The 57,671-nt window shown below is 44.7% G+C and carries 48 protein-coding genes, 2 pseudogenes and 1 other annotated feature (2 of these 51 cut by a window edge); of the genes and pseudogenes, 34 read left to right on the top strand and 16 right to left on the bottom strand.

The genetic code is table 11. The features are described 5' to 3' along the window. The 9 genes from fabB to purF form a co-directional block, all read left to right on the top strand. Positions 1 to 366, top strand: partial view of a beta-ketoacyl-ACP synthase I gene (gene fabB / locus IEY18_RS10785; RefSeq protein WP_188920676.1) — the final stretch only. The gene continues 846 nt to the left of window position 1, outside the view; 366 of the gene's 1,212 nt are visible here — the last part of the coding sequence; the start codon falls outside the window, past its left edge; it ends in the stop codon at positions 364 to 366. Positions 367 to 538: 172 nt separating this feature from the next. Then, on the top strand, positions 539 to 1,669 hold the full coding sequence (pdxB, locus tag IEY18_RS10790; protein WP_188920678.1) for a 4-phosphoerythronate dehydrogenase PdxB: 1,131 nt from the start codon (positions 539 to 541) through the stop codon (positions 1,667 to 1,669). A 2-nt stretch (positions 1,670 to 1,671) separates the two neighbouring features. Continuing rightward, on the top strand, positions 1,672 to 2,688 hold the full coding sequence (locus IEY18_RS10795) for an aspartate-semialdehyde dehydrogenase (RefSeq protein ID WP_188920680.1): 1,017 nt from the start codon (positions 1,672 to 1,674) through the stop codon (positions 2,686 to 2,688). Positions 2,689 to 2,942: 254 nt separating this feature from the next. Beyond that, complete coding sequence (locus IEY18_RS10800) at positions 2,943 to 6,002, top strand: FimV/HubP family polar landmark protein (protein WP_188920682.1); 3,060 nt, start codon at positions 2,943 to 2,945, stop codon at positions 6,000 to 6,002. A 266-nt stretch (positions 6,003 to 6,268) separates the two neighbouring features. Beyond that, positions 6,269 to 7,054: a tRNA pseudouridine(38-40) synthase TruA gene (gene truA / locus IEY18_RS10805; RefSeq protein ID WP_188920684.1), complete on the top strand. Its 786-nt coding sequence runs from the start codon at positions 6,269 to 6,271 to the stop codon at positions 7,052 to 7,054. A 3-nt stretch (positions 7,055 to 7,057) separates the two neighbouring features. After that, positions 7,058 to 8,329, top strand: a complete 1,272-nt coding sequence (gene folC / locus IEY18_RS10810; protein ID WP_188920686.1) for a bifunctional tetrahydrofolate synthase/dihydrofolate synthase — start codon at positions 7,058 to 7,060, stop codon at positions 8,327 to 8,329. Further along, complete coding sequence (gene dedD / locus IEY18_RS10815; protein WP_188920688.1) at positions 8,322 to 9,020, top strand: cell division protein DedD; 699 nt, start codon at positions 8,322 to 8,324, stop codon at positions 9,018 to 9,020. Before folC ends, dedD begins: the two co-directional genes overlap by 8 nt. A 116-nt stretch (positions 9,021 to 9,136) precedes the next feature. Beyond that, complete coding sequence (locus IEY18_RS10820; protein WP_188920690.1) at positions 9,137 to 9,628, top strand: CvpA family protein; 492 nt, start codon at positions 9,137 to 9,139, stop codon at positions 9,626 to 9,628. 145 nt (positions 9,629 to 9,773) lie between these two features. Then, entirely contained in the window at positions 9,774 to 11,288 is a 1,515-nt protein-coding gene (gene purF, locus IEY18_RS10825; RefSeq protein ID WP_188920693.1) for an amidophosphoribosyltransferase, read from the top strand. Between the two features lie 151 nt (positions 11,289 to 11,439). Here the strand turns inward: purF and IEY18_RS10830 are convergent, their stop codons facing one another. Further along, a complete protein-coding gene (locus tag IEY18_RS10830; RefSeq protein ID WP_188920695.1) occupies positions 11,440 to 12,726 on the bottom strand; it encodes a citrate synthase in 1,287 nt (428 codons plus the stop codon). A 414-nt stretch (positions 12,727 to 13,140) separates the two neighbouring features. Here IEY18_RS10830 and sdhC point away from each other — a divergent pair, with 414 nt between their 5' ends. From sdhC to IEY18_RS10880, 10 genes are all read left to right on the top strand, one after another. Beyond that, a complete protein-coding gene (gene sdhC, locus IEY18_RS10835; RefSeq protein ID WP_188920932.1) occupies positions 13,141 to 13,536 on the top strand; it encodes a succinate dehydrogenase cytochrome b556 subunit in 396 nt (131 codons plus the stop codon). Next, positions 13,530 to 13,877, top strand: a complete 348-nt coding sequence (gene sdhD / locus IEY18_RS10840; protein ID WP_188920697.1) for a succinate dehydrogenase, hydrophobic membrane anchor protein — start codon at positions 13,530 to 13,532, stop codon at positions 13,875 to 13,877. The genes sdhC and sdhD overlap by 7 nt, the downstream gene beginning before the upstream one ends. Then, positions 13,878 to 15,644 carry a succinate dehydrogenase flavoprotein subunit gene (gene sdhA, locus IEY18_RS10845; RefSeq protein WP_188920699.1) on the top strand — a complete coding sequence of 589 codons (1,767 nt, stop codon included), beginning with the start codon at positions 13,878 to 13,880 and terminating at the stop codon, positions 15,642 to 15,644. It begins immediately after the preceding gene. Positions 15,645 to 15,656: 12 nt separating this feature from the next. Next, complete coding sequence (locus tag IEY18_RS10850; RefSeq protein WP_188920700.1) at positions 15,657 to 16,364, top strand: succinate dehydrogenase iron-sulfur subunit; 708 nt, start codon at positions 15,657 to 15,659, stop codon at positions 16,362 to 16,364. 277 nt (positions 16,365 to 16,641) lie between these two features. Beyond that, on the top strand, positions 16,642 to 19,470 hold the full coding sequence (sucA, locus tag IEY18_RS10855; protein WP_188920702.1) for a 2-oxoglutarate dehydrogenase E1 component: 2,829 nt from the start codon (positions 16,642 to 16,644) through the stop codon (positions 19,468 to 19,470). A gap of 29 nt (positions 19,471 to 19,499) precedes the next feature. Continuing rightward, a complete protein-coding gene (gene odhB / locus IEY18_RS10860) occupies positions 19,500 to 20,690 on the top strand; it encodes a 2-oxoglutarate dehydrogenase complex dihydrolipoyllysine-residue succinyltransferase (RefSeq protein WP_188920704.1) in 1,191 nt (396 codons plus the stop codon). A gap of 80 nt (positions 20,691 to 20,770) precedes the next feature. Continuing rightward, the gene (sucC, locus tag IEY18_RS10865) at positions 20,771 to 21,937 is read left to right on the top strand and encodes an ADP-forming succinate--CoA ligase subunit beta (RefSeq protein WP_188920706.1); all 1,167 of its coding nucleotides are present in this window, start codon (positions 20,771 to 20,773) and stop codon (positions 21,935 to 21,937) included. Next, complete coding sequence (gene sucD / locus IEY18_RS10870) at positions 21,937 to 22,809, top strand: succinate--CoA ligase subunit alpha (protein ID WP_188920709.1); 873 nt, start codon at positions 21,937 to 21,939, stop codon at positions 22,807 to 22,809. The genes sucC and sucD overlap by 1 nt, the downstream gene beginning before the upstream one ends. 197 nt (positions 22,810 to 23,006) lie before the next feature. Then, on the top strand, positions 23,007 to 23,948 hold the full coding sequence (locus IEY18_RS10875; protein WP_188920712.1) for an AEC family transporter: 942 nt from the start codon (positions 23,007 to 23,009) through the stop codon (positions 23,946 to 23,948). A gap of 103 nt (positions 23,949 to 24,051) precedes the next feature. Further along, a complete protein-coding gene (locus IEY18_RS10880; RefSeq protein WP_188920714.1) occupies positions 24,052 to 24,663 on the top strand; it encodes a SixA phosphatase family protein in 612 nt (203 codons plus the stop codon). 184 nt (positions 24,664 to 24,847) lie between these two features. On the opposite strand, the gene IEY18_RS10885 is transcribed toward IEY18_RS10880, so the two are convergent. Together IEY18_RS10885 and IEY18_RS10890 are read right to left on the bottom strand one after the other, a co-directional pair. Beyond that, entirely contained in the window at positions 24,848 to 27,127 is a 2,280-nt protein-coding gene (locus IEY18_RS10885) for a peptidase U32 family protein (protein ID WP_188920716.1), read from the bottom strand. Between the two features lie 384 nt (positions 27,128 to 27,511). Continuing rightward, positions 27,512 to 27,826: a hypothetical protein gene (locus tag IEY18_RS10890; RefSeq protein WP_188920718.1), complete on the bottom strand. Its 315-nt coding sequence runs from the start codon at positions 27,824 to 27,826 to the stop codon at positions 27,512 to 27,514. Positions 27,827 to 27,993: 167 nt separating this feature from the next. On the opposite strand from IEY18_RS10890, the pseudogene IEY18_RS10895 reads away from it, so the two are divergent. Beyond that, positions 27,994 to 28,476 (top strand): annotated as a pseudogene (locus IEY18_RS10895) (IS110 family transposase); the annotation flags it as partial. A gap of 5 nt (positions 28,477 to 28,481) precedes the next feature. Here the strand turns inward: IEY18_RS10895 and IEY18_RS10900 are convergent. Together IEY18_RS10900 and IEY18_RS10905 are read right to left on the bottom strand one after the other, a co-directional pair. Then, positions 28,482 to 28,784 (bottom strand): hypothetical protein, encoded by a 303-nt coding sequence (locus IEY18_RS10900; RefSeq protein WP_188920720.1) that lies wholly within the window; start codon positions 28,782 to 28,784, stop codon positions 28,482 to 28,484. Positions 28,785 to 28,872: 88 nt separating this feature from the next. Continuing rightward, entirely contained in the window at positions 28,873 to 29,169 is a 297-nt protein-coding gene (locus tag IEY18_RS10905) for a hypothetical protein (protein ID WP_188920722.1), read from the bottom strand. 130 nt (positions 29,170 to 29,299) lie between these two features. Here IEY18_RS10905 and IEY18_RS17430 point away from each other — a divergent pair. The 3 genes and pseudogenes from IEY18_RS17430 to IEY18_RS10915 all read left to right on the top strand — a co-directional run. Further along, a pseudogene (locus tag IEY18_RS17430) lies at positions 29,300 to 30,316 on the top strand (IS4 family transposase); the annotation flags it as partial. A 249-nt stretch (positions 30,317 to 30,565) separates the two neighbouring features. Further along, complete coding sequence (locus IEY18_RS10910; RefSeq protein ID WP_188920724.1) at positions 30,566 to 31,471, top strand: SDR family oxidoreductase; 906 nt, start codon at positions 30,566 to 30,568, stop codon at positions 31,469 to 31,471. A gap of 25 nt (positions 31,472 to 31,496) precedes the next feature. Then, the gene (locus IEY18_RS10915; RefSeq protein WP_188920726.1) at positions 31,497 to 32,234 is read left to right on the top strand and encodes an SDR family oxidoreductase; all 738 of its coding nucleotides are present in this window, start codon (positions 31,497 to 31,499) and stop codon (positions 32,232 to 32,234) included. A 244-nt stretch (positions 32,235 to 32,478) separates the two neighbouring features. Here IEY18_RS10915 and IEY18_RS10920 read toward each other — a convergent pair whose 3' ends face one another. Next, positions 32,479 to 33,081, bottom strand: coding sequence for a TetR/AcrR family transcriptional regulator (locus IEY18_RS10920; protein WP_188920727.1), 603 nt, complete (start codon positions 33,079 to 33,081; stop codon positions 32,479 to 32,481). A gap of 199 nt (positions 33,082 to 33,280) precedes the next feature. Between IEY18_RS10920 and IEY18_RS10925 the strand changes: the two genes are divergently transcribed. Then, on the top strand, positions 33,281 to 34,189 hold the full coding sequence (locus tag IEY18_RS10925) for a haloalkane dehalogenase (RefSeq protein WP_188920729.1): 909 nt from the start codon (positions 33,281 to 33,283) through the stop codon (positions 34,187 to 34,189). A 224-nt stretch (positions 34,190 to 34,413) separates the two neighbouring features. Then, the gene (locus IEY18_RS10930) at positions 34,414 to 34,797 is read left to right on the top strand and encodes a hypothetical protein (RefSeq protein ID WP_188920731.1); all 384 of its coding nucleotides are present in this window, start codon (positions 34,414 to 34,416) and stop codon (positions 34,795 to 34,797) included. A 175-nt stretch (positions 34,798 to 34,972) separates the two neighbouring features. On the opposite strand, the gene trpA is transcribed toward IEY18_RS10930, so the two are convergent. From trpA to IEY18_RS10960, 6 genes are read right to left on the bottom strand one after another with little or no spacing between them, the layout of a single operon-like run. Beyond that, positions 34,973 to 35,782 (bottom strand): tryptophan synthase subunit alpha, encoded by an 810-nt coding sequence (gene trpA / locus IEY18_RS10935; protein WP_188920733.1) that lies wholly within the window; start codon positions 35,780 to 35,782, stop codon positions 34,973 to 34,975. A 4-nt stretch (positions 35,783 to 35,786) separates the two neighbouring features. Further along, on the bottom strand, positions 35,787 to 36,983 hold the full coding sequence (trpB, locus tag IEY18_RS10940; protein ID WP_188920735.1) for a tryptophan synthase subunit beta: 1,197 nt from the start codon (positions 36,981 to 36,983) through the stop codon (positions 35,787 to 35,789). A gap of 11 nt (positions 36,984 to 36,994) precedes the next feature. Beyond that, on the bottom strand, positions 36,995 to 38,479 hold the full coding sequence (gene trpCF / locus IEY18_RS10945) for a bifunctional indole-3-glycerol-phosphate synthase TrpC/phosphoribosylanthranilate isomerase TrpF (RefSeq protein WP_188920934.1): 1,485 nt from the start codon (positions 38,477 to 38,479) through the stop codon (positions 36,995 to 36,997). A 24-nt stretch (positions 38,480 to 38,503) separates the two neighbouring features. Continuing rightward, a complete protein-coding gene (gene trpD / locus IEY18_RS10950; protein ID WP_188920737.1) occupies positions 38,504 to 39,535 on the bottom strand; it encodes an anthranilate phosphoribosyltransferase in 1,032 nt (343 codons plus the stop codon). 2 nt (positions 39,536 to 39,537) lie between these two features. After that, positions 39,538 to 40,131, bottom strand: coding sequence for an aminodeoxychorismate/anthranilate synthase component II (locus tag IEY18_RS10955; protein ID WP_188920739.1), 594 nt, complete (start codon positions 40,129 to 40,131; stop codon positions 39,538 to 39,540). Beyond that, positions 40,128 to 41,681, bottom strand: coding sequence for an anthranilate synthase component 1 (locus tag IEY18_RS10960; RefSeq protein ID WP_188920741.1), 1,554 nt, complete (start codon positions 41,679 to 41,681; stop codon positions 40,128 to 40,130). Before IEY18_RS10960 ends, IEY18_RS10955 begins: the two co-directional genes overlap by 4 nt. 126 nt (positions 41,682 to 41,807) lie before the next feature. Then, positions 41,808 to 41,913, bottom strand: a sequence feature (Trp leader region). Between the two features lie 163 nt (positions 41,914 to 42,076). Between IEY18_RS10960 and rnm the strand changes: the two genes are divergently transcribed. The 5 genes from rnm (at position 42,077) to rluB (ending at position 46,012) form a co-directional block, all read left to right on the top strand. After that, positions 42,077 to 42,937 (top strand): RNase RNM, encoded by an 861-nt coding sequence (rnm, locus tag IEY18_RS10965; protein ID WP_188920743.1) that lies wholly within the window; start codon positions 42,077 to 42,079, stop codon positions 42,935 to 42,937. Then, positions 42,934 to 43,554, top strand: a complete 621-nt coding sequence (locus tag IEY18_RS10970; RefSeq protein ID WP_188920745.1) for an L-threonylcarbamoyladenylate synthase — start codon at positions 42,934 to 42,936, stop codon at positions 43,552 to 43,554. The genes rnm and IEY18_RS10970 overlap by 4 nt, the downstream gene beginning before the upstream one ends. A 129-nt stretch (positions 43,555 to 43,683) precedes the next feature. Continuing rightward, the gene (locus IEY18_RS10975; protein ID WP_188920747.1) at positions 43,684 to 44,484 is read left to right on the top strand and encodes a segregation and condensation protein A; all 801 of its coding nucleotides are present in this window, start codon (positions 43,684 to 43,686) and stop codon (positions 44,482 to 44,484) included. Between the two features lie 39 nt (positions 44,485 to 44,523). Beyond that, positions 44,524 to 45,135, top strand: a complete 612-nt coding sequence (scpB, locus tag IEY18_RS10980; RefSeq protein WP_188920749.1) for an SMC-Scp complex subunit ScpB — start codon at positions 44,524 to 44,526, stop codon at positions 45,133 to 45,135. Continuing rightward, entirely contained in the window at positions 45,128 to 46,012 is an 885-nt protein-coding gene (gene rluB, locus IEY18_RS10985) for a 23S rRNA pseudouridine(2605) synthase RluB (RefSeq protein ID WP_188920751.1), read from the top strand. Before scpB ends, rluB begins: the two co-directional genes overlap by 8 nt. A gap of 185 nt (positions 46,013 to 46,197) precedes the next feature. Here the strand turns inward: rluB and IEY18_RS10990 are convergent, their stop codons facing one another. Then, positions 46,198 to 46,935: a YciK family oxidoreductase gene (locus tag IEY18_RS10990; RefSeq protein ID WP_188920753.1), complete on the bottom strand. Its 738-nt coding sequence runs from the start codon at positions 46,933 to 46,935 to the stop codon at positions 46,198 to 46,200. A gap of 261 nt (positions 46,936 to 47,196) precedes the next feature. Between IEY18_RS10990 and IEY18_RS10995 the strand changes: the two genes are divergently transcribed. Further along, positions 47,197 to 49,743: a VolA/Pla-1 family phospholipase gene (locus tag IEY18_RS10995; protein ID WP_188920756.1), complete on the top strand. Its 2,547-nt coding sequence runs from the start codon at positions 47,197 to 47,199 to the stop codon at positions 49,741 to 49,743. A 168-nt stretch (positions 49,744 to 49,911) separates the two neighbouring features. After that, complete coding sequence (gene sohB / locus IEY18_RS11000) at positions 49,912 to 50,949, top strand: protease SohB (protein ID WP_188920758.1); 1,038 nt, start codon at positions 49,912 to 49,914, stop codon at positions 50,947 to 50,949. Positions 50,950 to 51,133: 184 nt separating this feature from the next. Here sohB and IEY18_RS11005 read toward each other — a convergent pair whose 3' ends face one another. From IEY18_RS11005 to IEY18_RS11015, 3 genes are all read right to left on the bottom strand, one after another. Further along, complete coding sequence (locus IEY18_RS11005) at positions 51,134 to 51,763, bottom strand: helix-turn-helix domain-containing protein (RefSeq protein WP_188920760.1); 630 nt, start codon at positions 51,761 to 51,763, stop codon at positions 51,134 to 51,136. A gap of 120 nt (positions 51,764 to 51,883) precedes the next feature. Beyond that, positions 51,884 to 54,052: a cation:dicarboxylate symporter family transporter gene (locus tag IEY18_RS11010; protein WP_188920761.1), complete on the bottom strand. Its 2,169-nt coding sequence runs from the start codon at positions 54,050 to 54,052 to the stop codon at positions 51,884 to 51,886. Positions 54,053 to 54,082: 30 nt separating this feature from the next. After that, complete coding sequence (locus IEY18_RS11015; RefSeq protein ID WP_188920763.1) at positions 54,083 to 54,736, bottom strand: arylesterase; 654 nt, start codon at positions 54,734 to 54,736, stop codon at positions 54,083 to 54,085. On the opposite strand from IEY18_RS11015, the gene IEY18_RS11020 reads away from it, so the two are divergent. Both IEY18_RS11020 and IEY18_RS11025 read left to right on the top strand, forming a co-directional pair. Beyond that, positions 54,717 to 55,475 (top strand): ABC transporter ATP-binding protein, encoded by a 759-nt coding sequence (locus IEY18_RS11020; protein WP_188920765.1) that lies wholly within the window; start codon positions 54,717 to 54,719, stop codon positions 55,473 to 55,475. The two genes, IEY18_RS11015 and IEY18_RS11020, sit on opposite strands and share 20 nt — an antisense overlap. Then, on the top strand, positions 55,466 to 57,671 hold the 5' portion of the coding sequence (locus tag IEY18_RS11025; RefSeq protein ID WP_188920767.1) for an ABC transporter permease. Its footprint extends 248 nt past the window's final position; 2,206 of the gene's 2,454 nt are visible here — the first part of the coding sequence; it begins with the start codon at positions 55,466 to 55,468; its stop codon lies beyond the right edge, outside the window. Before IEY18_RS11020 ends, IEY18_RS11025 begins: the two co-directional genes overlap by 10 nt.

Below are 57,671 nucleotides of genomic sequence, written 5' to 3' on the forward strand. Positions count from 1 at the left end.
CTTGCTGATGTCGATACTCCGATTGATTATGTCAATACACACGGTACCTCTACGCCTGTTGGTGATGTGCGCGAGCTTGAAGCACTGAAAGAAGTATTCCCTGAAAATGTACCTCCGATTGCGTCAACTAAATCTTTAACTGGCCATGCTTTGGGTGCCGCGGGTGTTCATGAAGCGATTTACAGTATGTTAATGATGGAGCAAAGCTTTATTGCAGCGAGTGCCAATGTTGAAACTCTGGATGAAAAAGCTGTCGGTATGAATATTGTGACTGAGCGTCGTGATGCAGAGCTAAATACGGTGATGAGTAATAGCTTTGGCTTTGGTGGAACCAACGCCACACTGGTGATGAAAAAATATAAGTAGTCAATCATGCGTTAAGCACGGATGTTCAATTTAAAAAGGGAGCCTCAGCTCCCTTTTTTGTTGCCTTGAAAAGTGATGGGGTGCGCGAGTGTGTATCACTAAACGATTTATCCAGCTCGCTTTGAACAGTCTTCTGATATTATATTGCCATTGAAAATACTTGAGAATTCCGATGAAAATCATTGCTGATGAGAACATGCCCTATGTCCAAGAGCTTTTTGCGGCGCTGGGTGAAGTGGTGTTGGTCGATGGACGACATTTAAGTCCTGAACAAGTTGCTGATGCAGATGTGTTGTTGGTGCGTTCTGTCACTGCGGTTAATAAAGAGCTACTGTCTGAAAATCGTGCTTTGCAGTTCGTTGGTACTGCGACCATTGGCACCGATCATATCGATCTCGACTATCTAACCGAACGAAACATTTCTTTTTCTAGCGCCCCTGGTTGCAATGCCACTGCTGTCGGAGAGTATGCTTTTACTGCAATGTTAGAGTTGGCGCGGCGGACAAATTCGCAATTAAAAAATAAGACCGTCGGCATTATTGGTGCCGGCAATACTGGATCGGCACTCGCTAAATGTTTACGTGGTTTTGGTATAAAAGTGCTGCTCAATGATCCCCTGTTGCAGGCACAGGGAGACTCCCGTGATTTCGTCAGTTTAGACCAGGTTATTTCGGAAGCAGATATTATTAGTTTACATGTGCCACTCACCAAGTTGGGTGTTCATAAAACCTGGTACTTATTTGATGAGGCGAGACTCAATGGATTAAAGCCAGGAGCCTGGCTTTTAAATTGTTGTCGTGGGGAAGTCATCAACAACCGAGCTTTGATTGAGTTTAAGCAACAGAGAGAAGATGTTCGTTTGGTGTTAGATGTATGGGAAGGTGAGCCGAGCCCCATGGATGAGCTTGTTCCTCTTGTGGATATCGCAACCCCTCATATTGCGGGCTATAGCCTTGAAGGCAAAGCTCGTGGCACATTGATGCTGTATGAGCAACTTTGCCGTACGCTAAGTGTACCCGTTGATAAATCTCTAGCTGAGCTATTACCCAGCTATCATTTACAATCGGTATCCTTGGCTTCAGAGATAAATCAAATGCAGTTGACGAGCCTTGTTCGCAGTGTTTATGACATACGGGATGATGATGAATTATTCCGCATATCTTATTCTGTACCGGGTGGATTTGATCAGATGAGAAAAAATCACCGTCATCGACGCGAATTTAGTGCGCTCACACTGGTCAATCGCGGTCAATGTGATGTAAATTGGTTATTCAATATCGGTTTTTCGGGAGTTGGGCAGTAATTATGTCGCAGGAATTTAACGTTGTCGTATTAGGTGCGTCGGGTGCAGTGGGTCAAACAATGATTGAGATCCTTGAAGAGCGCAATTTTCCAGTCGCAAATTTGTATCCTTTGGCGAGTAGTCGCAGTGCAGGCAATACGGTCAGCTTTCATGGCAAACAGGTCGAAATCCTAGATGTCGAGTCCTTTGACTGGTCGCAAGCTCAAATCGGATTCTTCTCTGCTGGTGGCAGTGTTTCTGAGAAGTGGGCGCCAATCGCTGCAGAAGCTGGTTGTGTTGTAATTGATAACACCTCGCACTTTAGATATGACATTGATGTGCCGTTGGTCGTTCCAGAAGTCAATCCACATGCAATTGCCGATTTTAGAAATCGAAATATCATTGCGAACCCAAACTGTTCAACAATTCAGATGCTTGTTGCGCTCAAACCTATCTATGATGCATATGGTATTTCACGTATAAACGTTGCGACTTATCAATCAGTGTCAGGTACAGGTAAAGAAGCAATCGAAGAGTTAGCTAGCCAGTGCGCAAAACTACTACAAGGTCTGCCCGCTGAGTCTAAAGTTTATCCACAGCAAATTGCATTCAATGCTTTGCCGCAAATTGATGTGTTTATGGATAATGGCTATACCAAAGAAGAAATGAAAATGGTTTGGGAAACTCAGAAAATCTTCGGAGATGATGAGATTGTGGTAAATCCTACCGCTGTTCGTGTTCCTGTATTTTATGCGCACTCAGAGGCTATTCATATTGAAACCCATCAGCCTGTTGATGCCGAAGATGTGAAAGCCGTGCTACGTGATACGCAGGGTGTGGTGTTATTTGAATCCGAAGATGAATACCCAACAGCTGTTGCGAATGCCGCCGGAACTGATCCTGTTTATGTTGGACGTGTTCGTAAAGATATTTCCCATTCACATGGTATCAATTTATGGGTTGTGGCAGATAACATTCGGAAAGGTGCCGCGCTGAATAGCGTGCAAATTGCTGAGATCTTAATCCGCGACTATTATTAAATTGTCATAGATAGCGTTATCCATTAATAAAAAGCCTGCACTTCGTAGGCTTTTTTTGTTTTCCATATGTGAACGGTAGCAGGGAGGGGGTTTCTAGTTTATAGTAATCTCAATAATTACAAATGCCTAAAATCATTTGTCAGTCGATTATTTAAGCCTCAGTTTGGAGGTTTATTTATCATTGATGACGAATATGATGATATCAATGGCTTATCTTTGTGGATGAGTCAGTTGAGCTTGAAAGGAAAGGATTGATGAACTTTCGCACGCCATATGTAACCGCCATTTTTGCTTCTGCTTTAATCGCAATTTCAACTTCTTATCTTCCTGATGCAGCTTATGCAGCTGACTCCTTAAAAATTACTGGTCCAGAAGGCCAGATGAAGCAAGAGCTGCGTCAATACGGCCCAACAACCCGTGCTGATACGTTTTGGAGTATTGCGCAAAAAATGCGTCCAGACCCGAAGCTGAGTATCTACCAAGTTATGGCGGCAATTTATGACGCCAATCCCCATGCATTTTCAAGCTCGAATTATAACAGTCTCGAAAGAGGCATGATTTTACTCATTCCTTCTCGAGAAGACATGTTGGCGATCCCTAAAACAATCGCCAAACAAAGAGCTGAACGGGATGATAAAGGTTGGAAACCAGCGCCGAAGCCAAAGCCAAGAGCGCAGACTCAACCCGTTGTTAAAATTGTTAAACCTGATGTCGATGCCGCAGCGAAGCAAGAAATGCTTGCGAAAGCTGAAGCAAACTCTGCTCGATTGACTGAGCTGGCGGCTAAACTTGAAGCCGTAGAAGCCAAAAATCTCTCTTTAACCGATGAACTTGCAAGAGCACAGGATCAATTGTTGGTGAAAGAGACGGATGTGTCTGCGTTAGAAGGGCGCATTGATGAGCTCAATGAGAAAGTCGCAATGCTTGAAGAGGCGTTGCAGGTGAGTAAACAGAAGTATGCGGCGTTGGCATCTGAGCAAACTCAACAGCCCATGAACCAAGCGCCGACAGTCATGGAAGAGCCAGATGATCTTTGGCGAACCATTGTAAATAATCCATTGTATCTGATTTTGGGCGCAGCGATCCCTGCGTTATTGCTACTCGCATTGCTGTGGATGTTCTTACGCCGTCGACAGAATAAAGATATGCAAGCAATTGCAGAAGCTGAAGGAAAAGACGTTGCAACAAAAGAGGCTGCTGACAATTCTGAAACCTCAGTAGATGATTTGGATATGGGCGATCCAAACAGTTTAGATGATCTACTTGATATGGATAACTCAGAGCTGCAGCCCGAAAGTGATCAGGCTGGTCAAAGTGAAGATGCAGAAGCTTTATTTGTGGATTCTGAAGAAGAACTGGCTGATTTAGACTCAATTGAAGAAGATGACGATGGCCAGTCCCTCGATGATCTATGGGCTGAGGCCATGGGCGATGACGATGCGCCTGCGGAAGACGCTGATGAATCTGCTGGAATTCACTTAGAGCAAGATCAGCAAGAAGATGATCTCGATTCTTTGCTTTCAGAACTTGATGCGCCAAGTGAAGATACTGAAGAAGACTTAGATGCATTACTGTCAGGATTAGAAGAAGATAGCGCGACTCCTAAAGAAGAAGCCGCTGAGGATGATATTGATGCCTTACTTGCTGATTTTGATGTGGATATTCCTGATGAATCCGATAGTTCTAAAACCGATGCGGTAGCAGAGTCTGAGCCAGAGCTTCAAAATGCAGTTATCGATGATGATGATATTGATGCTTTGATGGCTGGTTTCGATGAAGCTGATACTGTGGCTGAACCAGAACCAGAACCAGAACCAGAACCAGAACCACAGTCACAAGACAGCATTGCAGATGATGACATTGACGCTCTGCTCGCAAGTGCTGATGCGCCAGAGGATGACGAACAAGCAAAACCTAAAGAGGATGACCAGCTCGATCTAGAAAATAATTCAATTGATGCTGATGATATCGATTCATTACTCGAAGGTTTCGAACCAAATGTTGCAGAAGAAAGCAATGATTCTGCTAGTCAGCAAACCGCAGAGAGTATTGAAATACCATCTGAAGATGGTGAACACTCTGAAGAAGCCGCGAGTTTAAATGTCGATGATTTGGAATCAGGAAGTGCAGATGTTGATGATATTGATGCATTGTTAGCTGATTTTGACATGGTTACTGACAGCACAGAATCTGCAGATGATGTCGTTGCCCCAGATTTGCCAGAGACTTCAGCAGCCGGAGAAGAAATTGCACCTCAACTTGACTCAGTCATTGAAGACGTTGAAGTTTCTGAAACCGATGATGCAATCAGTGAGTCTCTTGCTGCTGAAATCGATGAGGCGATGGCTGATGACAGTCTTGATGTGTCAGATGCAGACATTGATAGTTTACTGTCAGGTCTAGAATCGGAGCCTGAGCCGCTGCTTACTACAGAGAGTTCTCGGGATGTTGACGCTGAGGATAAGTCACCTGAAGATGACGGCTTAGATAATTTGTTAAAAGAGTTGGATAGCGTTGACGGCAACGCGCCAACCAAGTCTACAGATGATGATCTTGATGCTTTAATCGCACAATTGGATGGAGATGATGATCTTGAAGTTTATGCTGAAGACGTAGAGGCTGACACTGGGCTGGACGACGTCGCTGAACCTACAGAGCCATCGAGCTTCTTTAGTGATCTACGGGCGACGCGACCAGAGCAAAATCAAAGTATTGACTGGGAAAGTGTATTAGCAGAAAGCGCGCCCGAAGAAGAGATTGAGCCCGCTGTTGAGGTCGAAGCAGATATTGCAGCACCTGAAGTATCAAATATCGATGTTTCCGACGAAGATTTGTTATCTGCTTTTGCTGAGAATACTGCTGAAGAACCAGAAGCTTTGACTGTCGAAGATGAATTTACACTTGAGAATGACGTAAAGCTTACGGTTGATGAGGCTTTGGCGGCTTTAGATGCCGAAGATAGTCAGCCCGAACCAGAGCCTGTCCCCGAACATGACTTAGCGAGCTTCCAACAAGAGAATGGCTTTATCGACATCGATAAACTGTTGAATGACGCTGACGAAGACCGTATCGATGATGATCCATATAAAGATATCGATGTCGACATGGGTGACATGGATTCATTGATGGGTAATACGCCAATGGTCGATGTTGATGATGAAGAGAATGCGATTAATGCTAAGTTGGACTTAGCACGTGCATATATCGAAATTGATGATAAGGATAGTGCGAAAGCATTGCTTAACGAGGTTTTACTTGACGGCAATGATCGGCAAAAAGCTGAGTCCTCGGTTTTGATTGAGGATATGGGATAGGTTTTTATCTCTCGAATGATTTTTATTAACGGCACTGATAAGTGCCGTTTTTTTATGGACAAAGCAATTCCTCAGCTATGCGTTTGTATCAACAGTTTAATTAAACGCTGCGTGTCTTTGTTGCTTAGAGCAATATTCAAATTAAGAAAGTGCAACGATGTTCGGTTTCTCAAATGTCAGGAATTAGTATAAAATCCGCGCCACTTAATTAGATTGTTAAAGTTCAATAGCGCCTTTGGATAAAAGGGAGCTTGTAGGAGTGATAAATGCGCGTTGCGTTGGGCGTTGAATACGCGGGAAATGGTTTTTTTGGTTGGCAGCGACAAGCTGAAGTCGATTCTGTTCAAGCGCGCCTCGAGGCTGCGCTATCAAAAGTTGCGAATGAACCTATCGCTGTTCAATGTGCAGGCAGAACAGACTCAGGAGTCCATGCGACAGGGCAGGTGGTGCATTTTGACACCAATGCGATTCGAGGTGATGGCGCTTGGACACTTGGCGTGAATGTACACCTTCCTGACGGCGTTGCGGTTCGCTGGGCAAAAGTTGTCGATGAAGATTTCCATGCGCGGTTTTCTGCAACGGCAAGGCGTTATCGATATGTGATATACAACCATCAATTTCGCCCTGGGATCTTACGTCATGGCGTGAGTCATTACTCCGGTCAACTTGATGAAGAGAAGATGCATCAAGCTGCCCAAGTGCTGATTGGAGAGCAGGACTTTACCAGCTTTCGAGCTGTTCAATGTCAATCAAATACTCCATTTCGCAACGTGCATCGAGTCAGTGTCACTCGGCAGGGTATGTACGTGATTGTTGATATTTCCGCAAACGCCTTTTTACACCATATGGTTCGTAATATTGTTGGCTCTTTACTTGAAATTGGTCTTGGAAAACAATCCGTTAATTGGATGGCGGAACTGCTGGCGCTGAAAGATAGAACCAAAGCTGCTGCAACGTCAAAGCCACATGGCTTATATTTAGTGGACGTCACTTACCCAGAATCATTTGAATTACCCAAACTGCCTTTGGGTCCACTCTTTATGGTAGATTAAACCATGGCACTTCCCATTCCGACAGGTTGTTCTAGTTTAGCTGAATGGCTTGATTACCAGCTTAGCGTACATGCACAAGAAATCGACATGGGCCTTGAACGGGTCACTCAGGTCGCTACTCGTTTAGCATTAACATCCATTGAACACAGCAAAGTGATTACTGTGGCTGGAACGAATGGCAAAGGAAGCACTTGTGCCATGTTGGAGACCGCGCTACTCAATGCTGGTTATACAGTCGGTGTTTATAGTTCGCCACATATCATAGCGTACAATGAGCGGGTTAGAGTCAATGGCTCTCATGCTGTCGATGCATTGTTTATTAATGCATTTCACGAGATTGAAAAAGCAAGGCAAGAAATACCCTTAACTTTCTTTGAATATGCAACGCTTGCAGGCTTGTACATTTTGAAGCAAGCGGCACTTGATGTTGTTATATTAGAGGTTGGCTTAGGTGGCCGGTTGGATGCGACGAATATTATAGATGCCGATGTCAGTGTCATTACGTCGATTGATATTGACCATCAATCCTACCTAGGCGACACCCGAGAAGCTGTTGCTTTTGAAAAGGCAGGGATTTTCAGAAAAAATCAGCAGGCCATTATCGGCGAGCCAAACCCACCTAGTAGTTTACTGAATCACGGGAAAACACTTGGAACCCAGATGCGACAAGTGGGCATAGACTTCGCTTATGCAGAGCATTCAAATTCATGGTGCTATACCACGACAACGCAAAAGAAATTGACCAGTGCGTTACCGTTTTTACCTATCGCGAATGCCGCGACTTGTCTTGCCGTACTCGAATCGTCATTTACTGATGTGGATTTACAGCAGGCTATGGAATCCGTCAGCCTAACCAAATTAAGTGGGCGGTTTGAGTTGCTTAGTGAGCGACCCAAAGTTATTGCGGATGTTGCTCATAATCCGCATGCCGCGGCCTATTTAGCACATCGTGTATCGCAACTCAAAACTCATCACGTTTATGCGATTTGTGGCATGTTAGATGATAAGGATATTCCTGGTGTATTGTTACAAATGGTAGATGTTGTTGATCATTGGAGTTTGGTTGATTTAAATGTTCCTAGAGGCGCAAAGGCTTCACTTTTAGGGCAAAGTATCAGGCAAACGGCTAAATATAGTGAATTTGATCAGCTATTTGCAGCGTGGAACGCAATAAAAACACAAATTCACGATGATGATGTGGTAATTGTGTTTGGCTCCTTTTACACTGTTTCAGCATTTAAATCACTCATGCAACAGGAAGCTATTTGTGTCTAGCCAATTTCATAATCGCCTCATTGGTACCGTGGTGCTTGTCGCTCTCGGTGTGATTTTTTTACCTGACATTCTTGATGGGAAGAAAGAGCGTCAGGAAGAGGTTTTCAGCGAAATACCGTTAAGACCTCAACTTGAAAATAATCAAGCGCAAGTAGAAGCGCAAAAACCGATAGAAATTGTTGTCAATTCAGATTCAACAGCCGAGAAACCGCTGGCGGCCCAGCCAAAACAAGAGCGCGTCTCTTTACCTGCACAAACAAACTCAGATAAGAATTCGACAACCAGTGTGTCAGCGAAAGAAAAAAGTGCAGTTGCAAAAGTAAATAAACAGAAAGAAACATCGGCTGCCAGCCAACCAATATCTACGAACTCATCTCAATCGGCCAAAACAGTAAATCAGCCAGCATCTAGGGTGAAGAGCGCGGCGAAAAAAGATGAGTGGCAGGTCGCTTGGACATTGCAACTTGGGAGTTTTAACCATGCAGGTAATGTTCGTGCACTTGTTGCCAAGCTGCGGAAAGCAGGTATCACAGCTTATACGTTGCCAGCAAAACCTGTTGACGGGAAGTTGACCAAGGTATTTGTGGGACCTGACGTATCCAAAGAAAAACTAAAGGCGCGTCAGGCTCAAGTCTTTAAAGTGACCAAGCTGAAGGGGCGAATTGTTTCCTATAACCCGTTAGATAAATAAATTTCATGCGCGTTTTGATATGGAAACTGAGTTATTTCTTTTGCAAGGGGTGAGAATAACGTCAGTCTTTGATAGAATCGCGCCGTCTTGCAGAACGCCCCCGGATCTCTATTACAATGGTTTGGATTGACTACGCTATTATTACGGTTGTTGGCTTATCTACTTTAATTAGTTTAATCCGCGGATTCGCGAAAGAGGCAATGTCTCTTGTCGTGTGGTTCGTCGCCTTCTTTATCGCTAGCCAGTTTTATCAGGACTTAGCAGCTCATCTTACGCAAATGCAAGATGAGATTCTAAGAAACGGGGTTGCGATTGCTATTCTGTTTATTACCACTTTGATCCTTGGCGCTTTGGTTAATTATCTAATCAGCCAGTTGGTAAGCAAAACTGGACTTTCTGGAACCGACAGAGTTTTAGGGCTGTGCTTCGGCGCTTTAAGAGGCGCATTGATCGTGAGCGCGCTTCTTTTCTTTATGGACGCTTTTACTGGTGCACCGAACACGGACTGGTGGCAAGACTCTAAACTCGTACCCGAATTTGGGGTAGTCATTCAATGGTTTTTTGACTACCTAGAAAATACTTCAAGCTTTGTACCCAAAACAATATAACAAAAATGAATAATCCCCAGACAATTAGGATATAGGCTAAGAGCTGTCGTCGCTTGATTTAAGCAAGCGAGGCAGTTTGATGAACAATGCCTATAATCACTAATGGTGGTGGATATCGAACATCTTAAAATGAGGAAGCTCACCCATGTGTGGTATCGTCGGAATTGTTGGCCGTTCTTCGGTAAATCAGACCATCTATGACGCGTTAACTGTGTTACAACACAGAGGACAAGATGCAGCTGGTATTGTAACCGTTGACGGAAATGCTTTCCGTTTGCGAAAAGCAAATGGCTTAGTTAAAGATGTGTTTGAAGTGAAGCACATGCAACGATTACAAGGAAAAGCGGGTATTGGCCATGTACGTTACCCAACTGCAGGGAGCTCTAGTGCTTCAGAAGCACAGCCTTTTTACGTCAACTCACCTTTTGGTATTTCGCTTGCCCATAATGGTAATTTAACCAATGCGGTTGAACTCGCTGAAGGTCTAATTAAAAAGCGTCGTCATGTGAATACAACTTCTGACTCTGAGGTTTTGTTAAATTTACTTGCCGATGAACTTCAAAAAACAACAAGTCAAACGCTGACTGCAGATGAAGTGTTTACTGCCATTTCTAATGTTCATAGTCAAACCCGCGGCGCGTACGCGGTCTCAGCTTTGATTATTGGCCAAGGTCTTGTCGCGTTTAGAGATCCTTTTGGTATTCGTCCATTGGTTCTTGGTAAGCACGAAACAGAAAATGGTACCGAATATATGGTCGCCTCTGAAAGTGTTGCTTTAGATGCCGTCGGCTTTGAAGTGATGCGTGATGTTGCTCCTGGTGAGGCTATTTATATTTCCCTTGATGGTGAACTTTATACACAGCAGTGCGCGCAAGCGCCGAGTTATGCGCCTTGCATCTTTGAATATGTATATTTTGCGCGCCCAGATTCAAAAATTGATAATGCATCGGTTTACGCGACTCGCGTCAATATGGGCACCAAGCTTGGTGAAAAAATAAAGGCAGAATGGTTTGATCATGACATCGATGTTGTCATTCCTATTCCTGAAACGTCTTGTGATATCGCATTAGAGATCGCGCGGAATATGGATTTGCCTTACCGTCAAGGGTTTGTCAAAAACCGCTATATTGGCCGTACGTTTATTATGCCGGGTCAACAGCAGCGTAAAAAGTCAGTTCGTCGCAAGCTCAATGCCATTGCTACAGAGTTTAAAGGGAAAAATGTATTACTGGTTGATGACTCAGTAGTACGAGGAACGACATCTGAACAGATTATTGAAATGGCGCGAGAAGCCGGTGCTAAGAAAGTATACTTTGCTTCAGCGGCCCCTGAAATTCGATTCCCGAATGTCTATGGTATTGATATGCCAACTTCAAATGAACTGATTGCCCATGGTCGTGATGTTGAAGAAATTAGTGCAATTATCGGTGCAGATGGCATGATTTATCAAGACTTACCTGATTTGGTCGAAGCTGTACGGATGGAGAATCCAGAAATTAAGCGTTTTGAAACCTCTGTTTTTGATGGTAATTATATCACCAATGATGTAAACCAAGCTTATTTGGACCATCTAACCAAATTGCGGAATGATGATGCCAAAGCCGAGCGTAGTAAGGACATTGGCACTAATCTAGAGTTGCATAACGTCTGTCATCCATAGAGTGTAAATAGAGTTAATTAGAAAGCCGAGCAGTTAGCTCGGTTTTTTTTATGCTTGCGAAACAACCTACATGAATCTAGAGTGTCAAATATAAAAAAACCCTTCGTTTTCAGAAGGGTTTTTTGTTGAACTTGGTCGGTAAACTTAGCGCTTAGCGATCATTTACATCGACAAAAGAACGTTTTGTCTCGCCGGTGTATAGCTGTCGTGGACGGCTAATTTTATGGCCCGGTTGATCAAGCATTTCTTTCCAGTGTGCAATCCAGCCTACAGTACGCGCTAAGGCGAACATCACGGTAAACATACTCGTTGGTATGCCAATGGCTTTCATAATGATGCCTGAATAGAAATCAACGTTTGGATAAAGCTTTTTAGAGATGAAGTATTCATCTTCCAATGCGATCCGTTCAAGTTCCATAGCAACATCAAGTAATGGATCGTTCACTTTGAGCTCTTTTAGAACTTCGTGACAAGTCTCGCGCATGACTTTGGCGCGAGGGTCAAAGTTTTTATAAACGCGGTGACCAAAGCCCATGAGACGGAATGGATCATCTTTATCTTTTGCTCGTTCAATAAACTCAGGAATACGGTCAACTGAGCCAATTTCTTCAAGCATATTTAAACAAGCTTCATTTGCACCACCGTGAGCAGGTCCCCATAGAGAGGCGATACCTGATGCGATACATACGAATGGGTTGGTTCCTGACGAACCTGCCAAACGAACGGTAGATGTCGAAGCATTTTGTTCGTGATCAGCGTGTAAAATAAAGATCCTATCAATCGCACGTTCAATGATAGGGTTTACTTTGTATTCTTCGCTAGGGACAGCAAACATCATGCTTAAGAAGTTGCCGGCGTAGCTCAGGTCGTTGCGTGGGTAAACGAACGGTTGCCCGATAGAATATTTGTAACACATGGCTGCGATGGTTGGCATTTTTGACACCAAACGGAAAGCAGCAATTTCACGGTGACGTTCGTCATGGACGTCAAGTGAGTCTTGGTAAAACGCTGAAAGTGCTCCTGTAACGCCACACAGCATAGCCATTGGGTGAGCGTCACGACGGAAGCCTTTAAAGAAGCTAGCAAGCTGCTCATTTACCATGGTGTGATTTTTCACCATAGCAACAAAAGCATCATACTCCTTCTTATTTGGAAGGTTTCCATATAGCAGCAGATAACATAAGTCGAGGTAATCTGAATCAACGGCTAATTCGTCAATTGGATATCCTCTATGTAGCAATATACCTTGTTCACCATCGATGTAGGTAATTGCAGATTCACAAGATGCGGTCGCAAGAAACCCTGGGTCAAAGGTAAAATACCCTGAAGATCCCAGTTTGCTAATATCGATCACATCGAATCCATCACTACCTTGTTTAATCGGTAATTCGATCGATTTATTCCCTGGTAACTCTAACTTGGCTTTTAAATCAGCCATACCCCGTTCTCCTTACTTCATTCTTTTATGAGTGCGGCATGTCAAACCGCTAATACTTTACAGTGTATCAAGATCACATTTCAATTTAAATAAGTGTTTAAATTGCTTAGACTATGGTATTAAATTGAATACTTTTCTAGATATCACGGTAACTTACGTTAAAAAAACACCGAATTAACAAAATTTGCATAATGTGATGTTTGTATTTGACATTTTGCCCTTGTATACTTGCAGCGGCTCTTAAGAGCTACAAATGGTCCTCATTTAGACAATGCATACCCTATCATAAAGTATAGTGTTCCTAATTGGTTAACTGTTTGTTTAAACTTTGCTTTTGAGATCACTTTATCTGTGGCCTAGCTCTCAGTATGAAGTTTGACCAAAAGCGGTTCACATAACAAAAAAACGGGCTCAATTGAGCAGAGTGAGCAGAACGTGAAAAAGCAAAGACCTGTCCATCTTGATCTGCAGACCATTCGCCTTCCCGCAACTGCGTTTGCGTCGATTCTTCACCGTGTTTCCGGTGTCATAATGTTATTCGCCGTTGGTATTTTACTTTGGTTGCTAAACACTTCGTTAGCGTCACCACAGGGATTTGCCGATATTCAGTCTCTTTTCGATAGCTTTATTATTAAATTTATTGTTTGGGGAATTCTTACTGCGCTGGGTTATCACTTGATTGTAGGTGTGCGTCACCTTGTCATGGATACCGGTCGTTGGGAAGAATTAGAGTCTGGCATTGCCACAGCAAAAGCTTCATTTGTTATTGCAGCAGTGTGTTCGTTACTTGCGGGGATTTGGGTATGGTAACTAGTGCATCAAGTTTGGGGCGCAATGGCGTCCATGATTTCATTCTTCTTCGTACCAGTGCTGTAATCCTTGCCTGCTACACCATCTTTCTCGTTGTTTATATGGCGTTTGGTGATCCGCTGAACTACCACAATTGGCATGGACTGTTTAGTAACTTGTCGATGAAAGTGTTTACCTTACTCGCATTGATAGCACTGCTAGTGCATGCGTGGATTGGTATTTGGCAGGTACTGACGGATTATATTAAGTGCTCAAAACTACGTGGTGTTTTGCAGTTTATTTTTGTGATTGCTGCCTTTTCCTATTTATCTGTCGGCGTTCTAACTGTGTGGGGTGTGTAAGTGAGTATTCCAGTTCGCGAATTTGATGCAGTAGTTATCGGCGCTGGTGGCGCGGGTATGCGAGCAGCTCTGCAGATTTCTAAAGAAGGTAAAAGCTGTGCGCTTTTATCGAAAGTATTTCCGACTCGCTCTCATACGGTATCAGCCCAAGGTGGCATTACCGTAGCACTTGGCAATGCCCATGAAGACCATTGGGAACAACACATGTACGATACCGTAAAAGGGTCGGACTTTATCGGTGACCAAGAAGCCATCGAGTTTATGTGTAAAACAGGCCCTGAAGCTGTTATTGAGCTTGAGCATATGGGGTTGCCATTCTCTCGTTTTGAAAACGGTAAGATTTATCAGCGTCCATTTGGTGGCCAGTCGAAGAATTTTGGCGGAGAGCAAGCTGCTCGTACTGCCGCAGCAGCTGACCGTACCGGTCATGCTCTACTTCACTGCTTATATCAACAAAACGTAAAGCATAAAACCGAGGTTTATTCAGAGTGGTATGCTCTTGACCTCGTAAAAAATGAAGATGGTGTCATTGTTGGTTGTACCGCGATTGAAATTGAAACCGGGGAAATTGTCTACTTCAAAGCTAAAGCGACCGTTTTAGCCACAGGCGGTGCTGGTCGGATTTATGCGTCTACGACCAATGCGCATATTAATACCGGTGATGGCGTAGGTATGGCAATGCGCGCTGGCGTACAAATGCAAGACATGGAAATGTGGCAGTTCCACCCAACCGGTATTGCCGGCGCTGGTGTACTGGTTACCGAAGGCTGTCGTGGTGAAGGCGGATACTTATTGAACAAAGATGGTGAGCGCTTTATGGAGCGTTATGCACCGAATGCTAAAGACTTAGCTTCTCGTGATGTTGTTGCACGCTCGATGATGACAGAAATCCGCGAGGGACGTGGTTTAGACGGTCCATTAGGACCGCACTGTCTGTTAAAGCTAGATCATTTAGGTAAAGAAACCCTAGAAGCACGCTTACCCGGTGTGTGTGAATTGTCTCGTACCTTTGCTCATATTGATCCTGCTGATGGCCCAATCCCTGTGCTGCCAACTTGTCATTATATGATGGGGGGGTTACCGGCGAAGGTCAGCGGACAAGTCGTTAAACAAAACTCAGATGGTACAGAGCAAGATGTGACAGGTCTGTTTGCCGTCGGTGAAATTGCTTGTGTTTCGGTACATGGTGCAAACCGTTTAGGCGGCAACTCATTGCTTGACCTCGTTGTATTTGGCCGCGCGGCAGGGCAGCACTTAGGCGCTGCACTTGATGCAACCCCAAATCCCGTAGATGCAACTGATGAACAAATTCAGGCGTCTTTATCCCGACTCAATCGTTGGGAAAGCAATAAAGACGGAGAAGATCCAGCCGTTATTCGTAAGGATCTGCAGTTGTGTATGCAATTGAATTTCTCAGTATTTAGAACTGGTGAAGCCATGGCTGAAGGCTTAAAAGAGTTGAAAGCCATTCGAAAGCGTCTCGACAATGCCAAACTTTCTGATAATTCAAGTGAGTTTAATACACAACGAATTGAGTGTTTGGAGCTTGATAATCTCATGTCGACCGCAATTGCGACGGCTTATGCGGCAAACTATCGTGAAGAAAGTCGTGGCGCGCATTCCCGTGAGGATTATCTCGACCGTGATGATGAAAATTGGTTGTGTCATACATTGTTCGATCCCGAGTCAGAACAGATGACTAAGCGTGAAGTCAACATGGAGCCCAAGCTTCGTGATGCTTTCCCACCAATTAAACGTACCTACTAGGGAGAAACTGAGATGAAATTGGAATTTGCAGTTTATCGCTATAATCCTGATGTAGATACGAAGCCGTATATGAAGGATTATACGTTAGAAGTTGAAGAAGGCAGTGACATGATGGTGCTTGATGCACTGATGTTATTGAAGATTCAAGATCCAACGTTAGCTTTCCGTCGCTCATGCCGAGAAGGTGTGTGTGGGAGTGATGGCTTGAATATGTGTGGTAAAAACGGTTTGGCATGTATTACGCCGGTCTCAACGTTTGCAGGGAAAAAGATTGAAATTCGTCCTTTGCCTGGGATGCCCGTAGTCAGAGACCTGATTGTTGATCTAACGCAATTTTATCAACAGTACGAGAAAATCAAACCATACCTCATTAATGAAAGTAACACGCCAGCACGAGAGAACTTGCAGTCACCTGAAGAACGCGCACATTTAGACGGTTTGTATGAATGCATCATGTGTGCTTGTTGTTCTACGGCGTGTCCGTCATTCTGGTGGAACCCTGATAAGTTTGTGGGCCCAAGTGGTTTGCTTCATGCTTATCGTTTCCTCATTGATAGCCGTGACACCGCAACTGAAGAGCGTTTATCTGAGCTTGATGATGCCTACAGCGTATTCCGCTGTCACGGGATTATGAACTGTGTTGATGTATGTCCAAAAGGGTTGAATCCAACCAAAGCGATTGGACATATCAAGTCAATGCTGTTGACTCGAGCAGTTTAAAAAAAGAACACCTTTTGATTCAAGGAAGCACTCAGCAAAGATGGGGCTTCCTTAAGCTCTAAGTGATAATGATAATTACCCGTATTCAATTCGGGGTATTATAGGCAGTAGACGCAAGGGCATAAAACTAAATACAAACGAGCCTTGTTAATTTTACATAGTGAATTTAGTTACTAAAGGTAACTTTTTTACTGCATAATCAAGGAATCTGAGTATATTTGGTATGTATTGCGCTAACTATGGCTAAGCACGTGTATCAAGTTTGAAAGGAATAGAAATGCACCAAGGCATCATGAAAGCTTGGCTCGAATCGTCTCACCTAAGTGGTGCGAACTCGACCTACGTAGAAGAGATGTATGAAGCCTATCAACAAGACCCTGAGTCAGTAAGTGACGACTGGCGTGCGGTGTTTGATAATCTCCCTCCTGTAAATGGAACTGCAGTCAATGTTCCTGAACCTGCCCATTCAAAAGTAAGAGACTACTTCCGAAGCGAAGCGTTGAAAGGTAGCCAAAAAGCAGTTGCTCGTGTCACCGACCCTGAGGTCGATGCCAAGCAAGTGAAAGTGCTGCAGATGATTAACGCCCACCGGTTCCGTGGTCATCAAAACGCTCAACTCGATCCGCTTGGTTTATGGAAGCGTGAAGCCGTGAAAGAGCTAGATCCTGCTTACCATGGTCTAACCGAAGACGATATGTCTCGCAAGTTCAATACGGGTTCTTTCGCCTATGGTGGCGAAACGATGGAGCTTGGAGAGCTAATTACAGCGCTTAAAGCCACTTATTGTGGTTCTATCGGTGCCGAATATATGCATATTACGGATACTGATGAAAAACGTTGGATTCAGCAACGGCTCGAACCATCATTAGGTAAAGCAACCTACGATAAGCAAGATAAAGCTCGTATTCTTGAAGGTTTAAACTCCGCTGAAGGTATTGAAAAATATCTTGGCGCCAAATTCCCTGGTGCTAAGCGATTCTCCCTAGAAGGGGGGGATGTTTTAGTCCCCATGATGAGAGAGCTGATTTATCAAGCCGGTGGTCATGGTACCAAGGAAATCGTCATTGGTATGGCGCACCGAGGACGTTTAAATGTTCTTGTCAACATCTTGGGTAAAAAGCCGCAGGAGTTGTTTGATGAATTCGCCGGCAAACATGCTGACTCAGTCAACGGCTCGGGTGACGTTAAATACCACCAAGGCTTTTCGTCGGACTTTGAAACACCGGGCGGCAACGTTCACCTTGCGTTAGCGTTTAACCCATCTCACCTTGAAATCGTGAATCCCGTGGTTATGGGCTCAGTCAGAGCTCGCCAAGATCGCCGCGGTTGTCCTGATGGACAGTTGGTGATGCCGATTACCATTCATGGTGACTCAGCCATTACCGGGCAGGGCATTGTTCAAGAGACATTTAATATGTCTCAAACCCGCGGATTTAAAGTGGGCGGTAGTATTCGGGTGGTGATAAATAACCAAGTTGGCTTTACGACATCGAATCATCAAGATGTTCGTTCAACAGAATACTGTACTGATATTGCAAAAATGGTGCAGGCACCAATTTTCCACGTCAATGGCGATGATCCTGAAGCCGTCGCATTTGTTGCTCAGCTTGCAGTTGATTATCGCAACGAGTTTAAGCGTGACGTCGTGATTGACCTTGTTTGCTACCGTCGCCATGGCCACAACGAAGCTGATGAGCCAAGTGCGACCCAGCCTTTGATGTATGGCAAGATTAAAAAGCATCCAACCCCGCGTAAGATATATGCTGACCGCTTGATTGAAGAACAGGCGATTGCTGCCGAAGAAGTCACGGCGATGATCAACGACTATCGCGAAGCGCTTGACCACGGCGAATGTGTGGTCAGGGAATGGCGTCCAATGGAAATGCATTCTGTTGATTGGACCCCATTTATTGGTCGAGAGTGGGATGAAAACTATGATGCAAGTCTACCCATTGAACAGCTTTATGAATTAGCGAAAAGAACAGCTTATGTGCCGGAAGCACACAAGCTTCAATCTCGCGTTGCTAAAATTTATAAAGACCGCCTCGCAATGGCGAGCGGTGATAAACCACTAGATTGGGGTTTTGCTGAAACCTTGGCATATGCGTCAATCCTTGAAGCACAATATCGAATTCGAATTACAGGGCAAGATTCGGGGCGGGGTACTTTCTTCCACCGTCACGCCGTGCTTCACAATCAAAAAGATGCAACGACATATCTCCCCCTGCGTCATGTCGCCGAAGAGCAAGGTCCAATAGAAATCATTGACTCTGTGCTTTCAGAAGCTTCTGTTCTGGCGTTTGAATACGGATATGCAACAGCAGAGCCCAGCGGATTAACGATTTGGGAAGCGCAGTTTGGTGACTTCGTGAACTGTGCGCAAGTGGTGATTGACCAGTTCCTCTCTTCTGGTGAGCAAAAATGGGGCCGTATGTGCGGTTTAACCATGTTGCTTCCTCATGGCTATGAAGGTCAAGGTCCAGAGCACTCAAGTGCACGACTTGAACGCTTCTTGCAGCTTTGTGCAAATCACAACATGCAAGTTTGTGTGCCTTCAACACCGGCACAGGTCTACCATATGTTGCGCCGTCAGGTCGCTCGTCCTATGCGTCGTCCGTTGGTAGTTATGTCTCCTAAATCATTGCTTCGCCATCCAATGGCGGTCTCAAGTATGAGTGAATTAGCCGAAGGCAGCTTCCAGAGTGTGATCGGCGAAATCGAAGGAACTCAGGACCCACAACAAGTTGACCGCGTCGTTTTCTGTAGCGGTAAGGTTTACTTTGAATTGTTAGAAAAGCGTCGCAAAGAGAATATTAGCAACATTGCTTTGATTCGAATTGAACAGCTTTATCCGTTCCCTAAAGAAGAAGCTTTAGAAGTGCTTGCCCAGTACCAACACGTGAAGGATTTTGTTTGGTGTCAGGAAGAACCACAAAACCAAGGCGCTTGGTATTGTAGTCAGCACCATTTTTGGAGTGTGATTCCTGCAGGAGCGATATTAACCTATGCTGGGCGTGACGCATCAGCAGCGCCCGCATGTGGCTACCCCGCATTACATGCACAGCAGCAAGCATCATTGATAGATTGCGCATTAAAACTGAAGTAACAGACAATTTATAATAAGGATAGCTCCATATGAGTATCGAAATTAAGGTACCCGTACTGCCAGAATCAGTAGCCGATGCAACCATTGCTACGTGGCATGTAAAAGCTGGTGAACAAGTTTCTCGAGATCAGAACTTAGTTGATATCGAAACCGACAAGGTCGTACTTGAAGTCGTGGCCCCTGAAGATGGCCAGATTGCAGAATTTATTGCTGAAGAAGGCGATACAGTTCTAGCTGAGCAAGTTATCGCTAAGTTCGTCGCTGGCGTTGTTGCGGGTCAAGAGTTAACAAAAGAGCAAGCAGAAGCCGCTCCGATTGTTGTTGCGGAAGAAGAAGGCAACGATGCGCTGAGCCCATCAGTACGTCGATTGATTGCTGAGCACGGCGTTGACGCCAGCCAAGTGAAAGGAACGGGTGTTGGTGGTCGTGTCACCAAAGAAGACGTTGAAGCTCATGTGAAACAAAAATCAGCTCAACCGGCAGCACAAGTTGCCGCAGAGCCAGAAGCGCCACTTGCAGAGCGTAGTCAAAAACGTGTGCCAATGACACGCCTACGTAAAACGATTGCAAGTCGATTACTTGAAGCGAAAAACTCTACGGCAATGTTAACCACGTTTAACGAAGTTAACATGCAGCCAATCATGAATATTCGTAAGCAATACCAAGATATCTTTGAAAAGCGTCATGGCATTCGTTTAGGCTTTATGTCGTTTTATGTTAAAGCCGTGACGGAAGCGCTCAAACGCTACCCTGAAGTCAATGCTTCGATTGATGGGGACGCGCTGGTGTATCACAACTTCTTTGATGTCAGCATTGCAGTGTCTACCCCGCGTGGTTTGGTGACACCAGTCCTGCGAGATACCGACACGATGAGCCTTGCTGAAATTGAACAAGCCGTCCGTGAGCTGGCGATTAAAGGCCGAGACGGAAAGCTTACGGTTGATGACATGACTGGCGGTAACTTTACCGTGACCAATGGTGGTGTGTTCGGCTCACTCATGTCTACTCCAATTTTGAATCTGCCTCAAAGTGCCATTCTTGGAATGCACGCGATTAAAGATCGCCCGATGGCAGTGAATGGTCAGGTTGAAATCCTGCCCATGATGTACCTCGCTCTTTCTTATGACCATCGCATTATTGATGGTCGTGAGTCGGTTGGCTTCCTAGTAACCATTAAGGATTTGCTAGAAGACCCAACTCGTCTGTTGCTTGATCTTTAAAGGCATTGACAGACTTTACCCTCGTGGCAGGCTCCTGCGGAGCCTGTTGGAATTGATAAGAAGTATATGGATAGATCATCATGAATTTGCATGAGTACCAGGCAAAATCTCTATTTGCCGAATATGGTTTACCAGTGTCAGAAGGCTTTGCATGTGACACAGCTCAAGAAGCTGTAGAAGCTGCAGGTCGTATTGGCGGAGATATGTGGGTTGTTAAGTGTCAGGTTCACGCTGGCGGCCGTGGTAAAGCTGGTGGCGTAAAGGTCACAGGTGACAAAGAGGAAATCCGCGCATTTGCTGAAAACTGGTTAGGTAAGAACCTTGTGACTTACCAAACTGATGAAAAAGGCCAGCCGGTTGCTAAAATCCTTGTTGAAAGTTGCACCGATATTGCAAACGAACTCTATCTAGGTGCGGTTGTTGACCGCGCAACTCGCCGTGTTGTCTTTATGGCTTCGACCGAAGGCGGTGTGGATATTGAAACCGTAGCAGAAGAAACGCCAGAACTTATCCACAAAGCAATTATTGACCCATTAGCGGGTCCGCAGCCATATCAAGCGCGTGATCTTGGCTTTAAGCTGGGTCTAAACCCAACGCAAATGAAGCAGTTCACCAAAGTCTTTATGGGTCTCGCTGCCATGTTTGAAGACCATGACTTTGCTTTGCTTGAGATAAACCCTTTGGTGATTACCACAGACGGTAACATTCACTGTCTTGACGGTAAGATTGGTATTGATGGCAATGCGTTATTCCGTCAACCAAAAATTCGCGATATGCATGACCCATCACAGGATGATGCTCGTGAAGCACACGCGGCCAAGTTCGAGCTGAATTATGTCGCACTTGATGGCACTGTGGGCTGTATGGTGAATGGTGCAGGCCTAGCGATGGGCACGATGGATATCGTTAACCTTCATGGTGGCAAACCAGCAAACTTCCTTGATGTGGGTGGTGGCGCGACGAAAGAACGTGTTGCTGAAGCATTCAAAATCATTTTGTCAGATGACAATGTGAAAGCTGTTTTGGTTAACATCTTTGGCGGAATCGTCCGTTGTGACATGATTGCTGAAGGCATCATTGGCGCAGTCAAAGAAGTTGGTGTTGAAGTTCCAGTGGTTGTACGTCTTGAAGGTACAAATGCGGAGCTCGGTCGCGAAGTATTAGCAGGTTCTAGCCTCGACATTATTGCAGCTGAGTCACTGACAGATGCAGCTGAGAAAGTAGTTGCTGCTGCGGAGGGCAAATAATGTCTGTATTAATTAACAAAGAAACAAAGGTGATCTGTCAAGGATTCACTGGTGGTCAAGGTACATTCCATTCTGAGCAAGCCATTGCCTACGGCACACAAATGGTTGGTGGTGTTTCGCCAGGTAAAGGCGGCCAAGTTCATTTGGGTCTACCTGTGTTTAACACAGTAAAAGATGCGGTAGAAACAACGGGTGCGACAGCCTCGGTGATATACGTTCCTGCGCCATTTTGTAAAGATGCGATTTTAGAAGCAATCGACGGTGGCATTGAGCTTATCGTTTGTATTACTGAAGGCATCCCAACACTAGATATGCTGCAAGTAAAGGTTAAACTTGAAGAAACTGGCGTGCGTATGATCGGCCCTAACTGCCCAGGTGTGATTACACCTGGCGAATGTAAAATCGGCATTATGCCGGGTCACATTCATAAGCCAGGTAAAGTCGGTATTGTTTCTCGCTCTGGCACTTTAACCTACGAAGCCGTGAAGCAAACAACAGATGAAGGCTTTGGTCAGTCGACGTGTGTCGGTATTGGTGGTGACCCGATCCCAGGGACCAACTTTATTGATGTACTGGAAATGTTCCAGAATGATCCAGGCACTGAAGCGATCGTCATGATTGGTGAAATTGGTGGTACTGCAGAAGAAGAAGCTGCAGAGTTCATCAAGGCAAATGTGACTAAACCCGTCGTTTCATATATCGCGGGTGTTACAGCGCCAGCGGGTAAGCGTATGGGGCATGCAGGTGCAATTATCGCTGGTGGTAAAGGAACTGCTGACGACAAGTTTGCAGCACTTGAAGAGGCGGGCGTGACAACCGTTCGCTCACTTGCTGATATTGGCAAAGCCCTTCGTGAGAAAACAGGTTGGTAGTTGCCACTTGTTAGAAGAAAAGGCGCCAAATGGCGCCTTTTTTGTTGTATGTTCACCAATACGTAGGGTTATGGAGCAATGGATGCGTATGATGATTGCTTCGCTGAGTAGTAAAGCGTCATGTTTTTCTTCTCTATTGGTTTAGTTTCATTGAGCCCAACTCGCATTGTCTGCAGTCATTTGTCGTCGAGGTTATATTGAGCGTATTTGCTGTTATTTTTCCGCTGCTGTTTTTGGTCGGTTTGGGCTATGGATTGACGCGAAGCAAAAAATTTAACCAAGAGCAAATTACGGGTATTAGTCGTTTTGCGTTCAATATAAGTATTCCTGCGTTTCTTTTTATCAACATGGCACGCGCAGATTTATCGCAAAGCATTCACTTCGCCACTATGCTCACGTTCTACGTGCCAGTGCTACTCGTTTATTGCTTTGGATACTTTATTGGGCGATGGCAATCCCAACCACATGACATTAGCAACCAGGCACCACAACGCGCGCGTAACGCTGTCTATGCACTTGGCTGCAGTTACTCAAACACTGTGCTCGTTGGACTACCGATTATTGTTGCAGCGCTAGGCGAGCGAATGATGGGCGTGGTATTCGTGATTATCACCTTCCATAGTGCACTTCTTTTTGCGCTAACTTTTTTGTTATCAGCTTCAGGCCGTCAACAGGGCGGAGTTTGGCAAACGTTTGGGCGGTCAATGTTGTTGAATCCTGTCGTACTGAGTATTGGCCTTGGGCTTGGGGTGAATGCTTTAAATATTCCAATTGCTGATGAGTTGGATAAAGCACTATCTTTACTTGCTGCGCCGGCAATTGCTTGTGCGCTTTTTGTACTTGGTGCGAACTTGAGCTTCTATCGTGTTAGCTCTGCTTGGCAAGGGGCAGTGATAGCCAGCACGATGAAGTTAGCTATTTTACCGGCTTTCGTATACGGCATGGGTAAATGGGTAACGATGATTGAACCACAAATGCTCGCAGTGGTGGTACTAATGAGTGCTTCACCCCTTGGAGTGAACTCCTATTTGATTGCTTCGAAAATCCAAGCGCACCAGAAATTGCTAGGTAGTACAGTGGTGCTATCGACGGTTTTATGTGTGGTTAGTTACGCTTTTTGGTTGTCATTGTTTATCTAACGATAGCGGTTGGTTAAGTTAGGTAATTGTCGCCAGTGGATTACATTGAACAGCATTGCCCGTTTATTCCGATGAAAAGTCGGAAAACTAAGGAGTCATCTCGATGAAAACACTACATTTGATCCGTCATGCCAAATCGAGCTGGAAGGATCAAACGCTATCCGATATTGAGCGGCCATTGAATAAGCGGGGGCATGAGTCTTGCCGTATGATGGCCGCCAATATTTATGGAATTGGCGGCGGAATACAAGGTGTATTTGCGAATGTTTATGTCAGTGCAGCCCACCGTGCACAGTTGACCATGCAGGGTTTACAACATGCGTTGATTCAACAGGAACAAAATGCACAAAATAAACGAAACAAAAAAACTCAACTGGATGGTACGGAACACATTTCTTGGCTAGTTGAGCCCGATCTCTATACGTTTAGTTGGCAAGAGCTACTGTCGTGGTGTCAGACAATTGAGTCGAATCCGACAAGCGCCGACATGCCGCATCTAACGCTTGTAGGGCACAACCCTGCATTGGAAGAGCTGGTTTCTGTGTTATGTGGTTTTGACTATGGAACAACAGGGCTTGCCGGACAGTCTCAAGTGATAGAAAAATTCGCCACCGGTAGTTATGCTCAATTGCAATGCAATATTGCGTCTTGGGCTCAGTTAGGCCGCGGCAGCGCTCAGCTAAAATATTACATTAAGCCCAAAGATTTCCAGTAAATTCATCTTCGAGCGCTTATTTCGCTATTCTGGGGCTTGCCAGTGATGGTTTGCCATCAATGTATTTAATCGATAAGGCGATGATGTGATTGCCAATTCATTGCCTTTGTTAAATTTAACAAAGGCGTGAACATCTCTAGGCCAAATTTGACGGAGCATATAGTACATTCTGCCCACCGCTTCACTAAATCCCTTTGCGATAAGACTTAGCCATCGTTGGCGCGATATGTTGCTCAAGGGACTGAAGTTTGTTGGTATCACCGTCAAGTAAGTCTTGGGTTGCTTGTATCAACTCAGGTATGAGGACGTTGAGCTGGGTCGAAGTTTTTATTCGTCGTAAATCGAGCAACACATTGGAAAATTTTCCTGGCATGTCTTGAGCTACGTTCAAATTTAAAAAATGTTGGCTGTCGTAAATGCAGTTGTGATGACCTTTTTGTTTATCTAAAACAAAACTAGCATCTTTTAAATTGATGATTTGCGCGTGTTTTTGACAGTCGGGTAAACATTGGGCGTCGATTTTGTCTTTTTTGCAGCCTGTCACTTGATGGAAAAAGCACTGGCGACTGCTCATCAGCATGCTTGGATGAAAAGCACTGTAATGTAGTTCAAACTCTGCAGGGCATTGAATGGACTTGGTTTGTCGCAAGCTCAATTCCGGCGAAACAAACGCGCCTTTGCAATCTAGTGTTTGTTTTAAAGCTTCAAGGGCTAGTGAATTACATAAGTTGAGATAAGGCCCTGCAATCCATTCAATGCCTTGCTCATATGCATACTGAGCAATCCCCAAGTTGTTACTCACCAATTGTTTTGGCTTTACTTGCAACAGCAATCGTATTGCCAAATCAAAATCTTTTCCTATTAAAACCGGAGGGAACCACGGAATGAGACTTGGATTGTCATTTAACAGTTGAACTAAAGAGGCAAATTGCTCACCAATAGACTCAGGAATCTGAAAATAACATAAGTCTGCCCCTTGAGATTTATTGATATCCTTGGCGGAGTTCAGCAATACGCTTAAGCGCGGTCGGAGTTTCATCGAAGTCGCGGTTTTGCCTGGATGAACTGGCGTTGTGGCTTTCGTATTTTTGATCGCTATTTTTGGAGGTGTGACGTCTTCTTGTACTAGTGCTTTCGAGTCAAGCCGTTGTGCAATGGCTTGTTTGAGTGTTGTGATGTTTTTGTACGATAAGGATACCCCTGTGAAATCCCCTTTGTACTCAATATCAAGTAGTTGGTATTTATCAGTATTGAAACTCTGTAAGCGCTTTTCTAAGCTGCTCAGACAGAGGGTCGATTGTGCGCTGGCACTCCCATAATTGATAGGCAGCTCAAACTGCTTTTCTGAACTGATGACTTGAATGCTCAGTTGTCTTTCGTCGCTACAAATCAATTTAAATTTGAGTGGGATTTTTTTTAGAACCCAATTTGCGGTTTTGTTTTCGAGCAATTCAAGTATTTCAGTTTTCTCGTCATATAGCCGTTGCTTGATGCGGTTGACTTGCATCTCGGTTGTCGCACCATTGCGCTCAATAAAGTGGCTGTTGGCATGATCACGCGGGTTATCAATATACATCTGTTTATTGATATCACTGCTTAAATAACCATGGGTAAAATCACGATTAAATACACGATATAGATCGGCTGATTCATCCAGTAAAGTTTCACCTTGAGCGAAACGGTCGAGTTGCTTTCTCCACGTATTCACGACGGAATACACGTAATGGGGTTTTTTTATGCGGCCTTCTACTTTTAAAGAGTCAACGCCAGCACCTATCAAGTCTGCCATTTGAAAATAGGCTGAATTGTCTTTCATGTTTAATGGAAAGTGCTTCTCCATTTTGGTCGGCACATAGGCATCTCGGCAAGGTTGACTACAACGGCCTCGATTACCAGATTGACCGCCATGAACTGAGCTAAAATAACAAAGCCCTGAAAAGCTAATACAATTGGAACCATGCACAAATACTTCTGTGCCCATATTAAGCTTGTGTGAGAAGTCCGTTAACTCTTTAATTTCGTCAAGAGCCAGCTCTCGAGACAAATTGCTCCGGCTTGCTCCCAATGCATGTAAAAACTTAATTTGGCCAATATTGTGGGTTGTCATTTGAGTGGACGCATGAACCTCCAGTGCAGGGAAGTACTGCTGCAACACATAGAGCAGTCCAATATCTTGAACAATGACACCATCCACATCTGTTTTGGCAATACGATTTAAAAGTCTAAATAATGCAGGTATTTCCGTTTCAATGATCACAATATTCAATGTGAGGAATAGCTTGCAATGATGTTGATGGGCGAGAGAAAGTAGGGGGCACAACTCTTCGAAGCGCACATTGACCGCACGGTTTCTGGCATTGAATTGGTCAAGACCAAAATAAACTGCATCGGCACCTGCAAGAATGGCTGCTTTTATGGCATCAACATCACCACCTGGTGCAAGTAATTCGATTTCTTTATTCACAGAACTTAACTCTTGGTCGTTGTATCGCAAAGGCTGGTTTTAGCGCGGCGTAGTTTAAGTGCTGCAGTTTAGTATGTCCATTTTTGCCGCGTTGACTAAAAGTGCTGGCTTCATCTACGGTCTTTGTTGCTCTTTTCAAAACATCGGACATCAGGCTTTTGGATTGACGATGTTCGAATCACCCCTGGCATTTCACTGGAGTGAAAAGCGCCATGCAGCAATAAGATCGCGTTAAGAGGGCCTCGAAATATGTTTGCTGTAATCGATGATTGAACAGCGAACTGACAGACGAAGTCGATGGATTTGCGGATTGATTTTTATTTGGCTGCTCAAGCAACCCAATCAGTTAAACTCGCGAATTGACTGGCGGGAGGTCCATATGTGTTAGTCTCTTTTTACACTCACTTTTGTAAATAAACGCCATGTAACAAAAGCAAGAGTGAGAACAAGAAAAATTAAAAATATACCAACATAGATGAATATCTTAAAAATACTATCAAGATAACTTCCCGCATCAACGTGCGCTTCTCTCATGCCTTGAATAAGAATTAAACCTAGATTTTTGTTTACTTCCAGTTCGCCAGATTCAACTTTCTCAGATAACTCAATGTAAATAGGGTTATTATCCATATTTTCAATTTTTTGAATGTTGATTTTTATTCCGACATTACCACCGATTACAATTCCTATTGCTGTCAAAAATAAAAGAGCTATTAATATAATATTTAACGATTTAATTGGACAACTCCATTAGCACCTATACATAATGACTCCCCACTAAAGATGCTGTTCTCCAATCAATCGTGGGTTAGCTGAAGCCAGAGCCATAATAGTTTTGTTAAAGAAACTAAAGGTTGGAGATCAGCATGAGTAAACATAACATACTTTTCATTGGCCTAGATACTCATAAAGAGCTCGCGAAAGTAGCCTACATTGAAGACCAGCGCGGCGCTAAATCGACTCATCTAGGACGAATTTCCAGTGCAAAAGTGTTGATGATTAAACTGGCAAGACAATTCCAATCGAAATACCCAAATGCCACACTCCTTTTCGTCTACGAAGCCGATCCATGTGGCTATTGGATTGGCCGCTTACTAACTAGTTTGGATCATTGTTGTTATGTCATTGCCCCTTCACTCATTCCTAAAAAACTGGCGAAAGAGAGAAAACAGATAAACGGGATGCGATGAAACTAGCCAAACTACTTAATAACACCAACCTACGTACCAGAGCCAGAAGTTGAAGCCGTTCGTGACTTATCCCGCTCATGAAACCGCAATGAAAGACTTAAAAGATGCCAAATATCAATTGAAGTCCTGCAGTTAAGAAATAACATCAACTACACCGTCACTTGTTATGTTTTCTTTAACTCTTGAGATAATACATCTTCCATAGTCGGATTTTGAGGCAAGTGTTTCTCAAGTATGTCAACTAGCTCGCCATATTTTGGTGAACCACCTAATTGTGGCGATAAAAGAGTAAGAAAGACTAACAGGAATGCCAAATACGTAAATTGATCACCTGACAGGGAGCCAAAGAGCATTGCCAATAGAGAACCCACCATTACAACGAATAAAATAGGTTGTATAAGTTTGCTTTTGTTGCGTGCTTTTATCGCAGCTTTAATTACTGCAATTTCTTTTTGGGTCATATCCATTGCCAAGTTCTCCTGAAAACATAACGTTTACGACAGTGGGTTAATTAAACTAGTGAAATTGAGTCCACTGGTCGCTCGTTTTTAGTACTTACTTCTGCCGAAATGCTTCGTCAAAACTATCTACAAAGTTATCAAACTCTGTTGAAATGTTCATCGCCTTCACGCGTATCAAAATCCACCGCTCTTCAATTTCATCAATTGAGAGATCGTTTTTAGTTCGATCCAACTCAGAGATCAGATGATTAAAATCGCGAATATCGCTTTCTATATCAGATTCAATCGAACCGATTTCGGCTATCACATCCTTTTTATTCGTCAGGTGAATACCCTTGCGATTCGCATAATCCAGTATTAGTGAATATCCTTTTTTTAAACTTGGTAACATCTTAGTTCCATTAGTACTTAATGCTCAATTCTAGGGGATTCCCAGATAATATCTTTTCCAATCAATAAGTAGACACGCATGGTGCTGGTTGATCTAATCAATTTCGCCAAAAACAAACTAGAACAACACCATGCTCGACATCAACATACTACATCAAACGCTAGCGACGCAATGCCCAATAATTTACAAAAAACGCCTTAGTTCTCTGATAGTTGCAACTAAGTCATTACTCGATGGTAATCAACTCTCTTTAACGCTGCTGGGCCGTAACATTTCAGGCAATGTGGCAGCTAAGCACAGTATCAAGCGCATTGACCGATTATTTGTATCGATTGGGCGGATGTTCGTGAACAATTGAGACGAATGACTTTGCGCGCATTCATCAGTGTTCAAGGCCGAAGTGTGGCTTTTTACGAGCACACTTTTTTGTTTGATGCTAAGCCTGTAGAGATAGCAATTCACCGCGCAGCCACAACCGTTTTCTTGAAGAGTTGGCAAACGTTTTACCAAAGCATTGCTGCCCTTTAATCGTTACTGATGCGGGCTATCGAATTGCCTGGTTTTCTCAAGTCGCCAAATTAGGCTGATTCTGGCTAGGCCATGTACGCGGTGATGTCAGCTACCAACATTCAGGCGAGCATCAATGGCGCTTTAATAAGTCGCTCTACCCAACAGCAACGAACAATGCCAAATACTTCGGCAGTGTAAAGTTTGCCTGTAAGATCCATTTAAAGTGTCATTGACACCCCAACAAAGCGAAAGAAACAGGTCGTAAAGACCGTCGTTCCTCCAAAGCGGCAAGAAACCATACCGCTCAAGCAAGCTATGGGAGAAGCAGAAAAGAGCTTTGGTTCTTGGCGGCCAATTTATTTCCCAACAACTTCAACTCTGTCCAAGTTATCCCGCTCAACGTCAAGCGAATGCAGATGAAGAGTTCTTTCAAGATTTGAAAATCCCACAATATGGAATGAGGTTAAGACTCTGCAAACGTCGTTGCCCGAAGTGACTTGATGTTTTGTTACTCATCGACATGCTTGTCGAAATTGTACAGTGGTTAATCGGTAACATTGCTTTGCGTCTAAGTTGGCAAAAGCATTTTCAAGCCAACATCATCAGCCACCAGCCAGTGTTGTCGATTGTGCGCCTCGCACTATCTAGGACTTTTTAATATATCTAGCTTTTCAGCTTGCTCAGGCTATTGCCTTTACAACTTTGCGACAGTGACAAGGCAAAGCATGTTAATTCTTTATCAATCACTAAATAAAGTTTGAATTTATTATTGACATTGTGTATCGATCGGTACAGAATGGCCGCGTTAAATTAGTAGTGAACGCTACAGAATGTCGTCGGTCAACCCGATTCCTTATTCAGTTCAACAGAAAATGAGGAAAGAACGATGACTCAAGAAACAGCAACCCAGAAAGGTGACAACATGAAAACAGTCGTAATTACAGGCAGCAGCAGTGGCTTTGGTAAGATGTCAGCACAACAGTTTGCAGATAAAGGGCACAAAGTTTACGCAGCAATGCGCAATGCAAACAGTAAAAATCTAGAAGTAAAAAATGAGCTTCAGTCATACTCAGATAACATTGTTGTGGTTGAGATGGACGTTTGCAGTGAGGAGTCTGTAAACGCGGCGATTGCACAAATCATGGATAAAGAAAGTGCGATTGATGTGCTAATCAACAACGCGGGCATCATGCACATGGGTGTGACAGAAGCATTTAGTGTTGAGCAAGCACAGCAACTGATGAACACCAACTTCTACGGCGTTATCCGCACAATTCAAGCTGTTGCACCGCACATGCGTAAAGCTGGTAAGGGTCTAATCATCAACACGACGTCTGTTATTGGCCGCGTATCATGGCCATTTACGGGTACCTACAGCGCGAGTAAAGCGGCGGTAGAAGCGTATTCTCAGAGCCTGAAATTTGAATTAGCCCCAAGTGGTGTTGAGGTTGTGATTGTTGAGCCGGGCCCATCGGGGACTAACCTGGGTGGCTCGTTCCAGCCGGAAGCAAAAACTGAAGTGGTTGCTCAAAACCCTCATTTGAAGGAAATCATTGACGCAATGATAGGCTCCGTTGGTAAAGCATTAGAAAACCCAGCAACCGACCCGCAACTGGTTGTAGACGCCTATCTAAAACTGGCCGAAATGGATCACGGCACACGCCCAACACGTACTGCAATTGGCTTAGTGAACAACGTGGATAAAATCAACGATTTCTTCCAGCCTCTTCAAGACCAAGTGATCTCAGATTTCCAACTGGATTTCATGCTAGAAACAAAGGTTAACGGTTAATCGCACCGTAAAGAGGTAAAAGCTAATGTCATTCAACATAGCAAACAAAGTCGTCTTCATCACTGGTGCGAACCGAGGTATTGGCAAAAGTATTACTGAGCACTTTATTGATCAAGGTGCGAAGAAAGTGTACCTAGCGGTTCGAAACCCAAATTCAACCAAGGCTCTGGAAGAGCAATATGGTGAAAAAGTAGAGACGATTCAAGTCGATATTACCGATGAAGCGTCTATTCTAGAAGCCGCTAAAAAAGCAACGGATGTTGATGTTGTTATTAATAACGCTGGGATTATTTCGACAGTGCCGCCTCTAGCGGACAATGCGCTCGATACCTTGAAAGAAGAGATGGAAGTGAATGTGTACGGGCTGATGCGTGTTGCTAAAGCATTTGAAGCGACATTGATTGCGAAGCAAGGTGTGCTGGTGCAATTAAATTCAGTCGCTTCACTCAAAAACTATTTGGATATGTCAACGTACTGCACATCAAAAGCGGCATCTTACTCAGTCACTCAAGGTTTGCGCGATCACTTTAAGCCACATAATGTCAACGTGCTGAGTGTTCACCCTGGCGTTGTTGCAACAGATATGGCGGATATTACCGGTTTTAGCGATATCGCATCGTCACCACAAGTTGTGCCAGTCGGAATTCTTTCTGCGTTGGACGAGGGGGAATTCCACGTATTCCCGGATGCCGTTGCAAAACAGATAGAAGTCGGATTTCAATCTTACGCTGACAACGTCATCATGCAAGATTTTGCGGGATAACTACAAAAGCACTAATTGATAGTAAGTCTGCATACAGTAGACATCGCCTGGTAAGAGAATCACGAGAATATATACGTACGGCAAAGGACTGGCGAATCCAGTCGCTTCGATTTTATGTGGTTGAATTTCTCGGCCAATAATATTTAGGTACTTACTGTGGTTACTGAATGACCTCTGGTATTCCTGGAGGTCATTTTTTGTTGCCGCTTTTCGGCAAAGTTATTATATCGCGCTTCAGGTTTAGTTACTGAGCGCTTCTTGTCTGTAACGTATTGAGTGCATAGTCCATGATCGATTCCGCAACCTGTCGTGACTCTCCTGCCCGAACCTGAGTGGAAATACCATAAAGAACCGACAGCAGATATTTTGCCTGCAGTTCTGCGGTCGCAGACTCAGTTATTACGCCCTCAGACTCGATCAAGGTCGTGATCAGATTTTGGGTTTTCAATCCAAATTGTTTGATGTACACCGTCGCTTCTTCAGGAAAGGCAACGCTGTCAGATTCATTCGCGCTTTTTACTAATAAGCACCCTAGCGGGGTATCTGCATCTGAAAACTCTTGAATCAGCTCATAGAAACACGCGCGTAGCCTTTCCATGAAAGGCACGTCAGAGGGTTCAATGAGATGGCGATAACACGGCTCACTATATTGCGTGATGTAGTGCGCAATCACTTCTTTGAATAGCTGCTCTTTATTACCAAAAGCGGCATATAAGCTAGGTGTATTGATCCCAAGCTCTGAGGTTAGGTTCGCGACAGATGTCGCTGCATAACCGTTGTTCCAAAATATACGCATTGCCTTATCGAGTGCGATATCTCTGTCAAACGATCTTTTTCTTCCGGCCATTACCGATGGTACTCCTACCTATCAATATCTTTATAAACGCATATTTTGTAGTACTCACTAAAAAATGTCAATTTCGTTATTGACTTTGTGTATCGATCGGTACAGAATGCGTTTGTTAAATAAATAGCGATCACTACATAAAGTGGGGGTGGTCGTGTAGACGACTTCATGAATATCAACCCATTTCTAGGAAAAAATAATGACGATTAAAGCACTAAGAACTCCAGAAGAACGGTTTTCAGTACTCCCCGCGTTTCCTTACCAACCTCAGTACGTTGAAGATCTGGAGGGGTATGACTCTCTACGCATGGCGTATATTGACGAGGGTGACAAGTCGGCCGAGTACACCTTCTTGTGTCTACATGGTGAGCCTTCATGGAGTTACTTATATCGAAAAATGATCCCTGTATTTACTGAAGCTGGACATCGTGTTGTCGCACCAGACTTATTTGGCTTTGGCCGATCTGACAAGCCAGTAGATGAAGCTGTTTATAATTTTGAGTTTCACCGAAACAGCCTAATGCGCCTGATTGAGCGTTTAGACTTGAAAAACATTGTATTGGTGTGTCAGGACTGGGGGGGATTTCTTGGCCTCACTATTCCGATGGATATGCAAGATAGGTTCAAAAAACTCATCGTTATGAATACGGGAATAGCAACAGGTGAACCGCTAACCGAAGCTGCTAAGCAGTGGATTGGCTTTTGCGCCAGTGTGCCGGAGATCCCTGTCGGTGGGTTGCTTGCCGGTGATGCAGGCGTAGCAGTAAACCCGATGGATGTTGTCGCCTATGATGCCCCATTCCCTGATAACCGCTACAAAGCGGGTGTCAGGAAGTTTCCTAAGATGATCCCAACTGATGCGAACGATGACGCCGTTAAATATGGTCTTCGTGCTATCGAGTATTGGTCGAACAGCTGGGAAGGTGACAGCTTTATGGCGATCGGAATGAAGGATGTGGTACTAGGCGAGCCTGCGATGATGGCACTAAGAAGTGTGATTAAAGGCTGCCCGGAGCCAATGAGAATCGCTGAATCCGGCCACTTTGTTCAGGAATACGGCGTTGAAGTGGCAGAGCAAGCTCTCGCTCATTTTGGACTAAATAGATAGCTGATTTTGCGCGTTACTGAGGTAGTGCGCAATATGAAACTTAAAATAGTAAATAAAACGTAAGCACGTCATTAACCACATCTTTGAACTTGCGCATCCTGTGGTCATCACTACGAAATGGCAAATACCCGAATGACAAAGCGTAGTGGTCACCATATAACCCTGTTAAATGAAAGTGTATTGATTACGACGCTTTATCGATTTACTGGCAATGAGGTATAGGAATGTTTAAGAAATTCGTTCAAATTACAGCACTGTTTAATTTCCCTATCGCGATTGGGATCATGATTCCTGAGCTTCTTTCTCCTCAGGCTAAGTCATTTATTATCACGCTTGTACTTGCCTCTTTTCTGATTTGTATGGGTGCAGCGCTTCTTTGGGCAGTTTCGGATTTACCCAGACGTGCTCCGATTATTGTTTGGAACGGTCTTGTACGACTTTTCGGTTTTGTTGTTGTCACCTACGCCGCATCGTCGGGTATGGCACCGACATTGTTTATCCCAATAGCGGTTATGGACTTAATTACCGCTGCCATCTATGTACTAGGAAGCGCCAAAGGAACAGGTATCCCTGTCTCTTCTTTAATACTTGGTAAGTCTAACTCTTGACCGCATCCCAACAGATACGAATGGAGGCGTTACTGTTAACAGACAAAAATTTTTTTTTTATGAACGCGGTCACGTAGCGACAGACCACCACGGTTTTACCCTTGGTGATCTGTCGCCAGTCGTATTCCCTCAATTTTCGTTTCTTATTGCCAAATTGCAGCGGTAGAAAGAGAGGCTACTTTTGCGTTGCCGCCTTCATATTGCGGGTGAACTCAGCAAGCTTGGCGAGCATAATTTCAGGTTGAGCTTGATTAGCCGCAATGATTTTTACGACCGCTGAGCCGGAAATTGCCCCGGCGGCACCTGCGTCAATTGCCGCTTTAACTTGTGCAGGCTCAGCAATGCCAAAACCAAGCAGTGGTGGCGCTGCGTCAAACTGCTTCAAGTTCGCTAGAATATCTTCAATCGGCATGCCTGCTTTCGACTCTGTACCCGTCACTCCTGCGCGGGAGAGTAGGTAGGTGTAGCCTTCGCCTTTCGCGGCAACTTGTTTAACTGTTTCGCTGTCTGCGTTAGGTGGTGCGATAAATATGGGAGCAATTTGATACTGTTGAGCAGCAGCTATAAATGGCTCGGCTTCTTCAACAGGAACATCGGCAATAAGGACCGAGTCGACCCCAGCCTGCTGTGCTCTACAGTAAAAGTCTTCAATGCCACGGGTATAGACCAAGTTGGCGTATAACAGTAGACCAATCGGTAGATCAGGGTACTTCGCCCGGATCTGGCTTAGCATGTCAAAGCACTGACTAGGAGTTGTACCTGCATCCAGTGCACGTAAATTTGCCCCTTGGATAACCGGGCCATCAGCCAATGGATCGGAGAATGGGAAGCCAAGTTCAAGCGCATCTGCGCCGTTTTCGATCAAGGTATCGATAATGGCCATGGATAGCTCTGGTGTTGGATCACCAAGGGTAACAAAGGGGACGAAGGCCCCTTGGTTTTTAGCGTCGAGCTCGGCGAAAGCCTGCTGGTAACGATTCGTCATGGCTTTACTCTCCATTGGCCTTGTTTTGGTTGTCTAGAATATCGGATACCGTGAATATATCTTTGTCACCTCGACCTGAGAGATTGACCACTAATACGGTTTCTTTGGTTGCTTGCTTAGCGTATTCAAGCGCATAGGCAAGTGCATGGGCGGACTCAAGTGCTGGGATGATACCCTCACTGCGCGCTAGTAACTGAAATGCTTCGAGTGCATTATCATCCGTAGCAGATTCATAAGTTGCACGGCCGATAGCATTTAAATGGGCATGCTGTGGGCCGACTGATGGAAAGTCTAGGCCGGCTGAAACCGAATAAGACTCTTCAATTTGTCCTTCACTGTCTTGCATGAGTGGTGCTTTCATGCCAAAGAAAATGCCAGTTTTACCGTGTTTTAAAGGAGCGCCATGCATTGGTGTGTCAATGCCTTTACCGGCAGGCTCAACACCAATTAGCTTCACTGACGTTTCGTCAATAAAGTCAGCAAACATACCGATTGCATTGGATCCGCCTCCAACACAGGCAATGACTGCATCAGGGAGTCTTCCTTCTGCTTTGACGATTTGTTGCTTGGTTTCTGCGCCAATCATGCGCTGGAATTCACGAACAATGGTTGGGAATGGGTGCGGCCCAGCAGCTGTCCCAAGCAAGTAGTGTGCTTTATCGTAGCTACCAGACCAATCTCGCATTGCTTCATTACACGCATCTTTTAGCGTAGCGGAGCCTGAGGTCACCGGAATAACTTCAGCCCCCATTAAACGCATTCTAAAGACGTTAGGTGATTGGCGTTCTACATCCTTGGCGCCCATATATACTTTGCATTTTAGGTCGAGTAGGGCGCAGGCGAGTGCTGTTGCAACGCCGTGTTGGCCAGCACCTGTTTCGGCAATAATTTCTTTCTTACCCATACGTTTGGCTAGCAATGCTTGGCCGAGAACCTGGTTGGTTTTGTGGGCTCCCCCATGGAGTAAATCTTCTCGTTTAAGATAGATTTTGACCAAAGGGTTTGGGCTAAGATTACGGGTCAAAGTTAGTGCAGTTGGGCGTCCGGCGTAGTTTTTAAGTAAGTCTGTAAACTCTTGCTGGAACTCAGGATCATTTTGGGCATCAACAAATGCTTGCTCAAGTTGTTTCAGGGCAGGCACTAATATTTGTGGAACATACATGCCACCATATTCGCCGAAGTAAGGATTTAGTGTTGTCATGGGTCTACCTATTAGTTCTTGCGTAATTCAGCAAATGTCCGTTGAATTTGGTCGTGTTGTTTAACACCGGGCGCTGACTCTAAACCCGAGTTGAAGTCGAGGCCGAAAAATCCTTGTTGTTTCGCTTGGTAAGCGTTATGGGGATCGAGTCCGCCAGCAAGCATAGCATGTTGCTTTTCAGGCAATTCCTGCTGCCAATCAAATTGAATGCCTGTACCACCAAATTGCCCCGCACTTTTACTGTCATAAAGAATTCGGTCAACCAGTTTGACGATTTCTGAGTCAACAAGAGGTTGTGTAGAAGGGCTCTCTACTTCAACAGCGACGGCTTTCCAAACTTGGCAGTCACCACAGTTGGCTTGAATTAAAGCATGTTTAATGGCGCTGACTTGGAGAGAATTCTCTTTGCCGTGTAATTGTACCGCATATAGTCCCAATTCTTGGGCTGTTTCGGCGATAGTTTGTGGTTGTTCGTTCACAAATACGCCGACTAAATTGAGTTGCTGCTCTTGGGCGCGGTGAGCTTGTACCAGCACTTTAGCTTGCTCAAGGGTTACTGAGCGTTTCGATGGCGGATAGAAAATTAAACCACCGAAAACCCCTCCGGCTTTGGCCACAGCTTGCATATCTTTAGCCTGAGTGAGTCCACAAACCTTATTTGAGCCATAAATCAATTGACGACAAGCTAAATCTAAGTCGTTTTGCGCCATTAATGAACTGCCGACTAAGTAACCGTGTACAAGCGGGTTTAAGCGTCGAACTTGCTGCTGATTGTATATGCCAGATTCGCTAATAATGACCCTATCTGCAGGGATTTGCGGTGCCAAAACTTCAGTCGTGGCGAGATCTGTACTTAGGTCTCTTAAATTACGATTATTGATGCCAATAATTGCAGCGTTGAGTGCAATAGCGCGATCGAGTTCTTCTTGATTACTAACTTCCGTCAGGATATCTAGTTTATATCGTGCTGCTTCTGCAGCAAGCAACCGGTACTGGCGATCGTCAAGTACAGACAGCATGAGTAAGATAGCGTCGGCGCCTTGATGTGCTGCGAGTTTGACTTGGTATGGGTGAATAAAAAAGTCTTTGCACAAAATCGGTTGGCTGACGTTGGCACGCACGATGGGTAAATAATCAAAGCTACCTTGGAAAAATTGCTCATCGGTTAGGACCGAAATGCCTGAGGCATATTGGCTATAGGTGTTTGCAATTGAGGTTAAATCAAAGTTTTCGCGTATCAGCCCTTTGGAAGGGCTAGCTTTTTTGCATTCAAAAATATAACTGGCATTTGGCGCGCGCAACGCGTCATACAGACTACGATCTGATATTTTGGGTTGCAGGGAAACTTCAGGAAAGCGCAGCTTTAATTTCGCAATATGACCCGCTTTGGTGTTTACAATTTTTTGTAGCACGCTGACTTTGGTAGACGGTGCTACCGTAACACGTAAATCGTCTTGTTCGACGAATGCAGATTTAGGTTGAGAAGGCTGAGTAATGCTCACAAACAGTCGTCCTTGTAATTATGCGGGTTGGCTGGCATTGGCCAGTTGCTTTAGTTTGTTATGTGCGTCGCCACTTTGAATGGCCGCTAAGGCCATTGCGGTTCCGGCCTTGATATCGCTGGCTAAACCGGCGACGTAAAGGGCACATCCTGCATTGGCTGCCACAGCATTTGTATGTGCCGGCTTACCTTGACCAAGCAATATGGCCTCCGTTAACGCTGCATTCTCTTCAGGAGTGCCGCCGGCTAAATCAGCAAGACTTGCCTGAGCGACACCTAAATCATCCGCAGTGATTTGATAATGTTTTAATTCACCGCCTTTTAATTCTGCCACTTGGGTCGGGCCGTGGAGTGCGACTTCATCGAGGCCACTGCCATGAACTATCATGGCGCGTTTTACACCAAGTGCACGTACAACTTCAGCAATCGGGGCAACGAGGTCTTCGCTATAAACACCAAGAACCATGTAATCCGGCTTTGATGGATTGATCAGTGGGCCAAGAACGTTAAAAAGGGTCCGAGTCTTCAGTGCCTGACGCACAGGCACGGCATGGCGAACACCGCCATGGTAATGTGGCGCAAATAGGAAACACAGCCCAAAGGAATCCAAGCAGTGTCTTGCTGTTTCAGGCGACATGGTTAAATCGATACCAAATTGAGCAAGTAAGTCTGACGAACCTGATTTACTCGATACGCTACGGTTGCCATGCTTAGCAACGTTTGCCCCAGCAGCAGCGGCAACAAAACAAGCGGTTGTTGAAATATTAATGGTATTGTGGCCATCTCCCCCGGTACCAACAATATCAACAATATCGGTGGCTTGTCCGTGGGGGAAGGGCTTGGCGGCGGCACGTAAAGCATCGGCTGCGCCGGAAATCTCATCAATAGTTTCACCACGCATCTTCATCGCCACTAACATGCCTGCCATCGCAGCTTCGCTCATTTCACCTTCGATAACGGCGCTAAAGACCTGTTGCGCATCGGCTCGACTTAATGAGTCGCCCGCATACAAGCTATCAAGAAGTGATTGAATATTGCTGGGTTGACTCATGATTACGCTCCTTGGTTCGTTTGATTCAGAAAGGCAATGGTTTGTATTAACAAGCGGCTTCCTAAAGTCGTTAAAATAGACTCTGGATGGAATTGAAAACCTATCGCTCTATCTTGTTGGTGGCTGATTGCCATGGGCATATCCTCGGTCGTCGCTATGATATCGAGGCAATCGGGTACCTTCGTCGCCACTAATGAGTGATAGCGTGCAATTGGCAAAGGGCTTGGGAAGTCTTTAAAAATGCCTTGGCCATTGTGGTGCGCACCACTGGCTTTGCCGTGAACAACTTCCTTAGCTCGATCGACAACTCCGCCGTAATGTTCAACAATAGCTTGATGGCCCAAACAAATCCCGAGCATGGGTACTTGACCTGCAACTTTGGCAATCAATTGCATCATACAACCAGCATCTTGCGGAGCTCCTGGGCCAGGAGAAAGAACAAGCGCTGCTGGCTCTTCACTTGCTAGGATTTTTCGAGCGATATAATCAGCATCAATATCATTGCGATAGATCGTCACTTCAAAACCTAGACTACGAAATTGATCAACGAGGTTATAGGTAAATGAATCAAAATTATCGAGTAAAAAAATCTTCATTGGCCAGCTCCCATTTTGATCGCTGAAATTACGGCTTGTGCTTTACTGCGGCTTTCATCGGCTTCTGCTTGTGGATCTGAATCATGGACCACACCGGCTCCAGCTTGAATGTGAGCTACGCCATTTTTGACAAATGCAGAGCGAATAATAATGCAGGTGTCCATATCTCCGAGTGCATTGAGGTAACCTACAGCCCCCCCATAACTGCCGCGACGCCTTTGCTCCACATCTCGAATGAGTTGTGCGGCTCTAACTTTCGGCGCACCCATCAGAGTCCCCATGTTCATACAGGCTTGATAGGCATGCAATGCATCTAAATCTTCACGCAACTGACCGGTAACCAGACTCACGAGATGCATGACATGGGAGTAGCGATCAACTTTAAGTAGTTTGTCGACTTTACGGGTGCCCGTTTGACTGATACGGGCAACGTCATTTCGAGCTAAATCAACCAGCATTAAATGCTCGGCGAGTTCCTTTTCATCAAGTCGTAACTCCAGCTCAATTCGGCTATCTAAATCAAAATCAATTTGGCCATCCGCTGTTTTACCACGACGGCGAGTTCCAGCAATCGGGTAGATTTCAACTTGATTTGTATCGACTTCATACTTAATCGCGCTTTCTGGGGATGCGCCAAATAAAGTAAAGTCTGGGCCATTGAGATAGAACATATACGGGCTAGGGTTCGTGAGTCTTAGCGCGCGGTAGGCTCCGAGTGTGTTCGGGCAGGGCAAGCTGAAGCTTCGAGAAATCACGATTTGGAAGACATCACCAGCAACAATGTACTCCTTTGAATCACTGACTTGTTTCATAAAGTCTGCATCACTGATATTGACTGCCGTTTCTTCTGTGATGGGTTTGAGTTCAGGAGTCGCAGGTAAAGTTAAACCGTTTTCTTGCAGTTGTTTGGTGCGAACACGTAGACGCTCCGTGGTATGGGGCTCAGTATCAAATTGGTGGGTAATGATGTCCGCTTTTTGCGTTTGGTGATCAATCATCACCAGCGTTTCAGCAACGTAGAAGATGTAATCTGGAAGTGTATTGGTGCTCATTGGCACTTTTGGCAGTGGCTCGACTGAATCAATCAAATCGTAGGCCATTGCGCCACCTAAAAAGAGGTCTTCAAATTGTGGCGTATTCCCTGTCCGAATCCCTTTTATCAAGGCGCGCAAGCCATCTAATGGCGACACGGCTTTAAGCTTGGTATCTTCGTCAAGGATTTCAGTATTTTTCTCTATTCTAACTGTAAGGGTGTCACCCAGTTGCTGGCAATCTTGATCTTTAAAGTAGGCACGGATCCCCTGGAACATTGCTGCGCCATTGTCGGTCAGGGCAGTAAAGATTAGCGTATGGCTATCGCAAAGAATTTTCATCGCTGCGTGGGTAAGTAACATGCTCTTTAGGTGGTCTTTACTGTCGATTTCTGCGGATTCTAACAACATGGTGTTAGGTCCATTTTGAGTCAACTTGGTATAAAGCCCTAAAGGATCGTCATGGTATTGCATTGGCTGCTTGCTCGTCACCACTTTGGCAAACTGTGTATGATCCATTGCTATTTTCCTGTTTGTCGTATCCGCTGTACTTGAATGATTTTCTTCATTTATCATGGTTCTACACTTCCCTAAGCTTGCCGCATTTACTGCTTTTGACTGAAATGCAGGCTGCTTTGAAAGCATACAAAAAAGCCCGCATAGTTGCGGGCTTCTTGTTTAATCTTGTGTTTTACAACGACACAGAACTTCACACCACCCGCTATTTTGGGAAGTGCCACCACCAATTGATGTTTGCTGAAGCATTAAAAAAGGTCATTGTATCGCTAATCTCGTCTTTGAATTGCTATATAGAAAACCCTAGCTGGCATTTAAAGTCAATTGAATAATGTTATTTTTTAATATTATTCATTGATAACCCCCTTTTCGTCATCAAACTCAAGTAGAATGACTAGATGACATTTGAAAACTGTATCATCGATCTTCATTGCCATTCTACGGCATCGGATGGCCAGCTGACGCCAACTGAACTTGTAGAAAGAGCAAAATCACAAGCAATTGATGTGCTTGCTATCACTGACCATGACACACTTGCAGGACTCGAAGAAGCCCACCGTTATAATAATGGCTTGTCGCAGCCTTTGCAGTTGGTCAATGGCGTTGAGATCTCTACGCATTGGCATAACTATGATATCCATATTGTTGGCCTAAACACCCTGTTAGATTTTCAACCCTTGGCGCAATTTTTAGTAGAGCAGCGTCAATTGCGCGATGAGCGCGCCATTGAAATTGGTCGACGTTTAGAAAAAGCCAATATTAGTGGTGCATATGAGGGCGCACTATTTTACGCACAAGGTGCTGCAATTAGCCGAGGTCATTACGCCCGTTGGTTGGCTGAAAATGGGTATGCAACCAGCATGGCAAACGTATTTAAAAAGTACCTTTCCCGCGGCAAGACTGGGTATGTACCCAATAATTGGCGCGATATGGCAACTGCAATTGAGATGATTCATCAAGCGGGAGGCGTGGCTGTATTGGCGCATCCAAGTGGTTATAAGCTTTCTGCTAAATGGTTAAAGCGACTCGTTCGCGAGTTTAAAGAAGCTGGTGGTGATGCCATTGAAGTGGTTTTAGGGCAGCAAACGGTTGAAGACCGTTCTAATTTGGCAGCTTTAAGTCAAAAAAATGAATTGCTAGCGTCTGTGGGGAGCGACTTTCACTTTCCTGGAAGCTGGATTGAACTTGGAAAAAACTTATACCGCCCCCAAGGACTGAAATGGGTGTGGGAGTCTGATAAGTGGAATAGTAAAATATGAGTCAATTTTTTTATGTACACGAAGAAAACCCACAACAAAGATTAATTAATCAAGCGGTTAATTTAATTCAGCAAGGTGGAGTCGTGGTTTATCCGACCGACTCTGGGTATGCATTGGGGTGTCGATTGGGCGATAAAGAAGCCATGACTCGAATTACTCGGATTCGTCAAATTGAGAAAGATCATGACTTTTCATTGATGTGTCGAGACCAGTCTGAATTGGCCAATTATGCTCGGGTAGATAATCAAGCGTTTCGCTTGCTAAAACACAGTACGCCGGGCCCTTATACTTTTATTTTTAAAGCGACGAAAGAAGTACCAAAACGCTTACAAAATGATAAAAAGAAAACCATTGGTATTCGCGTGCCTGATAACGTCATTGCCTTGGCACTATTAGAAGCATTGGGCGAGCCATTAATGTCTACAACCCTTATTCTTCCAGGTGAAGCATTTGCTGAGTCAGATCCTGAGCATATTCGCGATGTATTAGAGCACTCGGTCGATTTGATTATTCATGGGGGGTATTTAGGAGAGAAACCAACCACGGTGATCGATATGTCGGAAGGTGATGTCACCATTATTCGAGAAGGCGCAGGCGATATTGAGCCATTCTTATAGGTGGTGAGCTTTTAACCTGCGTCAGATGTAGGTATAATCGCGCGCTTGGTCGAATTCAAGGGGTATTTTTGCTCTTGGGTGTGACAAGTTTACAAGCAAATTTGAACATGTCTTAGGCGAGAGATTCTTATGTTGACCGAGCAGACGTCATTATCATTTGCGAAAGTCGCTGGCAAAGAAGTGAAAGAGTTACCGAATGATTTATTTATTCCGCCAGAAGCATTAGAAGTCTTTTTGGAGGCTTTTGAAGGGCCATTAGATTTATTGTTGTATTTGATCCGTAAGCAAAAATTTGACGTTGTCGATTTGCCAATTCATCAAATTACAAAGCAATATCTTGAATATATTGAGCTATTGTCTGATGCCAAAGTAGAACTCGCGGCGGATTATTTAGTTATGGCGGCAACCCTTGCTGAAATTAAATCTAGGTTGCTATTACCAAAGATGGTGAGCGAGCAAGAGGATGAAGAAGATCCTCGAGCAGTATTAATTCGGCAGCTTAAAGCGTATGAGTCCATTAAACATGCCGCGCTTGAACTCGATGAGTTACCGAGGCTAGGGCGCGATTTGTTTGTTGCTCGTGCCGCGACAAACAAAAGTTTGAAGCCGGTGATTGTGCCACCAGAAGTGAGCCTGGCCGATATCGGTATGGCATTTGCTCAAGTATTAAAGCGTATCGAGGCAAACGAACATCACCATGTTCAAAAAGAGGCGTTATCGACGCGTGAGCGTATGAGCCAAATTATGGCTTTGCTGTGCCAAAAAGAAAATCAGCAGGGATTTGTTGCTTTTGAAGTCTTGTTTGATGTGAGAGAAGGACGTGCTGGTGTTGTAGTGACCTTTTTAGCATTGATGGAACTGGTGAAAGAACTGCTGGTTGAACTAACCCAAGCAGAACCTTTGCGTAATATTTACGTTAAAGCGTGTTGATGTATCAAGATAGTCTGTGAGATTAGTGAAGGCGTATCAATGCAAATCAACGACGAACAATTAAAACAGTTGATAGAAGCTTGCTTATTTGTGGCAGCAAAGCCAATGAGCTTAAAGGCGATTTCTGAGACTGTTTTAGCGGGTCTAAAAGTGTCACGTAGACAATTAAAGGCCGTGATTGAAGTGCTTGAAGCGGATTATCAGGACCGTGGTGTGCAACTTGTCAAAGTTGCTGGTGGGTATCGATTTCAGACCCAAGCTGACTTAAGTCCATATTTACAAAATTTGTGGCAAGAAAAAGCACCTAAATATTCAAGGGCAACTTTAGAAACCCTTGCGGTGATTGCCTATAAACAACCTGCGACTCGCGGGGATATAGAGCAAGTTAGGGGCGTCGCTGTAAGTAGCCATATTATAAAAACGCTTACGGAACGACATTGGATAAAAGTGGTTGGACATAAAGAAGTGCCGGGACGGCCCTCGTTATATGCTACAACCACAGAATTTTTAGCCTATTTTGGCTTAGAGACGCTGGCGGATTTACCGTCACTGTCGGATGCTGAGTCATTGCAAGCACTGTTTCATGAACAAAAGTTTGATGGACAAAACACAGCGCTTGAAACCATAAAAGAAGAGTCTACTAATGAGTGAAAAATTGCAGAAAGTCTTGGCCCGTGCAGGCCATGGCTCCCGTCGTGAGATGGAGGCATGGATTGCTGCAGGTCGAGTTAGTATTGACGGAGAGATTGCTAAGCTCGGTGATCGTATCGAGTCTGATGTTAAAGTTAGAATTGATGGTCGCGCAGTTTCGGTTAAATCATCTGAAGAGGTTGTTTGCCGTGTGTTGGCATACCATAAACCTGAAGGTGAAATTTGTAGCCGTAAAGATCCAGAAGGGCGCCCAACAGTTTTCGACCGTTTGCCAAAAACCAAAGATTCACGCTGGGTTGCGGTTGGTCGTTTGGACATCAATACCTCAGGTTTGTTGCTCTTTACCTCCGATGGTGAACTTGCGAATCGCTTGATGCATCCATCAAATGAAGTCGAGCGAGAATATGCGGTTCGTACCTTTGGTAAAGTTGAAGACGCAGCAGTTCAGCGTTTACGCCAAGGGGTGATGTTGGAAGATGGCCCCGCAAATTTTGATAGCGTCAAGCCAGCGGGCGGCGAAGGCATAAACCAATGGTGGCACGTGACTTTGGCGGAAGGGCGTAACCGTGAAGTTCGTCGTTTGTGGGAGTCGCAAGAAGTCCAAGTGAGCCGCTTGATCCGCGTTCGTTATGGCATGATTGAACTTCCTAAATCTTTGCCACGTGGCGGCTGGATTGAGCTTCCTATCGAACAAGTGAACTACTTGCGCAAACTGGCCGGGATGGAAGAAGAAACTCGAACTTTGCTTGGTACAGATAAGCATAGTATTGCGCGTTCAAAAGTTCGTAGCGCTAAAATTCGCCGTGCAGTTCGTAAGCATAAGACGACGTCGGGTAAACCTTCTGCGGGCAAATCTGCTAGCCGTCGCCGCGACTGATCGCGAATTGATAGCGAGTTTATTACTCTCAGAAATTAAAAATGCCGCAATATGCGGCATTTTTTGTGTTGATTTGTGTATAAAATTTTTAACTGCACTTCATTCAGAGCTGATACATACGACATGAGGTATTGTCATTCTGTCGTTGCGAATATGAGTGATATCGCGACAGACTTCTTATATCGCTATTGTGCGTTGAGAGACTGGCCATTGATAGCCTGAGAATCTTCGCCCATTAAATAAGTATAAGTGGGCATCAGTTCTTCAGGTGTTTTTAAACTCATTGGGTCTTCAGCTGGATACGCATTCGCTCGCATTGGCGTACGCGTTGCACCAGGATTAATTGCATTGACTCTTACCTTACTTCCATCGCATTCATCTGCTAATACTTGCATCATTCCTTCTGTTGCAAATTTAGAAATGGCATAAGCGCCCCAGTACGCGCGGCCCTTTCGGCCAACACCACTAGAGGTAAACACAACGGATGCTGATGCTGATTTGCGTAAAACTGGCAATAGCGCTTTTGTCATATTCGCTTGCGCTATGACATTGACTTGTAAGACCTCGGTTAGTGACTGAATATCGGTATGCTCGAACGGTCCAAGAACACCCAAAAGGCTAGCATTATGCAGAAGTCCGTCTAAATGGCCAAATTGGCCTTCGATGGTTTCTGCCATATCTTTATAGTTTTGTTCGGTAGCACCTTTTAAATCTAGTGGAATAATCGCAGGCTGTGGATAGCCTTTGCTTTCAATCTCATCATAAACCGCTTCAAGTTTCTTCACTGTTTTCCCCAGTAAAATAACAGTGGCGCCAAGGCGGGCATATTCAATGGCTGCAGTACGTCCAATACCAGAGCCAGCACCTGTAACTAAGATTATTTTTTCTTTAAGAAGATTTTCTTGAGCTTGATATTCCAACATAGGTTGATTTTTCTCCTTGGCGTAAAACCGCGTCATTTCTAGGTTCTATTCTGTAGCTAATGCCTGTTTTAAACAAATGACTGTTTAAAAAGCAAAGTTAACCCACTTTGATGTGACAAAAATGTAGCTAACTCTATATTTTTACGTTAACTTGATCACAGTTTAGGGCTATTGTTAGCCCTGTTGGTCATGTAATTTTGGGTATTGTGACCAATTTCTTGGGGAAAACAAAACTATTAAAACAAGATTTGGGGAAAAAAGATGAAAAGACTCTTTTTGGGTGTAGCAATTGCTTCTGCTTTGGGGCTAACAGGATGTAGTGAAGACAGTGTCAATGAGCTCAAGGAAAAAACTGAGCCGCTCATCCCTTTATCCCGAATCTCATTTGATCCTGCGAATGCGGTCGTGCCGTTACCAAACGATCTGCTATTTAGTGGTACGACAGACGGTACCTTACAAATACCTGGCGAAGATTCAGGTGACTACACAGACCCACAAATTGCATTAGGCTCGTTAGATGGTTGGTCAACAAGCTCTCCAATTAGTATTGCAGTTGATTTAGCGATGTATGATCAAGATGGTGATGCATCTAATGGTGCTGAAACCCAGCTAAGCTTGATGGCTTCTTCTGTATTCCAACCGGGCGCAGTGCGCGTGTTCGAAGCGGTCGTGGGTGGCGCTTTATCTTCTAAGGATGAATGTAAGGCGATGCCATCCGTTTCTGCTTGTGAAGTTGGTGAAGAGTTGATGTTTGGCGTTGATTTTGTCTCCAAAGCATCGGGTAACACCATTGCCATTGTACCGTTAAAGCCTTTAAAGCCGGGAACCTCCTATGTATATGCAACCACAAATCTGATCCAAGATTCAGAAGGTCGCCCTGTGGACAGCTCTTCAACCTATGGCTTGCTACGCCTAGACATTGAAACTTTACCGCTTGAAACGCCGGAACAGCTACAGCTCCAAACCCTAGTCAACTCCTATGAAAAGGGAATTGCTGCAGCCCATGGTGTTGATTTAGAAACAATTAGCTATACGGGTCTATTTACAACGCAATCAGTAGCTGATGTATATGAAATTACCAAGCTGCAAATGGTCACACCGATGTCACCATATGCGCCAGGACTAAGCGTGCCAACGCCGCACCCTCTTGGAATTACTGTCGCGCAAGCTGCGGGACTCACCCCTGAAGATGGTGTGGCTTATGCGCTGGCTAGCCTTGCCGATGTATATACCGCTGAATTGACGGTACCGATTTATGGCGAATGTTCCTCAGTCAATTGTTTAGATGGAGCAACGCCTCTGGTCAATGGTAGGTGGAAAGCACTAGGCGATAGCCCTGTGTCAGTTTTGAGTGCACTTCAGGCCGGTACATTGAGTCAGGCCAATTACTTTACTCAGGCACAAGCAAATGGGATTGAAGACCCTGTCGCAGCGTTGTCTAATCCAGCTTTACTCGTCGGTAAACAGTGGACGTTAGATGATGGTGAAACCCCAACGGATCCGACGAAGCATCTAACGAAGTTTAATCCGGTACCAGCCATTTCAACGTTTAATGGTGCTCCGGTATTTGAAACGATGCCAGTACTGATTTCAATGCCAAATGCTGAGCGTTTGCAAGCGTTTTACGAGTCTCAAGGTGGAAGCTTCTCAGCGCCTATGGGCGGCTGGCCAGCGACAATTGCCTTGCATGGCATCGGTGGCGGTAAAGAAATGTCGCTAGCTTATGCTGGTGCCTATGCGGCGAAAGGCGTCGCTACAATCGCAATTGACATGCCACTGCATGGTGCTCGCGGTTTTGATGCCAATGGCGATGGTATCTATGAAGTCTCTGCCAGCTCACCAGCATATGGCGCAGTAGTGCAACCAGATCCAATGCAGCCTAATCCGTTTGCGAATGGTGACATTTTGGCGTTCATTAACATCGGTAGCACTTTGTCTGTACAGGCGAACTTCCGTCAAGCAATTATGGATCATTTAGGTCTGCGCCTTGCACTTACGGGCTTGGCCCAAGGTCTAGCCCAAGCTGGTGCGCCACAAATATTTGATGCAAGCAAAATTAGCCTGCAAGGCTTAAGCCTAGGTGGCATCGTTGGCACTGCAGTATCGACTTATGCCAACACAGGTTTAGTTGATCCGCGCTCTGGTACAGAACTTCCGAATGCGTATGCAACCGTTGGATCTTCACTGGTCGCGCCAAGTGGTGGCCTGGCAGGCTCATTCGCCGGCTCTGCATCTTTTGGCCCGGTATTGTTTGAAAACATCACTGCAACAGAAGCTTTCCAAGCTCTGGTTGATGAAGCAAACACGAGTGGATTTGAGCCAGATTCTGCAGAATATGCCGCGCTTGTACAAGCGGTATACGCTGAGTTTATTCCTACATTTGCATTTGCTGTTCAAACCGCTGTTGATGCAATTGACCCGATTAACCACGGGGGCATGCTCGCGGCGACAGGAACACCAGTGCATTTAGTTGAAGTCGTCGGTGATGGTGCTGATAACCTTGGTGATCAAACTTTGCCAAATGCCGTCGAAGGCTTCCCGCTTTCAGGCACCGAACCGTTAATTGCAAGTCTAGGTCTTGACTGTGTTGATGCAACAGCGGCTGGGTCAGGAGTCACTCGGTTTGCGAAGGGACACCACAGTTCATTAGTGAGCCCGAGTGAAGTCCCGGGTGTGACCGATGGATTTGCCGCTGCAGCAACAGCTGAAATGCAAGGGCAAGTGTCTAGTTATGCAGCATCAGCGGCAGCGGGTAGCGCAAGTATAGTGGTTGGCGATAGTAGTTTGTTACAAACTTGTGCTAACTAACTAGTAAACCATATAAAAAACCCGGCACTTGCCGGGTTTTTTTATGGTTAAATAGCCTCTAGAATATCGCGTCAGCAGTGTAAACGTTTCGACCGTTTATAAATCTGTACCAGATACAACCCAATCTGGATGCTGAAGTAACTTTGTGGGTAGAAGCCGGAGTGAATTTTGGAATTTTTATACGAGTATGGATTGTTCTTTGCGAAAGCAGTCACCTTTGTTGCAGCAGTTGCTGCGATTGTGATGATCGTGGTTGCAGCAGGTATGAAGCCTAAGGGGGATAAGGGTGAATTAAAGATAACGAATCTTACCGAAGACCTCGATGAATTAAAGCACGGAATGAAGCAAGAGCTTCTTCCAAAGAAAGCATTTAAAGCCTACGAAAAGCAAAGAAAGGCGGAGCAAAAAGCTAAAGAAAAAGCTGCTGATAGCAATGGTAAGCCAACGGATAAACGAGATATGCGTATATTCGTCCTCGACTTTAATGGCAGTATTGATGCCAAAGAAGTAAGTGCTTTACGAGAGGAAGTGTCTGCGATCATAGCCATTTATGAAAAGGGCGATGAAGTCATTGTTAATGTTGAGAGTGGTGGTGGCATGGTACATGGATATGGCCTTGCTTCAAGTCAATTGGATCGACTTCGCCAAGCAAAAATTCCATTATCAATCTGTGTGGATAAGGTGGCAGCAAGTGGCGGCTACATGATGGCTTGTGTAGCAGAAAAGATTTATGCCGCACCTTTTGCAATCGTTGGCTCAATCGGCGTTGTTGCACAATTACCAAACTTTAATCGCTTGTTGAAAAAACATGAAATTGATTATGAGCAACATACTGCTGGCGATTTTAAACGGACTCTCACGGTATTTGGAGAAAATACTGATGAAGGTCGAGAAAAGTTTCAGCAAGAACTTGAAGAAACACATGTTTTATTCAAGTCTTTCATTGCCCAATACCGACCGAATGTTGATCTTGAAAAAGTGGCAACAGGTGAGCATTGGTATGGTCAGCAGGCGATTGAACTTGGACTGGTCGATGAAATTTCAACAAGCGACGATGTGATTATGGCGCTAGCTAAAGAGCGAACAGTATTAAAGCTCAAGTATAAAACCAGAAAGACTTTGGCTGATAAAGTGGCCCATGGGGCTTCGGCATCATTTTCGGCCATATTTGATCAGTTTGCCTCAAAAAACCAACCGTTAAAGTAATAGATAACTGAGGACTGGTTCTTGGAATACAGTCCTACTCAACCCCCTCAAGCGAGCCGTGAGGGCTTGGTTGAGGGCTATGAGTGATGAAAGCTTTAAGGCTAGTGCTGCGCTGCCCTTTCATTTGCGAGAAATCTGCGCATTGCAAAGGCCGTATTCAATGTTGCACCTTCACGAGGAATGATTACGCGGAAGTCACCCACAAAATTGATGCATCCTTTTCACTGGTTGAAATGACTGCATGCCCCATGGTTGCATCATAATAAGCACTGTCTCCTTCATCCAAAGTGACAGGCTCATAGTACTCGGTCAAGAGCTGCACTTGACCATGCAGTACAAATAAGAACTCTTCCCCTTCGTGACGTACCCAATCCCCATACTCTTCAAAGCTACGTGCATGAATTGCTGTTTTGTAAGGCAGCATTTTTTTATTGCTCAGTTGTGTCGCTAACAGTTCATGCTCATAAGTTGGCGTTGGGTGAGGTTTACCTGAGCCAGATTTCGTGATGTCTCGGCGCCCAGTAGCTTGGACCTTTTTAGGTTTTGTAAATAGCTGCGGAAGATCAATCCCAAGCCCTGTCGCTAGTTTTTGCATCACCATAAATGTTGGTGACAGCTGTTCATTTTCAATTTTTGAAAGCGTTGACTTGGCAAGGCCTGTAAGCTTGCTGGCTTCCTCAAGAGTGAGCTTGTTCTTGGTGCGGATGGCTTTTAGTTGTTTGCCGATATTGACGGTTTCGACCTTACTCTCGGTTCCTTCTTGCTTTGCGAGAACCATCGAGGGATAAGTATCGCGAACACTATTGTCTGCCATATTGAATTCACTTGAGTCATTTGTTTTTATGCGCTTATTGTTACACATTCACGGGAATACAGGTACTGATCTGTATTCAATGTGAACCACGGAAGTCTGTACGCCACAGCGCTCACATTTCTACTCTACCCAGTGCAATACATCTCGAATAATAGACCATCTCGGTTGCTCTTCTTTTGCACCGACACCAAGCATCCAATAATCGTAGAACTTCTGTTGATGCCCATCGACTCTGCGTAATTTCTGCCAATTGTTAATGTAGTTCAATAGTGATTGGTTATTGGGTGCGACAGCGTATGCAACAGGGTAGCGGCTATTATTCTCTAGAATTGCGACACCATAGCTTGGGAAAAACAATGTCCAAGCTGAGCCTGCCTCCGCACTAATGATGACAGCATCATACTTGTCATCTTTTTGTCTAAAAAACTGTTGATAGGCTCCAATTTTGACAAAGCGAATACCTGGTAGTGTCCGTTTCACGTTTTCGACTCGGTCATCATGCTCTACGTAGGCGATTGTAATGTTTTCCATTTGGCGTATTGAGTCATTTCGTTTAAAGCGATTGACAAGGTAATCCTTGGTGGCAACGGCGAGATTTAACTCTAAAATTGGGTCGCTATAACTTAATTGATCCATTTGCTGAATATCCATTGCTAGCCCTGACATTGCGATATCAAAATAACCTGCTTGCAGCGCTTGAGCTAACTCTCCTTGTCGAAAAGGAACAAATTCGACTTGTACATTTAAATCGTTCGCGAGTTTACTGGCCATTGCGGTGTCAAACCCGACGAGCTTGCCTGCATTATTATAATAACTGAAGGGCACGTTGCTCGGTATATAACCAACTCGCAGTAATCCACGCTCGCGAATGTGTTGAATGCTCGCAATGGGTTGGGTGGGTGTTTCTCCTAATATAGGACGTTGGCGGTTTACCTTTGTGGGCACCTTGTCGGCCACTTGCATGTTGGCAATAACACTGCTGGTTGTTTCTGGTGGGTTGATAAATAGCCCCATGCCGATTTTGAGTGTCATTAGGGTTAAGCCAATGCCCAAACTTGTACCTATCGCGAGCTTGAGGAGTTGTGGTGGTTTGGCTCTTAGCCGTTTTGCAAATAAGCATGCGGTGAGTAACGTGAGAACAAACAGGTTCATAGTCGCTGTAATTGAGCCAAACTTGCCTGTGATAAAGCCTGCCATCACGAATAGTTGAAAAAGGTCTGCAGGAAGATGGGCGAGGTTTAAAAGAAATGGGATCGCAACATAGACGCTACCAAACAAGGAGAGTAGGCCACTAATGGATAAAGATGCTAAATCTGTCAATTCAATTGGAGTGCCATTAAACCATCCGGCGAAATAGACAAAAAGAATTACCGTCAATTTGCCGATATTGGGGAAGGTGTAAGCAATTGGCACTAGGATTTCAATAAGGGTTGCGTTGTCTTCTGTTAAAGCGTGATGACTTTTCATCACCTGCTTACATTCATCAACGATAACAGGAATGACGATAAAGATATTGCCTGTGGCAAAGGCCGTTACAAGACTAGACTTGCTGATATTTAAGGTTTGTTGGAAGGTGATTGGAGTGAGTGAAGCAACTATCCATGGCAAGATGATAAATGTCAGTAACAAGCACATCAAAAAGTAGCTGACTAAATAAACTTGCATGCTTGCAAATTCGTCAATGCCCATTGTTCCAGCTGCAGCTGCAGACATGGCGAAAATACCTATGGGTAAGACTTTTACTAATCCTTGGGTGATCCGACCAAAAGTTTCCCCTACAGTTTGCATTAGTGACAAAATAGGTTGCTTGCTTTGTTCGTCTATACCAATTAACGCAAGTCCTATTGCCATGCTAAAAACCACCATCGCCGGCACATATCCATCTGCCATCGACTCAAATGGGTTGGCTGGTATATATAGTTTGAAGTAGTCAATGGGTTGCACTGGCTCAATACTACTTACACTGAAAAATGACGCGGCTTCAAATATTGGGAATGAGACGGGCACAAATGCGATAACGACTAAGCCGACCGCCCAAAGCAAGGCCATAATGGCGCCGGCTCGACTAAAAATTAACATGGCGGTACTTTGTTGAAGTTTACCGATACCGCCGATTAACGACACGATGATAAATGGCAAAACCGTCATCTGCATGAGCAATATTACTGCCGTGCCAATATGACTTAACCAGCCAACAGATTCTCCAAAAAACAAACCGACGCCTGCGCCAACGAACATGGCCAAGATCATTCTTGTGGAGCTGCTCATCGTGCGTAAAAATTTCAGCATTGGATTTAACCCATCTTCAATTTTTTATGTTTAGTTATTTGTGAGTTCTTGAGTGATCCATGGCAGCATAAATGCCGTAATTATAGGTTGTGCTTCGGTATTTGGATGAATTCCGTCTCTTTGCATTAGCGATGGGTCAACGGCCACTTGCTCCATAAAAAAGGGTGCCAAAGTGATGTTTTCTGATTGTGAGACACTGATAAATGCATCACTGAACAATTTAGAGTAACGCGGGCCGTAATTTGGCGGCACCATGACTTGAGATAGTAAGACCTTGGCACCGGATTGCTTTGAAAGTTGAATCATTTTTGTAAGATTGTTTTTCAATTGTTGGGGAGGGAAACCGCGTAATCCGTCGTTGCCACCAAGTTCTATAAAAACTAAGTCAGGTTGGGTGCGCTCAAGCAGGGCGGGGAGTCTACGTAATCCGCCCGCAGTGGTTTCGCCACTCACAGAGCCATTAATAATGGTATGTTGGGGTATTTTATTTTGTAATAAATTGACCCAGCCTTCTGATTGCTCAACCCCATAGCTTGCGCTTAAGCTATCACCTAAGATTAATACAGTGCTTGCTGATACACTGAAACTTGCACACAAGAGAGTGCAGGCAAGCAGTATAAAACGACAGAGTTGTCGATGAATTTTAGAATAAAAGCAGGATTTTATGTCTAATAATAGTGCCATTCGAGTTACCCGTTTAAATAAAACTGTCAATACGCAGGAGGGGATGTTGACTATCCTCGACGGCATTTGTATGGAAGTCAAGCATGGCGAGAGTGTGGCTATTTTAGGTCCCTCTGGATCAGGAAAGTCAACATTACTTGGTTTACTTGCAGCGTTAGACTCTCCGACCGCTGGAGAAATTCATTTAGACGGTACGGCTTTGTCGACATTGAATGAAGAGGGGAAAGCTTTACTCCGAAAGCAAAAAGTTAGCTTCATTTTTCAGTCGTTTATGCTTGTTGATACCTTGAATGCGCTCGAGAATGTTATGTTGCCAGCAGAGCTAGCAGGGATCAAGGATGCCAAACAAAAAGCGGAAGCAATGTTGACCCGTGTTGGTTTATCTCATCGGTTGAATCATTTCCCTAATCAATTGTCAGGTGGCGAGCAACAAAGAGTCGCGATTGCTCGTGCGTTTATTGGCGAGCCTAAAGTACTATTTGCAGATGAGCCAACGGGTAACCTTGATGGTGCAAACAGTGACAAAGTGGCGGATATGTTGTTTGAATTGAACCAAGAAAACCATACTACTTTGGTCCTCGTAACCCATGATTTAGCGCTGGCCAACCGTTGTCAGCGACAATTTATTATGGACTCGGGAGAGCTCACCGAAAAAGATGCCCAGTTGAGATCTGTCGACACGACGGAGCAACAGCAAAATGCTTCAGAAGGTGAATCAGAGGTAAGCACATGGAACTAGCGTTAGCATGGCGCTTGTTCAAGCGAGAGCTGTTTCAAGGTCAATTGGTTTTAATCATCCTTGCGATAACCCTGGCAGTACTTTCGGTCAGTGGATTAGCGAGAGTTAGTGAACGGTTGCAAGTTGCTATTAATGGTCAAGCATCTAAGTTCATTGCTGCGGATCGAACGATCAACTCCCCTGTTGAAATTGACACCGCAATCATTGTTGCTGCCAATGATTTGGGTATTCAGCATGTGAAAAATTTGCAGTTTAATTCCATGGTCTTTGCTGGTGACAAACTGCAACTTGTTACCGTGAAAGCGGTAGAAGCCGATTACCCTTTAAAAGGAGACATTGAACTTATTACCGGGAAAACTCAAGGGCTGCCCGCACTTGGCGAACTTTGGTATGAAACACGTTTGGGTGGGATCCTGGGTTATCCACCTTCTTTAGAGTTGGGAAATAAGGCTTTTGTGTTATCGGAGGAGATCAGTCGGTTACCAGATGCGGGATTTAATCCGTTTGCATCCTCTCCAGTGGTATTAATGCGTATGGAGGATGTTGCGGCAACAGGAGTAATCCAGCCCGGCAGCCGTGTGACTTATCTCTACCAGTTTACGGGGGATGCGCAAGCGCTAGAAAAGTTTGAAGCGTTAGCAAAGCCATTATTAAATACCAGTCAACGTTGGGTCGATGTGCAATCTGGTGACTCGCCAATTGCTAGTGCAGTTAAGCGCGCTGAGCGTTTTTTACTTTTGGCAAGCTTGCTTGGCATCGCACTTGCCTGCGCGGCCATTGGTATTGCCGCACAACGTTATTGCCAGCGGCATTATGATGTTGTAGCTATGCTAAAAACCTTTGGTGCCTCCAGTCGTCAAATTCGCTGGCTATTTGGTGCGCACCTACTTCTTGTTACTCTGGTTGGTGTGGTCCTTGGAATACTGGGTGGCTTCGTGCTGGACTATGGCATTTCACAGATGCTTCCCGTTGAAATTGCTGCTTACTCGCCGCCATACACTCGTCCAGTAATACTTGGGCTTGCAACAGGGCTAATCAGTGCGTTCATGTTTTCGGCATACCCATTGATGCGATTGCTTGCCATTCCGCCATTAAGAGTACTGCAGAAACAACTTGAAGGCTTACAGTTTGGAATGTGGTTGCACTTGTTATTAAGCTTAACTGCGATGGCAGTACTCGGGTATTTATACTCACAAAGCTTAACTTTAACCCTCACCGTGGTTGCAGCAGTATTACTGTTAGGTGTGCTGCTTAGTGTGCTTGGTTTCATCATGATAGGTGCTGGGCATCGAGTTGGAATGCGCACAACAAACCCGTTGCAACTTGCGCTCGCTGGACTTCGTCGCCGTGCTCGACAAAATGCAGTTCAGCTGGTTGGGTTTAGCAGCGCGCTCGTATTGTTATTAGTGATTTTAGCGCTTCGACAAGACTTATTGAATGAATGGCAAAAGCAGTTGCCAGAGAATGCGCCCAATTATTTTCTGGTGAATATTGCGCCAGATGAATCTCAACCACTATCGAGCTTCTTACAGCAACGGGCAGTCGAATCGACTGACATTTATCCTGTGGTTCGTGGTCGCCTCACTCATATCAATGACGAAGTATTAATATCAAATGCTCAGAAAAAAGCTGGTGAAACAGGTCGCGTTGGGATTTCTAGAGAATTGAATCTTACGTGGCGAAATACAATGCCGCCAAACAATGAATTACTTGAGGGGCATTTTAATCAAAAATCAAATGAAGTCTCAGTGGAATCCGGTGTTGCCGAGCGTCTTGGTGTAGGCATCGGTGACAAGCTAACCTATAACATCGATAATCAACCACTCACTGTCACTGTTGCAAGTATTCGAGCAGTTCATTGGGAAACCTTACAACCCAATTTCTTTATGATTTTTACAGAGCAAGCGCTGCAGCCTTTTGCCTATACCTCGATGATGAGCTTTCATTTAGATTCTAGTCAGCAACAGGTCGTATTGGATTTAATTCAACAATTTCCAACCATATCGATCATTGATGTCGGTGCAATGGTGGAACAATTGAGGCAAATTGTTGATCAAGTATCGTTGTCGTTAACTCTAGTGTTAGTGCTTGTTTTGTTAGCAAGTGCATTGGTACTAATCGCACAAACCGAGGCGGGAATGGCTACTCGGCAGTCAGAACTTGCGGTGTTACGAACTTTTGGTGCTTCGGGGTGGT

The organism is Shewanella gelidii (genome assembly GCF_014647855.1).
In the GTDB taxonomy this organism is placed as follows: Bacteria; Pseudomonadota; Gammaproteobacteria; order Enterobacterales; family Shewanellaceae; genus Shewanella; species Shewanella gelidii.

What these genes read in the sequence shown, in the direction of transcription:
- IEY18_RS10820 (WP_188920690.1), top strand. Translation starts at nt 9,137, where the DNA reads ATGGTTTGGATTGACTACGCTATTATTACGGTTGTTGGCTTATCTACT.
- IEY18_RS10925 (WP_188920729.1), top strand. Translation starts at nt 33,281, where the DNA reads ATGACGATTAAAGCACTAAGAACTCCAGAAGAACGGTTTTCAGTACTC.
- sdhD (WP_188920697.1), top strand. Translation starts at nt 13,530, where the DNA reads ATGGTAACTAGTGCATCAAGTTTGGGGCGCAATGGCGTCCATGATTTC.
- odhB (WP_188920704.1), top strand. Translation starts at nt 19,500, where the DNA reads ATGAGTATCGAAATTAAGGTACCCGTACTGCCAGAATCAGTAGCCGAT.
- IEY18_RS10975 (WP_188920747.1), top strand. Translation starts at nt 43,684, where the DNA reads ATGTTGACCGAGCAGACGTCATTATCATTTGCGAAAGTCGCTGGCAAA.
- IEY18_RS11015 (WP_188920763.1), bottom strand. Translation starts at nt 54,736, where the DNA reads ATGGCACTATTATTAGACATAAAATCCTGCTTTTATTCTAAAATTCAT.
- rnm (WP_188920743.1), top strand. Translation starts at nt 42,077, where the DNA reads ATGACATTTGAAAACTGTATCATCGATCTTCATTGCCATTCTACGGCA.
- purF (WP_188920693.1), top strand. Translation starts at nt 9,774, where the DNA reads ATGTGTGGTATCGTCGGAATTGTTGGCCGTTCTTCGGTAAATCAGACC.
- sucD (WP_188920709.1), top strand. Translation starts at nt 21,937, where the DNA reads ATGTCTGTATTAATTAACAAAGAAACAAAGGTGATCTGTCAAGGATTC.
- IEY18_RS11005 (WP_188920760.1), bottom strand. Translation starts at nt 51,763, where the DNA reads ATGGCAGACAATAGTGTTCGCGATACTTATCCCTCGATGGTTCTCGCA.
- sucC (WP_188920706.1), top strand. Translation starts at nt 20,771, where the DNA reads ATGAATTTGCATGAGTACCAGGCAAAATCTCTATTTGCCGAATATGGT.
- IEY18_RS11010 (WP_188920761.1), bottom strand. Translation starts at nt 54,052, where the DNA reads ATGCTGAAATTTTTACGCACGATGAGCAGCTCCACAAGAATGATCTTG.
- IEY18_RS10955 (WP_188920739.1), bottom strand. Translation starts at nt 40,131, where the DNA reads ATGAAGATTTTTTTACTCGATAATTTTGATTCATTTACCTATAACCTC.
- truA (WP_188920684.1), top strand. Translation starts at nt 6,269, where the DNA reads ATGCGCGTTGCGTTGGGCGTTGAATACGCGGGAAATGGTTTTTTTGGT.
- IEY18_RS10920 (WP_188920727.1), bottom strand. Translation starts at nt 33,081, where the DNA reads ATGGCCGGAAGAAAAAGATCGTTTGACAGAGATATCGCACTCGATAAG.
- sucA (WP_188920702.1), top strand. Translation starts at nt 16,642, where the DNA reads ATGCACCAAGGCATCATGAAAGCTTGGCTCGAATCGTCTCACCTAAGT.
- IEY18_RS10960 (WP_188920741.1), bottom strand. Translation starts at nt 41,681, where the DNA reads ATGGATCATACACAGTTTGCCAAAGTGGTGACGAGCAAGCAGCCAATG.
- folC (WP_188920686.1), top strand. Translation starts at nt 7,058, where the DNA reads ATGGCACTTCCCATTCCGACAGGTTGTTCTAGTTTAGCTGAATGGCTT.
- IEY18_RS10915 (WP_188920726.1), top strand. Translation starts at nt 31,497, where the DNA reads ATGTCATTCAACATAGCAAACAAAGTCGTCTTCATCACTGGTGCGAAC.
- IEY18_RS10795 (WP_188920680.1), top strand. Translation starts at nt 1,672, where the DNA reads ATGTCGCAGGAATTTAACGTTGTCGTATTAGGTGCGTCGGGTGCAGTG.
- trpB (WP_188920735.1), bottom strand. Translation starts at nt 36,983, where the DNA reads ATGACAACACTAAATCCTTACTTCGGCGAATATGGTGGCATGTATGTT.
- IEY18_RS10990 (WP_188920753.1), bottom strand. Translation starts at nt 46,935, where the DNA reads ATGTTGGAATATCAAGCTCAAGAAAATCTTCTTAAAGAAAAAATAATC.
- IEY18_RS10995 (WP_188920756.1), top strand. Translation starts at nt 47,197, where the DNA reads ATGAAAAGACTCTTTTTGGGTGTAGCAATTGCTTCTGCTTTGGGGCTA.
- IEY18_RS10830 (WP_188920695.1), bottom strand. Translation starts at nt 12,726, where the DNA reads ATGGCTGATTTAAAAGCCAAGTTAGAGTTACCAGGGAATAAATCGATC.
- IEY18_RS10880 (WP_188920714.1), top strand. Translation starts at nt 24,052, where the DNA reads ATGAAAACACTACATTTGATCCGTCATGCCAAATCGAGCTGGAAGGAT.
- rluB (WP_188920751.1), top strand. Translation starts at nt 45,128, where the DNA reads ATGAGTGAAAAATTGCAGAAAGTCTTGGCCCGTGCAGGCCATGGCTCC.
- IEY18_RS10800 (WP_188920682.1), top strand. Translation starts at nt 2,943, where the DNA reads ATGAACTTTCGCACGCCATATGTAACCGCCATTTTTGCTTCTGCTTTA.
- trpA (WP_188920733.1), bottom strand. Translation starts at nt 35,782, where the DNA reads ATGACGAATCGTTACCAGCAGGCTTTCGCCGAGCTCGACGCTAAAAAC.
- IEY18_RS11020 (WP_188920765.1), top strand. Translation starts at nt 54,717, where the DNA reads ATGTCTAATAATAGTGCCATTCGAGTTACCCGTTTAAATAAAACTGTC.
- pdxB (WP_188920678.1), top strand. Translation starts at nt 539, where the DNA reads ATGAAAATCATTGCTGATGAGAACATGCCCTATGTCCAAGAGCTTTTT.
- IEY18_RS10970 (WP_188920745.1), top strand. Translation starts at nt 42,934, where the DNA reads ATGAGTCAATTTTTTTATGTACACGAAGAAAACCCACAACAAAGATTA.
- IEY18_RS10905 (WP_188920722.1), bottom strand. Translation starts at nt 29,169, where the DNA reads ATGTTACCAAGTTTAAAAAAAGGATATTCACTAATACTGGATTATGCG.
- IEY18_RS10900 (WP_188920720.1), bottom strand. Translation starts at nt 28,784, where the DNA reads ATGGATATGACCCAAAAAGAAATTGCAGTAATTAAAGCTGCGATAAAA.
- trpD (WP_188920737.1), bottom strand. Translation starts at nt 39,535, where the DNA reads ATGAGTCAACCCAGCAATATTCAATCACTTCTTGATAGCTTGTATGCG.
- IEY18_RS10850 (WP_188920700.1), top strand. Translation starts at nt 15,657, where the DNA reads ATGAAATTGGAATTTGCAGTTTATCGCTATAATCCTGATGTAGATACG.
- IEY18_RS10910 (WP_188920724.1), top strand. Translation starts at nt 30,566, where the DNA reads ATGACTCAAGAAACAGCAACCCAGAAAGGTGACAACATGAAAACAGTC.
- scpB (WP_188920749.1), top strand. Translation starts at nt 44,524, where the DNA reads ATGCAAATCAACGACGAACAATTAAAACAGTTGATAGAAGCTTGCTTA.
- IEY18_RS10930 (WP_188920731.1), top strand. Translation starts at nt 34,414, where the DNA reads ATGTTTAAGAAATTCGTTCAAATTACAGCACTGTTTAATTTCCCTATC.